Annotated in this window: 59 protein-coding genes and 1 pseudogene (1 of these 60 cut by a window edge); 27 read left to right on the top strand and 33 right to left on the bottom strand. The window is 62.6% G+C overall.

The window, feature by feature from the left end; translation table 11 throughout:
• The 7 genes in view from NKJ09_RS26800 to NKJ09_RS26770 are tightly spaced (at most 32 nt apart) and all read right to left on the bottom strand, a layout consistent with a single transcriptional unit that may run on beyond the window.
• Positions 1-496, bottom strand: partial view of an alpha/beta hydrolase gene (locus tag NKJ09_RS26800; RefSeq protein ID WP_084642439.1) — the 5' portion only. The gene continues 422 nt to the left of window position 1, outside the view; only the first 496 of its 918 coding nucleotides appear in the window; its start codon is at positions 494-496; its stop codon lies off the left edge, out of view.
• 32 nt (positions 497-528) lie between these two features.
• Positions 529-2,139, bottom strand: coding sequence for an NTP transferase domain-containing protein (locus tag NKJ09_RS26795; RefSeq protein ID WP_352495811.1), 1,611 nt, complete (start codon positions 2,137-2,139; stop codon positions 529-531).
• A complete protein-coding gene (locus NKJ09_RS26790) occupies positions 2,136-2,840 on the bottom strand; it encodes an XdhC family protein (protein WP_352481162.1) in 705 nt (234 codons plus the stop codon). Before NKJ09_RS26790 ends, NKJ09_RS26795 begins: the two co-directional genes overlap by 4 nt.
• Before the next feature lie 6 nt (positions 2,841-2,846).
• Positions 2,847-3,185 carry an XdhC family protein gene (locus NKJ09_RS26785; RefSeq protein WP_023717405.1) on the bottom strand — a complete coding sequence of 113 codons (339 nt, stop codon included), beginning with the start codon at positions 3,183-3,185 and terminating at the stop codon, positions 2,847-2,849.
• A 25-nt stretch (positions 3,186-3,210) separates the two neighbouring features.
• The gene (locus NKJ09_RS26780) at positions 3,211-4,455 is read right to left on the bottom strand and encodes a vWA domain-containing protein (protein ID WP_352495810.1); all 1,245 of its coding nucleotides are present in this window, start codon (positions 4,453-4,455) and stop codon (positions 3,211-3,213) included.
• A 4-nt stretch (positions 4,456-4,459) separates the two neighbouring features.
• The gene (locus NKJ09_RS26775; protein WP_352495809.1) at positions 4,460-5,389 is read right to left on the bottom strand and encodes an AAA family ATPase; all 930 of its coding nucleotides are present in this window, start codon (positions 5,387-5,389) and stop codon (positions 4,460-4,462) included.
• Positions 5,390-5,420: 31 nt separating this feature from the next.
• Positions 5,421-5,915: a flavin reductase gene (locus NKJ09_RS26770; protein WP_023717402.1), complete on the bottom strand. Its 495-nt coding sequence runs from the start codon at positions 5,913-5,915 to the stop codon at positions 5,421-5,423.
• A gap of 180 nt (positions 5,916-6,095) precedes the next feature.
• Between NKJ09_RS26770 and NKJ09_RS26765 the strand changes: the two genes are divergently transcribed.
• Together NKJ09_RS26765 and NKJ09_RS26760 are read left to right on the top strand one after the other, a co-directional pair.
• A complete protein-coding gene (locus NKJ09_RS26765; protein WP_352495808.1) occupies positions 6,096-7,169 on the top strand; it encodes a branched-chain amino acid ABC transporter substrate-binding protein in 1,074 nt (357 codons plus the stop codon).
• A complete protein-coding gene (locus tag NKJ09_RS26760) occupies positions 7,169-8,188 on the top strand; it encodes a P1 family peptidase (RefSeq protein ID WP_352481167.1) in 1,020 nt (339 codons plus the stop codon). Before NKJ09_RS26765 ends, NKJ09_RS26760 begins: the two co-directional genes overlap by 1 nt.
• Positions 8,189-8,217: 29 nt before the next feature.
• Here the strand turns inward: NKJ09_RS26760 and NKJ09_RS26755 are convergent, their stop codons facing one another.
• The gene (locus NKJ09_RS26755) at positions 8,218-8,472 is read right to left on the bottom strand and encodes a DUF2171 domain-containing protein (protein WP_254817658.1); all 255 of its coding nucleotides are present in this window, start codon (positions 8,470-8,472) and stop codon (positions 8,218-8,220) included.
• 248 nt (positions 8,473-8,720) lie between these two features.
• Between NKJ09_RS26755 and NKJ09_RS26750 the strand changes: the two genes are divergently transcribed.
• The 4 genes from NKJ09_RS26750 to NKJ09_RS26735 are packed head-to-tail and all read left to right on the top strand — an operon-like array spanning position 8,721 to position 11,897.
• The gene (locus NKJ09_RS26750; RefSeq protein ID WP_352495807.1) at positions 8,721-9,446 is read left to right on the top strand and encodes a DUF2259 domain-containing protein; all 726 of its coding nucleotides are present in this window, start codon (positions 8,721-8,723) and stop codon (positions 9,444-9,446) included.
• Positions 9,447-9,457: 11 nt separating this feature from the next.
• Positions 9,458-9,958, top strand: coding sequence for a hypothetical protein (locus NKJ09_RS26745; RefSeq protein ID WP_031193518.1), 501 nt, complete (start codon positions 9,458-9,460; stop codon positions 9,956-9,958).
• Positions 9,959-10,017: 59 nt separating this feature from the next.
• Complete coding sequence (gene purB / locus NKJ09_RS26740) at positions 10,018-11,325, top strand: adenylosuccinate lyase (RefSeq protein ID WP_352495806.1); 1,308 nt, start codon at positions 10,018-10,020, stop codon at positions 11,323-11,325.
• Positions 11,325-11,897, top strand: coding sequence for an RBBP9/YdeN family alpha/beta hydrolase (locus NKJ09_RS26735; protein ID WP_352495805.1), 573 nt, complete (start codon positions 11,325-11,327; stop codon positions 11,895-11,897). Before purB ends, NKJ09_RS26735 begins: the two co-directional genes overlap by 1 nt.
• 1 nt (position 11,898) lies before the next feature.
• On the opposite strand, the gene NKJ09_RS26730 is transcribed toward NKJ09_RS26735, so the two are convergent.
• Entirely contained in the window at positions 11,899-12,711 is an 813-nt protein-coding gene (locus NKJ09_RS26730; RefSeq protein WP_352495804.1) for a VOC family protein, read from the bottom strand.
• Positions 12,712-12,982: 271 nt separating this feature from the next.
• On the opposite strand from NKJ09_RS26730, the gene NKJ09_RS26725 reads away from it, so the two are divergent.
• Positions 12,983-13,531, top strand: coding sequence for an RBBP9/YdeN family alpha/beta hydrolase (locus NKJ09_RS26725; RefSeq protein WP_023717392.1), 549 nt, complete (start codon positions 12,983-12,985; stop codon positions 13,529-13,531).
• 98 nt (positions 13,532-13,629) lie between these two features.
• Here NKJ09_RS26725 and NKJ09_RS26720 read toward each other — a convergent pair whose 3' ends face one another.
• Positions 13,630-14,403: an HpcH/HpaI aldolase family protein gene (locus NKJ09_RS26720; protein WP_352495803.1), complete on the bottom strand. Its 774-nt coding sequence runs from the start codon at positions 14,401-14,403 to the stop codon at positions 13,630-13,632.
• Between the two features lie 120 nt (positions 14,404-14,523).
• Positions 14,524-14,844: a DUF1476 domain-containing protein gene (locus tag NKJ09_RS26715; RefSeq protein ID WP_023717390.1), complete on the bottom strand. Its 321-nt coding sequence runs from the start codon at positions 14,842-14,844 to the stop codon at positions 14,524-14,526.
• A 270-nt stretch (positions 14,845-15,114) separates the two neighbouring features.
• Between NKJ09_RS26715 and purC the strand changes: the two genes are divergently transcribed.
• Genes purC through NKJ09_RS26680 form a run of 7 tightly spaced genes read left to right on the top strand, consistent with a single transcriptional unit; the run spans position 15,115 to position 19,167 of the window.
• Entirely contained in the window at positions 15,115-15,909 is a 795-nt protein-coding gene (gene purC, locus NKJ09_RS26710; protein WP_023674725.1) for a phosphoribosylaminoimidazolesuccinocarboxamide synthase, read from the top strand.
• 40 nt (positions 15,910-15,949) lie between these two features.
• Positions 15,950-16,192, top strand: coding sequence for a phosphoribosylformylglycinamidine synthase subunit PurS (gene purS, locus NKJ09_RS26705; RefSeq protein WP_023717389.1), 243 nt, complete (start codon positions 15,950-15,952; stop codon positions 16,190-16,192).
• On the top strand, positions 16,189-16,746 hold the full coding sequence (locus NKJ09_RS26700; RefSeq protein ID WP_352481308.1) for an RNA 2'-phosphotransferase: 558 nt from the start codon (positions 16,189-16,191) through the stop codon (positions 16,744-16,746). The genes purS and NKJ09_RS26700 overlap by 4 nt, the downstream gene beginning before the upstream one ends.
• Positions 16,743-17,411: a phosphoribosylformylglycinamidine synthase subunit PurQ gene (gene purQ, locus NKJ09_RS26695; RefSeq protein WP_352495802.1), complete on the top strand. Its 669-nt coding sequence runs from the start codon at positions 16,743-16,745 to the stop codon at positions 17,409-17,411. The genes NKJ09_RS26700 and purQ overlap by 4 nt, the downstream gene beginning before the upstream one ends.
• 31 nt (positions 17,412-17,442) lie before the next feature.
• Complete coding sequence (locus NKJ09_RS26690; protein ID WP_023717386.1) at positions 17,443-18,108, top strand: glutathione S-transferase family protein; 666 nt, start codon at positions 17,443-17,445, stop codon at positions 18,106-18,108.
• A 2-nt stretch (positions 18,109-18,110) separates the two neighbouring features.
• A complete protein-coding gene (locus NKJ09_RS26685) occupies positions 18,111-18,521 on the top strand; it encodes a hypothetical protein (protein ID WP_023717385.1) in 411 nt (136 codons plus the stop codon).
• A 4-nt stretch (positions 18,522-18,525) separates the two neighbouring features.
• A complete protein-coding gene (locus NKJ09_RS26680) occupies positions 18,526-19,167 on the top strand; it encodes a Pr6Pr family membrane protein (RefSeq protein ID WP_023717384.1) in 642 nt (213 codons plus the stop codon).
• Positions 19,168-19,185: 18 nt separating this feature from the next.
• On the opposite strand, the gene NKJ09_RS26675 is transcribed toward NKJ09_RS26680, so the two are convergent.
• Positions 19,186-19,392, bottom strand: coding sequence for a DUF1127 domain-containing protein (locus tag NKJ09_RS26675; protein ID WP_353022699.1), 207 nt, complete (start codon positions 19,390-19,392; stop codon positions 19,186-19,188).
• 138 nt (positions 19,393-19,530) lie between these two features.
• Between NKJ09_RS26675 and NKJ09_RS26670 the strand changes: the two genes are divergently transcribed.
• The 3 genes from NKJ09_RS26670 to NKJ09_RS26660 all read left to right on the top strand — a co-directional run bounded on the left by NKJ09_RS26670 (position 19,531) and on the right by NKJ09_RS26660 (position 23,653).
• Positions 19,531-20,943, top strand: coding sequence for an aminotransferase-like domain-containing protein (locus NKJ09_RS26670; RefSeq protein WP_023717382.1), 1,413 nt, complete (start codon positions 19,531-19,533; stop codon positions 20,941-20,943).
• Between the two features lie 149 nt (positions 20,944-21,092).
• Entirely contained in the window at positions 21,093-23,333 is a 2,241-nt protein-coding gene (gene purL / locus NKJ09_RS26665; RefSeq protein WP_023717381.1) for a phosphoribosylformylglycinamidine synthase subunit PurL, read from the top strand.
• A gap of 86 nt (positions 23,334-23,419) precedes the next feature.
• Positions 23,420-23,653 carry a BolA/IbaG family iron-sulfur metabolism protein gene (locus NKJ09_RS26660; RefSeq protein WP_023674714.1) on the top strand — a complete coding sequence of 78 codons (234 nt, stop codon included), beginning with the start codon at positions 23,420-23,422 and terminating at the stop codon, positions 23,651-23,653.
• Between the two features lie 12 nt (positions 23,654-23,665).
• On the opposite strand, the gene NKJ09_RS26655 is transcribed toward NKJ09_RS26660, so the two are convergent.
• Positions 23,666-24,472, bottom strand: coding sequence for a phosphodiester glycosidase family protein (locus NKJ09_RS26655; RefSeq protein WP_352495801.1), 807 nt, complete (start codon positions 24,470-24,472; stop codon positions 23,666-23,668).
• A 162-nt stretch (positions 24,473-24,634) separates the two neighbouring features.
• Between NKJ09_RS26655 and grxD the strand changes: the two genes are divergently transcribed.
• Positions 24,635-24,970 carry a Grx4 family monothiol glutaredoxin gene (gene grxD, locus NKJ09_RS26650; RefSeq protein WP_023674712.1) on the top strand — a complete coding sequence of 112 codons (336 nt, stop codon included), beginning with the start codon at positions 24,635-24,637 and terminating at the stop codon, positions 24,968-24,970.
• A 206-nt stretch (positions 24,971-25,176) separates the two neighbouring features.
• A complete protein-coding gene (locus NKJ09_RS26645; protein ID WP_031193515.1) occupies positions 25,177-26,376 on the top strand; it encodes a multidrug effflux MFS transporter in 1,200 nt (399 codons plus the stop codon).
• 22 nt (positions 26,377-26,398) lie between these two features.
• Here NKJ09_RS26645 and NKJ09_RS26640 read toward each other — a convergent pair whose 3' ends face one another.
• From NKJ09_RS26640 to rpsD, 3 genes are all read right to left on the bottom strand, one after another.
• Entirely contained in the window at positions 26,399-27,226 is an 828-nt protein-coding gene (locus tag NKJ09_RS26640) for an inositol monophosphatase family protein (RefSeq protein ID WP_023717378.1), read from the bottom strand.
• Positions 27,216-28,109 carry a tRNA 2-thiocytidine(32) synthetase TtcA gene (gene ttcA, locus NKJ09_RS26635; RefSeq protein WP_352495800.1) on the bottom strand — a complete coding sequence of 298 codons (894 nt, stop codon included), beginning with the start codon at positions 28,107-28,109 and terminating at the stop codon, positions 27,216-27,218. The genes NKJ09_RS26640 and ttcA overlap by 11 nt, the downstream gene beginning before the upstream one ends.
• A 153-nt stretch (positions 28,110-28,262) precedes the next feature.
• Complete coding sequence (gene rpsD / locus NKJ09_RS26630; protein WP_023717376.1) at positions 28,263-28,880, bottom strand: 30S ribosomal protein S4; 618 nt, start codon at positions 28,878-28,880, stop codon at positions 28,263-28,265.
• Between the two features lie 380 nt (positions 28,881-29,260).
• Here rpsD and NKJ09_RS26625 point away from each other — a divergent pair, with 380 nt between their 5' ends.
• The gene (locus NKJ09_RS26625; RefSeq protein ID WP_023674706.1) at positions 29,261-29,473 is read left to right on the top strand and encodes a hypothetical protein; all 213 of its coding nucleotides are present in this window, start codon (positions 29,261-29,263) and stop codon (positions 29,471-29,473) included.
• Between the two features lie 90 nt (positions 29,474-29,563).
• On the opposite strand, the gene NKJ09_RS26620 is transcribed toward NKJ09_RS26625, so the two are convergent.
• The 4 genes from NKJ09_RS26620 to NKJ09_RS26605 form a co-directional block, all read right to left on the bottom strand.
• On the bottom strand, positions 29,564-29,752 hold the full coding sequence (locus NKJ09_RS26620; RefSeq protein WP_023717374.1) for a DUF3008 family protein: 189 nt from the start codon (positions 29,750-29,752) through the stop codon (positions 29,564-29,566).
• Positions 29,753-29,831: 79 nt separating this feature from the next.
• Positions 29,832-30,644: a glutamate racemase gene (gene murI, locus NKJ09_RS26615; protein ID WP_352495799.1), complete on the bottom strand. Its 813-nt coding sequence runs from the start codon at positions 30,642-30,644 to the stop codon at positions 29,832-29,834.
• Positions 30,645-30,784: 140 nt separating this feature from the next.
• Positions 30,785-31,429, bottom strand: a complete 645-nt coding sequence (locus NKJ09_RS26610) for a DUF805 domain-containing protein (protein WP_352495798.1) — start codon at positions 31,427-31,429, stop codon at positions 30,785-30,787.
• Between the two features lie 79 nt (positions 31,430-31,508).
• Positions 31,509-32,375, bottom strand: coding sequence for an RNA methyltransferase (locus NKJ09_RS26605; RefSeq protein ID WP_352495797.1), 867 nt, complete (start codon positions 32,373-32,375; stop codon positions 31,509-31,511).
• Positions 32,376-32,581: 206 nt separating this feature from the next.
• Here NKJ09_RS26605 and NKJ09_RS26600 point away from each other — a divergent pair, with 206 nt between their 5' ends.
• Both NKJ09_RS26600 and NKJ09_RS26595 read left to right on the top strand, forming a co-directional pair.
• A complete protein-coding gene (locus NKJ09_RS26600; RefSeq protein WP_023717370.1) occupies positions 32,582-33,793 on the top strand; it encodes an NADP-dependent isocitrate dehydrogenase in 1,212 nt (403 codons plus the stop codon).
• Between the two features lie 11 nt (positions 33,794-33,804).
• Positions 33,805-34,431: a glutathione S-transferase family protein gene (locus NKJ09_RS26595; RefSeq protein WP_023717369.1), complete on the top strand. Its 627-nt coding sequence runs from the start codon at positions 33,805-33,807 to the stop codon at positions 34,429-34,431.
• Positions 34,432-34,708: 277 nt separating this feature from the next.
• On the opposite strand, the pseudogene NKJ09_RS26590 reads toward NKJ09_RS26595, so the two are convergent.
• From NKJ09_RS26590 to recA, 3 genes and pseudogenes are all read right to left on the bottom strand, one after another.
• Positions 34,709-35,487, bottom strand: a pseudogene (locus NKJ09_RS26590) (PhzF family phenazine biosynthesis protein).
• 81 nt (positions 35,488-35,568) lie between these two features.
• Positions 35,569-38,235, bottom strand: coding sequence for an alanine--tRNA ligase (alaS, locus tag NKJ09_RS26585; RefSeq protein WP_352481310.1), 2,667 nt, complete (start codon positions 38,233-38,235; stop codon positions 35,569-35,571).
• A gap of 259 nt (positions 38,236-38,494) precedes the next feature.
• Positions 38,495-39,592: a recombinase RecA gene (gene recA, locus NKJ09_RS26580; protein ID WP_023717366.1), complete on the bottom strand. Its 1,098-nt coding sequence runs from the start codon at positions 39,590-39,592 to the stop codon at positions 38,495-38,497.
• A gap of 277 nt (positions 39,593-39,869) precedes the next feature.
• On the opposite strand from recA, the gene NKJ09_RS26575 reads away from it, so the two are divergent.
• Positions 39,870-40,829 (top strand): PfkB family carbohydrate kinase, encoded by a 960-nt coding sequence (locus tag NKJ09_RS26575; protein ID WP_352495795.1) that lies wholly within the window; start codon positions 39,870-39,872, stop codon positions 40,827-40,829.
• Positions 40,830-40,835: 6 nt separating this feature from the next.
• Here the strand turns inward: NKJ09_RS26575 and NKJ09_RS26570 are convergent, their stop codons facing one another.
• Positions 40,836-41,159, bottom strand: coding sequence for a TfoX/Sxy family protein (locus NKJ09_RS26570; protein WP_023717364.1), 324 nt, complete (start codon positions 41,157-41,159; stop codon positions 40,836-40,838).
• A gap of 90 nt (positions 41,160-41,249) precedes the next feature.
• On the opposite strand from NKJ09_RS26570, the gene NKJ09_RS26565 reads away from it, so the two are divergent.
• Positions 41,250-41,747, top strand: a complete 498-nt coding sequence (locus tag NKJ09_RS26565; RefSeq protein WP_352495794.1) for a GFA family protein — start codon at positions 41,250-41,252, stop codon at positions 41,745-41,747.
• A gap of 202 nt (positions 41,748-41,949) precedes the next feature.
• On the opposite strand, the gene sufA is transcribed toward NKJ09_RS26565, so the two are convergent.
• The 7 genes from sufA to NKJ09_RS26530 form a co-directional block, all read right to left on the bottom strand.
• Positions 41,950-42,330: a Fe-S cluster assembly scaffold SufA gene (sufA, locus tag NKJ09_RS26560; protein WP_006206001.1), complete on the bottom strand. Its 381-nt coding sequence runs from the start codon at positions 42,328-42,330 to the stop codon at positions 41,950-41,952.
• 110 nt (positions 42,331-42,440) lie between these two features.
• A complete protein-coding gene (locus NKJ09_RS26555; RefSeq protein WP_023717362.1) occupies positions 42,441-42,833 on the bottom strand; it encodes an SUF system Fe-S cluster assembly protein in 393 nt (130 codons plus the stop codon).
• Positions 42,834-42,838: 5 nt separating this feature from the next.
• Positions 42,839-44,080 carry a cysteine desulfurase gene (locus NKJ09_RS26550; RefSeq protein WP_352495793.1) on the bottom strand — a complete coding sequence of 414 codons (1,242 nt, stop codon included), beginning with the start codon at positions 44,078-44,080 and terminating at the stop codon, positions 42,839-42,841.
• A 53-nt stretch (positions 44,081-44,133) separates the two neighbouring features.
• Entirely contained in the window at positions 44,134-45,402 is a 1,269-nt protein-coding gene (sufD, locus tag NKJ09_RS26545) for a Fe-S cluster assembly protein SufD (RefSeq protein WP_352481178.1), read from the bottom strand.
• Between the two features lie 43 nt (positions 45,403-45,445).
• On the bottom strand, positions 45,446-46,201 hold the full coding sequence (gene sufC / locus NKJ09_RS26540; RefSeq protein ID WP_023717359.1) for a Fe-S cluster assembly ATPase SufC: 756 nt from the start codon (positions 46,199-46,201) through the stop codon (positions 45,446-45,448).
• Positions 46,202-46,231: 30 nt separating this feature from the next.
• On the bottom strand, positions 46,232-47,749 hold the full coding sequence (sufB, locus tag NKJ09_RS26535) for a Fe-S cluster assembly protein SufB (RefSeq protein WP_023717358.1): 1,518 nt from the start codon (positions 47,747-47,749) through the stop codon (positions 46,232-46,234).
• Positions 47,750-47,936: 187 nt separating this feature from the next.
• Positions 47,937-49,100 (bottom strand): cysteine desulfurase family protein, encoded by a 1,164-nt coding sequence (locus NKJ09_RS26530; protein ID WP_352495792.1) that lies wholly within the window; start codon positions 49,098-49,100, stop codon positions 47,937-47,939.
• Between the two features lie 238 nt (positions 49,101-49,338).
• On the opposite strand from NKJ09_RS26530, the gene NKJ09_RS26525 reads away from it, so the two are divergent.
• Both NKJ09_RS26525 and NKJ09_RS26520 read left to right on the top strand, forming a co-directional pair.
• Positions 49,339-50,013, top strand: a complete 675-nt coding sequence (locus NKJ09_RS26525) for an alpha/beta hydrolase (protein ID WP_023717356.1) — start codon at positions 49,339-49,341, stop codon at positions 50,011-50,013.
• 6 nt (positions 50,014-50,019) lie between these two features.
• Positions 50,020-50,670 (top strand): FMN-binding negative transcriptional regulator, encoded by a 651-nt coding sequence (locus NKJ09_RS26520; RefSeq protein ID WP_352495791.1) that lies wholly within the window; start codon positions 50,020-50,022, stop codon positions 50,668-50,670.
• 28 nt (positions 50,671-50,698) lie between these two features.
• On the opposite strand, the gene NKJ09_RS26515 is transcribed toward NKJ09_RS26520, so the two are convergent.
• Positions 50,699-51,031 carry a lipid-A-disaccharide synthase N-terminal domain-containing protein gene (locus tag NKJ09_RS26515; RefSeq protein ID WP_023674681.1) on the bottom strand — a complete coding sequence of 111 codons (333 nt, stop codon included), beginning with the start codon at positions 51,029-51,031 and terminating at the stop codon, positions 50,699-50,701.
• The gene (locus tag NKJ09_RS26510) at positions 51,024-51,752 is read right to left on the bottom strand and encodes a glycosyltransferase family 2 protein (RefSeq protein WP_352495790.1); all 729 of its coding nucleotides are present in this window, start codon (positions 51,750-51,752) and stop codon (positions 51,024-51,026) included. Before NKJ09_RS26510 ends, NKJ09_RS26515 begins: the two co-directional genes overlap by 8 nt.
• Before the next feature lie 458 nt (positions 51,753-52,210).
• Here NKJ09_RS26510 and tyrS point away from each other — a divergent pair, with 458 nt between their 5' ends.
• Positions 52,211-53,464, top strand: coding sequence for a tyrosine--tRNA ligase (gene tyrS / locus NKJ09_RS26505; protein ID WP_352495789.1), 1,254 nt, complete (start codon positions 52,211-52,213; stop codon positions 53,462-53,464).
• The last annotated feature ends 21 nt before the right edge of the window (positions 53,465-53,485 follow it).

Raw genomic sequence — 53,485 nt, 5'->3', positions numbered from 1 at the left:
CGGAAAAATCCGGCGACAGATAGAGGCCGCCATTGCCGGCCATCAGGTTCTTGATGCGGTTGAAATTGCCGCCAAAGGTGATGTCGTCGGTGCCCTGCTTACGGCTGCCGCCCTGCCCGTGCAGGTAAAGCACGATGATGCTGGCGCCCCCGACTTTGCCGACGGCAATGTGGCGGACATCTCCAGCGTCGGTCTTCAGCAACAGATCCTGCTGCACCTTGCGCACGCCGGTATCGGTGTATTGCGCGTGCACACGACGCTCAGGCACTTCGTCACGGGCGTTGATGTCGCGCAACTCACGATAGTCGATGACCGTATAGGCGCCGTTGTTTTCGGATGAGAGCGTCGCCGGATAGGCGAACAGATCATCCTTGAAGGGTTTGAGTTCGAGAGCGTTGGCGTAGGCGGCACAAGAGAGCGACAAAAAAATCGCGATCAGCAGGGCCGGGAGGCCAGAGGGGGGCAAGCGGAACCGGAAGCAAGAACGAAAGGCCATCCCGCAGCCATGCGTTTTTCGGCTTCGGTTTGTCAATCCTGCAGCACGCCGCCGGCGCTTTCCAGCGCCTCGCGCGTGTCGACATCGACGGCCGCCCCTTCGCCGATCTCGACATCGATGACGTCGAGCCCTTCGGCCTCGACCAGATGACGGGCACCGGTATCGCCTTCGAGGTGAGCGATGGCGGCGAACAGCGAGCGCGGCAGCAGCACCGGGTTGCCGCGCCGGCCATTATGAGAGGCGCGCACCACCGATCGCCCTTCGGACTTGCGGAACGCCTCGATCAGCCTGTCGAGGTCGGCCGAGGCGACGCCCGGCATATCGCCGAGGACGATCAGGGCGCCGGCGGCGTCGCCAGAAACCTTGGCGATGCCTGCCTTCAGCGACGAAGACAGACCCTCGGCGAAATCCGGATTGTCGGCGAAGGTCACATCCATGCCCGACAGTGCGCTGCGCACGCGCTCGCGCTCGTGGCCGGTGACGACGATGGTGGCCGCGGCTTTCGAACCGACCGCGCGTTCGGCGGTGCGGCGGACCAGGGGCTTGCCGTCGAACAGCGCCAAAAGCTTGTTCGGCCCGCTCATGCGGCTGGAGCGGCCGGCCGCCAGAAGCACCGTCTCGACCCTTGGTTCTGCTTTGGCCGGCAGCGGCTCGCGCGGCTGCGGCCGCGTCGGAATTTCCATCAGCAGCCCGCCAACGCCCATGCCGGCAATATCCCTGGCGGTCACGTCGAGACCAGCAATCAGCCGGTCGAGCACCCAGTCGAAGCCGTTCTCCTTGGGGCTACGGGCGCAACCGGGCGCACCGATGATGCGCTTGCCGCCTAGATTGCCGAGCACCAGCAGATTGCCAGGATCGACCGGCATGCCGGCGCGAATGACGGTGCCGCTTGCCCTTTCGATGGCGGCGGGCACGACGTCGCCGAAATCGGCCATCGCCGAGGCGCCGAAGATCACCACCATATCGTTGTCGCGGATCAGCGAGGCGGCAGCCTCGGCGACGGGGCTGACCTCATGCGGGGTTCGACGCTCCGTCGTCAGCCGGCTGCCCGAACGCGCCAGGCGCGCTTCGGTGACGCGCAGCGTCTTGTCGAGCACGCTCGGCTTGATGCCGGGCAGCACCGTCTGGATGAGGCCGACGCGCACCGGCTGATAGGCGTTGACCGCAAAAATCTCGCCCTCGGCGCAGATCCTTGCCACCGCATCGACCAAAGCGAAGGCGACCGCAAACGGAATGATTTTCACCGTCGCAACCATCTGACCTTTTTCGACCGGCGCATGCTGCGCCAGCGTGGCGATGGTAATCGTCGGATCGACGGCATTGATGGCGTCGATCATCGCCGCGTCGACGGTGAATATGCCGGCAGCCTGCGCGTGGAGGTTGACCCTGCCGGTCGCAGCGCGCTTCGCCTCGATGTTGCGATGGATCATATATGCGGCGAGCTTTTCGGCCGCGGCATCCTCGCTGAGATCATCGGGCGCCAACACCGCCGCGACGACCTCGGAAATCCCGGAGGCCTTCAACAGGGACACATCCTCGGCGCTTAGCCTGTGCGCCTTGCGGAAGCGGCGCTCTCCGGCTGTGGTGGCGTGCGCCAGCACTGCCCCTTCGGCCGCATCGATCGGAACGGGACCAAATTTCACGCGACCGCGCCTTTGGATTCGAGGCCGCGAGAGCGAAAGGCGTGGATCGCTTGCGCCAACACCGCGACGGCGATCTCGGCCGGGCTGGCAGCCCCAATGTCGAGGCCGATCGGTGCATGAATGCGGGCGATCTGGTCGGCGGTCGCGCCCAAGGCCAGCAAGCGTTCGACGCGTTTCGCATGGGTCTTGCGACTGCCAAGCGCCCCGACATAGAAGCAGTTGGCGTCGAGCGCCGCCTTCAGCGCGAAATCGTCGATCTTCGGATCATGAGTGAGGGCAGCCAGCGCGGTATAGCCGTCGAGCGGCTGACGCTTCAGGACATCCTCCGGCCATTCGGCATGCAGCGCGATGTCGGGAAAGCGGTCGGACGTGGCAAACGCCGTGCGGGGATCGATGATCTCGACGGGATAGCCGGCGATCCTGGCCATCGGTGCAAGCGCCTGGCTGATGTGGACGGCGCCGATCACCACCAGGCGTGGCTGCGGCAGATGTGCGTTGAGGAAGAAGGCCCGTCCCTCAGCTTCGACCGACCCGGAATTGCCGGTGCGGAATGCCTTGGCGATGGCTGCCCCGAGTTCGCCGGCAACCTGGTCGCCCTCGCGCACGATACGGTCCCGGCCGTCACCAAGATCGGTTACCAAAATCGCCGCGCGGCGGGCACGACGTTCGGCGTTGAGTGTCTTCAGCGCGTAAGGATCCATCGACAATCAGCCCAATCTTTCGACATAGACCTTGATGCGGCCGCCACAGGACAGGCCGACCTGCCACGCAGTCTCATCGGCGACCCCGAACTCCAGCATCTTCGCCTTGCCGCTATCGATGACGTCGATTGCTTCGGTCACCACTGCGCCTTCGACGCAGCCGCCCGAAACGGAGCCATGGAAATTGCCTTCGGTGTCGATGACCAGATGGCTACCGACCGGCCGCGGTGCCGAACCCCAGGTTTCGACCACGGTGGCAATGGCGACGTCCTTGCCGTCCTTCATCCAGCCCTCCGCGATGATCAGCGGGTCGCGGGCTTCATCGAGATAGACACTGTGTTCCATGATTTTCTCCCTGGGAGACATGTGGTTATGCGACGCGCTTCGCGCCAGCCTGGATCCACCGGCGCGGGTCGACCGAACGCACCGAATTCTTGTCCAGCGACGCACAGAGATCGGCGAGCGCGTCGAGATTGTGCACCGAACGGAATTCGTCGACATGCGGCAGCATCGCCCTGACGCCGCGGGCGCGCGCCTCGAAGCCGTCGAAGCGCAGCAGCGGGTTCAGCCAGATCAGCCGCCGGCAGGATTTATGCAGCCGTTCCATTTCCTCCGACAGGCCGGCGACCTCGTCGCGCTCCAGCCCATCGGTGATCAGCAGTACCACCGCGCCTTGCCCCAGCACGCGGCGCGACCAAAAACGGTTGAATTCTGCCAGCGTATCGCCGATGCGCGTGCCGCCCGACCAGTCCTTTACCGCGGCAGAACAGTCGGCGAGTGCGGCATCGGGATCGCGATGCCGCATCTGACGGGTCAGATTGGTAAGCCTGGTGCCGAAGACGAAGGCGTGCACGCGCCGGCGCTTTTCCGTCAGCGCATGCAGGAAATGCAGGAAGATCCGCGTGTACTGGCTCATAGAACCGGAAATGTCGGCAAGCACCACCAGCGGCGGATGGACTTCGCGGGGCGAGCGGAATTTAGGCAGGATCAACTCGCCGCCGGTGCGCGCAGCCGAGCGCATCATGGCGCGCGGATCGATACGGCGGCCATGCGCATCGGCTTTGAAACGCCGCGTCTGAACCATGTCGAAGGGCAGCCGCAACTGGGCGATCGCTATCTTGGCGTCGGCCATCTCGGCGGCGTTCATCTGGGCAAAATCCTTGCCTCTCAGCACCTCGTTGCCGGAGAAGGTGAAGCGCGCGTCGACCTCGATCTCGGGAACTTCCTGCGCCGGCTGGTTCTTCTGGTGACCCTCGAACATCGCCTGGCTGACGCGGTTCTCGGCCGCGCGGGGTTTTTGCTTCCCTTTGTTGTCGGGAGCGATCGGCGAAAAGATCGCCAGCATCTTTTCGATCAGCTCGTGCGACTTCCAGAACAGCCGGAAGGTCTCGTCGAAGGTGGCGTGATCTTCGTGCCTCGAGACCAGCACGGCGTGCAGCGTCCAGTAGAAATCGTCACGCGAGCCGATGCCGGCAGCGAGCACTGCCTCGATGGCGTCTTTGACCGAGGCCGGTCCGACACGCATACCGGCCTTGCGCAAGGTGCGGGAGAAATAGACGACGTTGTCGGCGATCCGCCCGTCCGCCGTTGCCTCTTTGGGTTCCGCACGCGGCATCGCCCTACTCCGCCGCCGACAGCTCGGCCTTGACCTCGTTGAGGATGCGCCGGCCTTCGCCCTCACCGATGCGGGCAATATCGTCCTGGTATTTCAGCAGCACGCCAATCGTGTCGGAAACCGTCTCAGGGTCCAACGCCACCTTGTCGAGTTCGGTCAGCGCGCCGGCCCAGTCGATGGTCTCGGCGACGCCGGGCACCTTGAACAGCTCGATCTGACGCAGCTTCTGGATGAATGAAACGACCTCGGCCGAAAGCCGGCTGTTGGCCTGCGGCACCTTTCGGCGGACGATCTCAAGCTCGCGCTCGGCATTGGGATAATCGACCCAGTGATAAAGGCAGCGCCGCTTCAGCGCGTCGTGGATTTCGCGCGTGCGGTTGGTGGTGATGATGACGATCGGCGGCTCCTCCGCCTTGATGGTGCCGAGTTCGGGCACCGTCACCTGGAAATCGGAAAGGATTTCGAGCAGGAATGCCTCGAAGGCCTCGTCGGTGCGGTCGAGTTCGTCGATCAGGAACACCGGTGCGGCGCCCGCCTTGCCAGTCAGCGCATCGAGCACCGGGCGGCGGATCAGATACTTTTCGGAAAAGACGTTGCGTTCCATGTCGGAGCGGTCGACCTTGCCGGCCGCCTCCTCCATGCGGATTTCGATCATCTGCGCGGCGTAGTTCCACTCGTAGACGGCAGACGAGACATCGAGCCCTTCATAGCATTGCAGGCGGATCAGCCTACGGCCAAGGGCCTCGGCCAGCACCTTGGCGATCTCGGTCTTGCCGACGCCGGCCTCACCCTCAAGGAACAGCGGACGCTTCATGCGCAGCGACAAAAACAGCACAGTCGCCAGCGACCGGTCCGCCACATAATCCGCACCGGTCAACAGATCGAGCGTCTCGTCGATGGTCCGCGGCACGGGGCGCGATTTCAGCTCGGTCATTTGATCTCCATGGACGCGGCCATCAAAGCCTCTACAGAGCGTGGTAGCTGCGGTCGTGATAGATCAGCGGCCGCAAATTATCGCCGGTGCGCAGGCCTGTCACCTTGCCAAAAAGCACACGATGAGTGGCCAAATCCTTGGTGTCGATCAGCTCGCAGTCGAAGACGGCAAGCGCGCCCTTCAACGTCGGCGCACCGGTCGAGATGACGTCCCATTCGGCCAATGCGAAACGCTCCTCGACCGGCAGGCCGGTGATGCCGGAAAAGCCGATCGACAGCGGCTCCTGATCCGAAGCCAGCGTGTTCAGGGCAAATTTGCCGTTTTTCACAAACGGCTCGTTCTTGGGATTTTCACGATTGAGGCAGACCAGGATGGTCGGCGGCGTGTCCGACACCGAGCAGGCCGCGATCACCGTCGCGCCACGCTTGCCCGCCGGGCCATCAGTGGTGACCACATGCACATGGCCGGCAAAATGGGCCATAGCGTCGCGGTAGGCCTGCGGCCCGATTTCATTCTTCTTCAGCACCGATGATTTTCCGTTAGTCAGAACCAGCCGTTATATATGACCGCATATTGCATGCCACAAGCGAAGTGCTTGAGCTATATCCCGAATTCGCGTGTTGCGCCAAAGCTGGCCAGCCTTTAGGTCTTGACGGCATTGGCGCCGGCAAAACACGCGACCGGCGCGGAGGAATTCTTCGCTCGCATGCGACCTTGGACAACCACGATAGCGGTGCTGGCCTGGCTCTCGCTCGCCGGTAGTGCGAGTGCCGAGACGCTGCTGATCGGTGTCGCGGCGCCTTTGTCGGGGCCGTCGGCGATCCTCGGCAAGCAGATCGAGGCAGGCGCGACAATGGCGGCTGAAGCGAGTGATACCGAGATCAGGACGATCGATGACGCCTGCACGGCCGCTGGCGGCGTTGCCGCCGCGCGGGAATTCGCCGCGGCCAAGGTCAAGGTCGTCATCGGTTTTCTGTGCACCGACGCAATCGAGGCGGCTCTGCCGATCCTCAAGGATGCCGACATCCCGGTGATCACCGTCGGCGTGCGCACGGAAAGCCTGACCGACCGGCGCGCCAAGACGGGATGGCCGATCTATCGTCTCGGGCCGCGCGGCGACGACGAGCGCAATGCCGTCGCCGCCACCCTCACCCGCCTATGGCAGAACGAGCTGTTCGCTATCGTCGACGATGGCACGATCTATGGCCGCGAAATGGCCGAGACGTTTCGGTCTGCCGCCGAGCAGGCGGCATTGAAGCCAGTGTTCGTCGACACGTTCCGGCCGCAGCTCGACAACCAGATCGGCCTGATCGGCCGACTGAAGAAAGCCGGCGCATCGCATGTCTTTGCCGGTGGTGACGGCGATGATGTCGCCATTATGGGCCGCGACGCCGGCCAGCTCGATACCGGCATGGTGTTTGCCGGCGGTGAAGCGCTGCGCGCGCCGCTCGGCGACGTGCCTTACGCCGTCGGCACGCTAATGATCGCGCCGCCCGAATGGGTTGACGTCGCCGACCCCAAGGTGCTGCAAAGCTTTGTCGCACAAAACATCGTGCCGGATGGTTATACGCTTCCCGCCTATGCCGCGGTCGAGATCGCCCGCGAGGCCTTTGCGGCTTCCGAAACCTCCGGCAAAAGCCTGGCTGACCTGCTTACTGGACATGACTTCACTACGGCGATCGGGCCGATCCGCTTTGACGAGAAAGGCGACCTGACGCAAAATCCTTATCGCGCCTACCGTTTCGACGGCGGCCGTTTCGTGCGGGCGGAGAGCCAATAATGTTCCATACCGGTCCGCGCAATCTCATCACCGACGTTGCCGGCTTGCGGGTTGGCAATGCGGCGAATGCCAAGCTGAAATCCGGTGTGACCACCGTCATCTGCGACGAACCGGCCGTGGCCGGCGTGCAAATCCTGGGCGGTGCGCCGGGCACCCGCGAAACCGACCTGCTCGAGCCGCACAATTCAATCCATGCCATCCACGCCGTGGTGCTTTCGGGCGGTTCGGCCTTTGGCCTCGACGCCGCGTCGGGGGTACAGGCGGCATTGCGCGAAAGAGGCATCGGCGTCGAGGTCGGCGGCTTTCGCGTGCCGATCGTGCCGGCGGCGATCCTGTTCGACCTGCGCAATGGCGGCGACAAGGATTGGGGCCGGTATCCGCCTTACCGCGACCTCGGCTACGAAGCCGCGCAAGCCGCCGCGATAGACTTTGCGCTCGGCACCGCCGGCGCGGGTGCCGGCGCGCTGAGCTCCGGTCTGAAGGGCGGGCTCGGCTCGGCCTCGACAATGCTGGACAGCGGCGTCACCATCGGCGCGCTCGCCGCCGTCAACCCGACCGGCTCGGTGACGGTCGCCGGGACCCGCCATTTCTGGGCGGCACCGTTCGAGATCGGCGACGAGTTCGGCGGCTTAGGCTATCCCCACCCGATGCCTGACGGTGCCAGAAAGATCCTGCTGAAGTTCCGTGACAAGCATGCCGCAGAGCAGGCGGAAACCGGCGCCAACACGACCATCGCCGTGATCGCCACTGATGCGGTCCTCACCAAGGCCGCCGCCAAACGCCTGGCGATATCAGCGCATGACGGCTTTGTCCGTGCCATTTGGCCGACGCACACGCCCGCCGACGGCGATCTGGTCTTCGCGCTGGCAACGGGCAAGAGCGGCATCGAGCTCGGGCCCAACGATGCAATCGATCTCTACGCAGCTGCCGGCGCGACGATGGCGCGCGCCATCAGCCGCGGCGTCTTTGCCGCGACGCCGGCCGAGGGCGATCTCTTCCCGGTCTGGTCGTCGCGCTGAACGCGCCAACGCTGTGGTCGGGCGACCGATCAGGTGGGGTCGGATTTTTCTTCCTCGAACGTGACCGCAACATCCGAGTTTGCCGACAGGCGCACCTTCTGGCCCTCGACCTCGGCGACGAGGCTGAGAGGAATGAAGTGGTGATGGCCCCTGTGAGCGCCCTCGCCGCTGTCGCGCTTGGTCAGCTTGATGCGATCCCCGTCGACCTTGTCGACGGTGCCGACATGGACGCCGTCGGCGCCGATCACTTCCATACGTTCGCGGATCTTGGCTGCATCGGTCATGGGGGTCTCCCTTAGGGCGCCGCGCGTCCTTTGGACGCGCAAAGGATGCTCTAAACATTTTGAATCAATGCATCGTGCCCTTCCGAAAATCGATTCTGATTTTCGGAAGGCACGATGCGATGAAGCTGCCGACAATAACAAACGACAGCCGGATTGGATGCATCGACTTCGTGTTTCAGTTAGCACGATCTTTTGACAGCATCGTGATAGGGAATTTAACGACGTCGACTGCCTGAACGGAAAGCCCCATGCGAAATCTTGCCCTGTTTGCCGTCTGCCTGTTCGCCCAGCTTGCAACTTTGGTCGCCGCCTACGCAGGCGATGTCGCCGAGCTTGAGATCCTCGGCTTCAGCAGTGACGGCGGCATCTTCGCCTTCGAAGAATATGGCGTCCAGGACGGATCGGGATTCCCGTATGCCAACCGCTATTACATCAACACGGCCGACGACAATTTTCTCAAGGGCTCGCCGATCCGTATCCGGCTCGACCACGAGAATGCCACCGTGGACGCAGCGCGGCTGCAGGCCCGGCAAAAGGGCGAAGCGATCGTCAGTCAGGCGGAACTCACGGCAAATCGCGGCATCACCGCCGGCTTCAACCCGGTGACCGAGCTTTCTGCCGACCCCTTCCGCATGGTGGTCAATCCGCGCCCGATCTTTTCGCCGGTCGACGAACCGCTCGAGTTCCGGCTCGACCAGATCGGCATGAACGACACCGAACGCTGCCAGAGCCAGGGCGAGATCAAGGGCTTTCGCCTGCTGCGCATCGAAGCGAGAGACGGCAGCCTGACGAGGATTATTCACGAGGACAAATCGATCCCGCAAAGCAGAGGCTGTCCGAATGGGTACCAGATCGGCGCGGTCCAGACATTTTCGCTGGATAGCCTCAGCGCCTATGCCGTGCTGATCGCGGTGCGCCAATACGGCTTCGAAGGGCCGGACTATCGCTGGATCGCGGTAACCGGTCGCCTGTGACGTTCCCCGCCATGCGCTATCGCGCTCTGCGCCGTCTCCGCCGCTCCTTGCCGCCGCTGCGCACCGCTTTTGTCGGTGCCTTGTTGTGGGCCATGGCGATGGGCGCCAGCGCGCTGCTCAATCTGCAGCTGTACGATTGGGAGACCCCGGCGAAGGTCCGCTTCGTCTCGCTGCTTTATGCTGCCGGCGGCGCGCTGGCCTTCCCGGTTGGGCTGTTTCTGGCGCGACTCGTCTCCCTCGGACGCAACTGGGAGATCGCCCTCGCTGCCGCCTTCGTCTGCCTTCTCACCGTGACTATCGCCTTCACCGGCGGCCTCTTTGGGCTGCAATACCGCTCCTACTATGTCCAATGGCATGCGCCCGCGCTCACCATCACCTGGGTTTTCCAGTTCGTGTTCACGATGTTGACGGCGCTCTACCAGTTCGTCGTCCTCGGCATCCGGCTGTATTTTCCGCTCGGTTTCATTGCGCTGGCTGTCGCCAGTGTCTGGTTTGCGCGCCAGCAACGTTGAGCATTTTGCTTGCCTCTGTTAGGACGCGGGCAAATGCTCTTGCAAGTCAGGACCGACTGATGATCCCTCGCTACTCCCGGCCGGAAATGGTGGCCATCTGGTCGCCCGAAACCCGGTTCCGCATCTGGTTCGAGATCGAGGCCTACGCCTGCGACGCATTGGCCGAGCTCGGCGTCATCCCGAAGGAGGCCGCCAAGACCATTTGGGAGAAAGGCGGGGCGGCGAAATTCGATGTCGAAGCCATCGACGAGATCGAACGCGTCACCAAGCACGACGTCATCGCCTTTCTCACCCATCTTGCCGAATTCGTCGGGCCGGATGCCCGCTTCATCCATCAGGGCATGACATCCTCCGACGTTCTCGACACCTGTTTTGCCGTGCAGCTCACCCGGGCCAGCGACATCCTCCTGGCCGACATTGACGGGCTGCTTGCGGCGCTCAAGCGCCGCGCCTTCGAGCACAAGGATACGATTACCATCGGCCGCAGCCACGGCATCCATGCCGAGCCGACCACTTTCGGCGTCAAGCTGGCGCAGGCCTATGCCGAATTCTCGCGCTGCCGCGAGAGGCTGGTGCACGCACGCGAGGACATCGCCACCTGCGCCATCTCGGGTGCGGTCGGCACCTTCGCCAATATCGACCCCTATGTCGAAGAGTACGTGGCCAAGAAACTTGGGCTGAAGCCCGAGCCGGTGTCGACGCAGGTGATCCCGCGCGACCGCCATGCGATGTTCTTCGCCACGCTCGGCGTCATCGCCTCGTCGATCGAGCGGCTGGCGATCGAGATGCGCCATCTGCAGCGCACCGAAGTACTTGAAGCAGAAGAGTACTTTTCACCCGGACAGAAGGGCTCGTCGGCGATGCCGCACAAGCGCAACCCGGTGCTGACCGAGAACCTCACCGGCCTTGCCCGCATGGTGCGCTCCTTCGCATTGCCGGCAATGGAGAATGTGGCGCTCTGGCACGAGCGCGACATCTCGCATTCCTCGGTCGAGCGCATGATCGGGCCCGACGCGACGGTGACGCTCGATTTCGCGCTCTCGCGACTAACCAGCGTTGTCGACAAACTGCTCGTCTACCCCGACAACATGCTGAAGAACATGAACAAATTCCGTGGCCTTGTGCATTCGCAGCGCGTGCTGCTGGCGCTGACGCAAGCCGGTGTTTCGCGCGAGGACGCCTACCGGCTGGTGCAGCGCAACGCCATGAAGGTGTGGGAGCAAGGCGCTGATTTTCTTGAGGAACTTCTGGCCGACAAGGACGTTGTCGCTGCCCTGCCCGAGGCCGAGATCCGCGAGAAATTCGATTTGGGCTATCATACCAAGCACGTCGATACGATCTTCAGCAGAGTGTTTGGAGAGGTCTGATGATTTCGTCGGCCGGAGATTTCGATTTTCTCGCCCTGCCCGGGCGCGGCAACTCCGGGCCGGATCATTGGATGTCGCATTGGTGCCGGGTGTTCCCCAATTCGAGCCGCGTGCTGCAGGCCGAGTGGGACCGGCCTAAGCCTGAAGACTGGATCGGCCAGTTGGATGCCGCGGTGGCCGCCGCACCGCGCCACGTCGTGCTGCTTGCGCATTCGCTGGCGGTAGCGACGGCGGTGAAGTGGGCTGCCGGCGCCAGTCAAAGCCAGCTCGACAAGGTCGCGGCGGCATTCCTGGTTGCCGCGACCAATGTCGAGGATACCGATCCTTCATTCGACGCGGTGCGCCCGTTCGCGCCGATGCCGCTGAAGCGCCTGCCCTTCCCGACATTGGTGGTGGCGAGCCGCAGCGACCCACGCGTCACTTTCGACAAGGCGACCGCCTTTGCCGGAGCCTGGGGTGCGGACATCGCCGATGCCGGCGATCTTGGCCATATGGGAAACGAGGCCCGCCTCGGCTTATGGCCAGCGGGCCTGCTGATGCTTGGACGCCTGCTTGAGAAGGCGAACCTCTAGCCTACGCCTTACCGGGAACCGTCGTTATCGCCGTGCCCCACGGATCCTCGCGGGTGGTCTCGCTTGCGGCATTGTCCGAACGCATCTCGACCCAGGCCAAGCCGGAGCGGGCGGGATCGCGGCGACCGGCGCCCGCGCTCTGCCACGCATTTGCGCCAATGTGGTGATGATAGCCGCCGGACGACAGGAACACCGCCGCGCCACCGTACTTTGCCACTGTGTCGAAACCGAACTCCTGATGCCACCATGCTTCGGCTTCTTCCGGCCTGCCGACCCGCAAATGGACGTGGCCGATAATGCTGTTTTCCGGCGCGCCCTGCCAGCCGGCGTCACCGGCCGGCACTTCGGCAATGACCGACGGAATGTTCAGCCGCTCCGTCGCCATCGCGATCTTGTCGCCATTCCATTTCCAATCCTGGGGGCGGCGGTCGGCATAGATCTCGATGCCGTTGCCTTCCGGATCAGTCAGATAAAGAGCCTCGCTGACCAGATGGTCGGATGCGCCCTCGATGCCGATCTTGCCGGCGATGGCGTGATTGATCCAGCGGCCGAGATCGGCCCGGCTGGGTAGCAGGAAGGCGGTGTGGAAAAGACCGGCGCTGAGCGGGTCATCGGGTTTCGCAGCCGGATCCGCTTCGATGTCGAGCAAAGGGCGATTGACTGCGCCGAGCGTAATTGTGCCGCCGGAGCGGCTCAGTTCCTGCAAACCGACGACTTTGCGATAGTAGGCAGCGAGATTTTCTGCATCGCGCGCCCGCAAGCCGACACGGGCAACGCTGACCGGGGTCGTCGCGGCAAAAGGCAGTTCGCTCATCAAAGTGCTCCGTTCAGCCGGCGCTCGACAAGCTTCCAACGGAGGAACCCGGCGCCATCAATCATTCTAAGCCGTGTCCGTGCCAAAATCTCGGAACAGCCATTCTTTCCTGGCGACAGATCGTCCATCGCGGTCGTTCACACAAGAGCGCAAGAAGCGAACATGGTGTTCACAATAGCGAGCAGAACCCGGCTCGTGAGAGGCCGTTTGCGTGTGGCTGTTGAGTTCATACCTGGTTGCACCCGACAGCGCCTCTCGCTACATGCGCGCCATGAAAGTCAGGGAAGCAGATATTCTCATCGTGCCGGGCTACACCAATTCCGGCCCCGATCATTGGCAGAGCCGCTGGCAGTCGAAACTATCGACGGCGCGCCGCGTCGAACAGGCGGAATGGTCGAAGCCGGTGCGCGAGGATTGGACGGCGGGTGTCGCCAAGGCGGTTAACGAGGCCGAGCGGCCGGTCGTCATCGTCGCCCATTCGCTTGGCGTCGCCGCGGTCATCCAGGCCTTGTCCCGGTTCGAGCGGCCGGTCGCCGGCGCTTTTTTCGTGGCGCCGCCCGATGTCGCCAATCCAAAGATAAAGCCGAGGCACCTGATGACCTTCGGTCCCTATCCGCGTGACCCGCTGCCGTTTCCGTCGGTGGTGATCGCCAGCCGCAACGACCCGTTCTGCGCCTTCGGCGTCGCCGAGGACATTGCCGCGGCTTGGGGCTCGCTGTTCATCGACGCCGGCGATGCCGGCCATCTCAACGCGGATTCCGGCTTTGGCCCCTGGCCCGAAGGGTCGATGACGTTCGCGAAATTCCTGACGGATCTCTAGAGCGGTTCATCGTTTCACGGAAACGGCGAACCGCTCTATCTCTTTGTTTTGACGCAATTCCGGACGGAAAACCGTTTCACACTTTTCCTGGAATTGCTCTAGGAAGCGATCGAATCCCTGACGCTGCTCAGCAGGGTCTTTGCCCCAAGCGAAATCAGCGAATGCTCGGAACCCAACGCCAGCAGCCGGTAGCCCATCGACACCACGCGACCGGCGATGGCCGGTTCCATCACATAGATCGCCGCATGCTTGCCGGCTTTGCGGGTGCGCTCGGCGATCGAGGCGACGGTCTCCATCATGCTCTCCAGCGTCGAACTGACGGTGGTGCCCTTCGACCAGGCGATCGAGAAATCCGACGGGCCAAGGAATATACCGTCGATGCCCGGCGTGTCGAGGATGCCGTCGAGTGCATCAAGCGCGGCCCGCGTTTCGACCATGGCGAACGCCATGGTGCGCTGGTTGCTGTCGCGCAGCCAGTCGGCATAGTCGCCCTTGCCATGGCGCGGAAAAGCATAGGTCGGGCCCCAGGAGCGCTCGCCGAGTGGCGGGTATTTCATGGCGGCGGCAAACAGCTTTGCGTCCGCCACCGAATTCACCATCGGGGCGATCACAGCCTCGGCGCCGAAGTCGAGCGCGCGGCTGGCCATGTCGAAGCGGCCGACCGGGATGCGCACCAAAGCCGGCTTGTTGACGGCCAGCACCGGCACAAGCCCGCGCAGCACGCTGTCCTCGTGATGGCCACCATGCTGCATGTCGAGCGTAACCGCGTCGAACCCTTGTCTGGCCAGTATCTCGACCGTCAAGGCATCCGGCACGCCGGACCATGCAGTGAACAGCGTCTCGTCGGCCGCAAGGCGTGACTTCAGGGACATTGGTGATTTCCTCTTTGGCTGCAGCAATTCAGCCGGAAATGACCGTAAAGGCAAAGAAAAACCGCCCGGTTAGGCCGGGCGGTCGATTGGTCCAGCATTCGATCGATACCGGCGGAAGGATCAGGTGTTCTTGATCTGCTCGATCGCCTGCGCCATCAATTCATCCATGGTGCGGCGGATCTGATGGTCCGACTGGTCGATGCCGGCTGCATCGAAATCCTTGCGTATCTTGCGGAAAACGTCGTGATCGCCGGCTTCCTCGATGTCGCTGACGACCACTTCCCTGGCATAGGCGTCGGCCTCGGCGCCTGACTTGCCGAGCTTTTCGGCAGCCCACAGGCCGAGCGCTCTGTTGCGGCGTGCCGCAGCCTTGAATCGAAGTTCCTCGTCGAATGCGAATTTGCGCTCAAAGCCCTCTTCGCGGTCTTTCATGCTGCTCATGGCATCCCTCCGTGAAATCCGATTCGTTGTGCCAATATGTGTTGCCGGAGCACAAACCAAAAGGGCGCCGGCCGGTCAATATGCTACATTGCCTGCTGCGCTGCGGCATTTCGGTCCCCGAAAGCGGTTGATTGAAAGGATTTGCCGATTGAGCAAACAGTGCGATTGGGATAGACACCGGCATTGAACCCCACCGTCGCCATCTTATTTTAGGCAGACGGACAGGAACTGGTCGCTTGCCGCCTGCCCGCAAATCCAGAGAAAAATCAGATGAAAAATCGCCGCCGCATTTATGAAGGCAAGGCCAAGATCCTTTATGAGGGACCGGAGCCTGGCACGCTGATCCAGTTCTTCAAGGACGACGCCACCGCTTTCAACAAGAAGAAGCATGAAATCGTCGATGGCAAAGGCGTGCTCAACAACCGCATTTCCGAGCACATCTTCAATCATCTCAACCGGATGGGCATTCCGACCCACTTCATCCGCCGGCTCAACATGCGCGAGCAGCTGATCAAGGAAGTCGAGATCATCCCGCTCGAAGTGGTGGTGCGCAACGTCGCCGCCGGCTCGCTGGCCAAGCGCTTGGGCATCGAGGAAGGCACCGTGCTGCCGCGCTCGATCATCGAATTCTATTACAAGGCCGATGCGCTCGACGATCCGATGGTATCGGAAGAGCACATCACCGCCTTCGGCTGGGCGAGCCCGCAGGAGATCGACGACGTCATGGCGCTGGCCATTCGCGTCAACGACTTCCTTTCCGGCCTGTTCATGGGCGTCGGGATCCAGCTCGTCGATTTCAAAATCGAATGCGGCCGCCTGTTCGAAGGCGATATGATGCGCATCGTCGTCGCCGACGAGATCTCGCCGGATTCCTGCCGGCTGTGGGACGTGGCGACCCAGGACAAGCTCGACAAGGACCGCTTCCGCCGCGACATGGGCGGGCTCGTCGAAGCCTATCAGGAAGTTGCCCGCCGCCTCGGCATCATGAACGAGAACGAACCGCCGCGCCCTGCCGGACCGGTGCTCGTCGCATCGACCGACGGTGTCAAAGGCAAGCCGCACTGACGGCTTGCCCGCTCAACAGGTGAACAGGAGCATGTCCAGCGTGATCAAGGCCCGCATTACCGTAACCCTCAAGAACGGCGTGCTCGACCCACAAGGCAAGGCAATCGAGCATGCGCTTTCCGGAATGGGTTTCGGCGGCGTCGGCCAGGTGCGGCAAGGCAAGGTTTTCGATATCGAGCTTGCCGAGGGCGACAAGGCCAAGGCCGAGGCCGATCTGAAAGCTATGTGCGACAAGCTTCTGGCGAATACGGTGATTGAGAATTACGCGGTGGAGATCGGCTGAGCTTGTCGAAAGACATCCAGATATCGAAGTTCATGAGTCTTGTTTTACGCCATGCTCCCCATGAAGCGGGGCTGACTTTGGATGAGAACGGTTGGACTGATTTCAACAAACTTTGCGCGGCGATTCAGGCGAAGTTCGGCACATCCGCCGCCGAGGTTGTTCGGATCATCGACGAGAACCCGAAAAAGCGCTTTGCAATCGACGGTGATCGTGTCCGTGCGGTTCAAGGCCACAGTGTCGAGATTGATCTCGGCCTGTCGCCATCAATTCCTCCAACAGTCTTATATCACGGCACCAAGGAAGAGTTTCTCCCCAGCATCTTACGAGAAGGCTTGATCAGCCAGTCTCGGCAGCACGTTCATTTGTCAAAAGACATTGAAACAGCTGTGATCGTCGCACAGCGCCGCAAGGGGAGAAGTGTTATCCTGCGGATCGACTCGGAAAACATGGCCAAAAACGGCGCCTTATTTTTTCTTTCCGAAAATGGCGTCTGGCTGACCAGCCATGTTTTGCCGCGATATCTGTTCCAACTCAACGAGCATGAATTCTCATGAAATCAGCCGTCGTCCTGCTCCCCGGCCTTAATCGCGACCGTGACATGATCGCGGCGCTGACCAAGATTTCCGGCACGCCGCCGGTCACCGTCTGGCAGACCGACACTGAAATTCCCGATGTCGACCTGATCGCCATTCCCGGCGGCTTTTCCTTTGGCGATTATCTGCGCTGCGGCGCTATTGCCGCGCGCATGCCGGTGATGCGGGCTGTGGCCGAAAAGGCGGCCAAGGGCGTCACGGTCATCGGCGTCTGCAACGGCTTCCAGATCCTGGTCGAGGCCGGCCTGTTGCCGGGTGCATTGATGCGCAACACCTCGCTGAAATTCGTCTGCCGGCAAGTCAAGCTGCAGATCGTCAATGCCAACACGATGTTCACCCGCCGCTATCAGCCGGGCCAGGTCATCCGCGCGCCGGTGGCGCATCATGACGGCAATTATTTTGCTGATGCCGAAACGCTGGCCCGCCTCGAAGGCGAAGGCCAGGTGGTGTTCCGATATGCCGAAGGCACCAATCCCAACGGCTCGATCAACGACATTGCCGGCATTGTCAACGGCCGTGGCAATGTGCTCGGCCTGATGCCGCATCCCGAGAACCTGATTGAAGCGGCGCATGGCGGCAGCGACGGCCGGGCGCTGTTCGAAAGCGCGCTGGGCATCGCCGCTTGATGCATTCAATCTTCCTCCTGGAGCGACGGTCATGAAACTCTATTCGCGACCGCTGTCGCCCTATTCGTCGATCGTGCGGGCGCTGGCCTACATCAAGAACGTGCCGCTCAAGGTCATTGCACCGCCGCCTGGGTTTCCCATTCCCGAGGCATTCCGTGCCATCTCCCCGCTCAATCGGATTCCAGTGCTGATCACCGGCTCGGGCGAAACGATCGTCGAATCCGTGGTCATTGCCGAATATCTGGAGGAGCGCTTTCCCGAGCCAGCGCTGCTGCCCAAGGATTCGAAAGACCGGGCGTTGGTGCGCATGTTCGCCCGCATCACCGACCTTGACGTGCTCGCCCCAACGATGAAGCTGTTCGAGCTCTATTTCGTGCCGCAGCGCAACGAGGCGGACATCAAGGCACAGTTCGCCCGATTGCATCACGGGCTTGCGGCAATCGAGGCCCGCATGGCGCATGGCCCGTTCGCGCTCGGCGACGACATCTCCTTCGCCGATGCGTGGCTGACGCCGACCCGCTTCGTCTTCAACAATTTCAGGGCGACGATCGGCCGCCCCGACCTGCTTGACGCCTATCCGAAATTCGATGCCTATGAGCAAATCGCCTTGCAGCATCCGGCGCTGTCGCGCGTCTGGGGTGAGATGACAGACGGTCTGAAGATCTTTCTGTCCGAACTCGAGATGGGCGCCGCTTGACCATGCGATTGACACTCGCCCGCCTCGCCGTCGCTACTGCCGCCGGGCTTGTACTCGCCTCATGCCAGTCAAGCCCGAAGAGCACGCCGGCGCCGGCGGGCAAGAGCGCGTCACTGCTTGCCATGGAGCAGGTGGCAATAGCTGCCCACAAATGCTGGATCGCCAGCAAGGACCCTGCCTTCAAATCCTATCAGATGGCCAACGAGCTGAATTCGTTCAGCGGCACGCCGCGCTTCCTGCTGGTGCCGGCCAAACATTATGGCGGAAAGCCGTTGCTGGTCGTGCAGGCGCAAGGCAATTCGAGCCGCGTCGACGTGTTCGGCCCATTGATGGCGGAACCGCTCGGCGGCCGCATCGGCTCGGACATTGCCCGCTGGCAGGCCGGCAATCCGGCCTGTGGCGCTGCTGCCTAGCCCAATGGGTCGCTTGCTGCAGATCACCGGTCTGGTCGTCGGCCTGGCCGGGCTCGTCCTGCAGCTCTGCATCACCGTCCCGGCATCAATGGAAGCCGGCCGCGGCTTTGTCGGCTCGCTGGTCTTCTATTTCAGCTTCTTCACCATCCTGACCAACATCGGCGCGGTGCTCGTCCATGCCTCGTTGCTGTCGTCGACGGGTTATGCCTGGTTTCCGGCCTTTGCCGGGCCACGGATAGGGGCGGGCGTAGCCGTCGCCATAAGCCTGGTCCTCATTATCTACGCCACGGTCCTGGCGCAGCTTTGGCAGCCGCAAGGGCTGTTCCTGCTCTGCGACGTGCTCCTGCACTATGTGACGCCGGTGGTGTTCGTGCTGTGGTGGCTTGTGGCGGGCGCCGACGGCTCGACGCGATGGCGTGACATCTCGTGGTGGATGATCTATCCGATCGCCTATCTGGCCTACGCGCTGCTGCGGGCGCCGATCGTCGGCGAAGTACCCTATCCATTCCTCGACGTCTCCAAACACGGGGCGGCCAGCGTCGCCGTCTCGGCTCTGGCCATCACCGGGCTTTTTCTGGTTCTGTGTATCGTGGCCGTGCTTGTGGACCACGGCGTATCGAGGCTCAGGGCGGCGGGCGTCCGCTAAAGTGCGGTGCCTCAACCCTCAGTCCCAGAACGGCCTGAGGCCCTCACGATGGGCATCACAACGCGTAATGCCTATGTCCTTGAGCTGGTCGTCGGTCATCTCGAGCAGGACCAGCCGGCTGCGCCGACGATCCATTAGCCTGCCAATCCATCTCGCGAAGGATCCGAGCGTACGCACCAGCCGACTAACATAGGTTGGCCGGCCTAACGGAGGCGCCACCTGCATCTGCAATTCAGCCCTAACGGGGCGGATTGTCTCTATTGTAGCCATTTTCTTTCTGCCAAAACTTCGGATTGTACCCTTCTCGCCGCCGATCTGATATGTATTGACTCACATCCTGGTGCAATGTAAAAAATTGTCACCATGACAACTTGGCTTCCAGATCTTACCGCGGGTACCGGCCCGCTCTATCAGCGGCTTGCCGATTCCATCGAGACGGACATCGACCGCGGCCTGATCGGTGCAGGGGCAAAGCTGCCGCCGCAGCGCGATCTGGCATACGACATCGGCACGACCGTCGGCACCGTCGGCAGGGCCTATCAATTGCTGCGCGAGCGGGGATTGGTCAGCGGCGAGGTGGGCCGCGGAACCTATGTTCTCGCTCAGCAGTCGGAAAGCGCAAAGCCGGATTTCCTGGAGCCGGTCGAACAAGGCACGCGCTATATGGATGCGCCCGGCGACAAGATGCGCTTCGATAGCACCGCCGCACCGGATGTCGGCCAGGGTGCCATCGTCGCCGATGTGTTGACACGCACGGCGCAAGACCATCCGCATGAGATTTCAAGCTACACGCGTGATTTCCCGGACCGCTGGTTCGAGGCCGGCAGGCGCTGGCTGTCGCGCAATTCCTATCGCCCGGCGGCGGATGCCATTGTCCCCACGCTCGGCACCCACGCCGCGGTGATGGCAACAATTGCGGGGCTCACCGCCCCCGGCGACTATGTCGTCTTCGAGCACCTCACCTATTCGCAGATCTCCCGCAGCGCCGGCCTGATCGGTCGCCGGACCGCACTGGTGGCGGCTGACGACGAGGGCATCGATCCCCAGGATTTCGAGCGCGTCTGCGCACAAAAGCACCCGAAGATGATGTTTTTGATGCCGACGGCCAAGAACCCGACGCTGACAACGCTGTCGGCATCGCGCCGCGAGGCAATCGCGCATGTCGCCCGTCAATATAACGTCGTCTTGATCGAGGACGATCTCTATGGCGGACTGACCGACGACCCGACGCCTTTACTGGCCGAATATGCTCCCGAACGGACCATCGTTGCCGGCGGCCTGTCGAAATCGGTCGCGGCGGGTGTTCGCGGGGGTTGGCTCGCTTGCCCGCCGGCCTATCGTCACCGCATCCGGGTTGCCCATAAGATGATGACGGGCGGCCTGCCCTTTCTGCTGGCGGAGGTGGGCAGCCGGCTGGTGTTGTCCGGTCAGGCCGCCGAGATGCGCAAGCGCAGCATTGCCGAGATCGGTGCGCGCATCGCGATCGTGCGCGAGACACTCGACGGCTTCGACTTCAAGGCGCTGGATAATGTGCCGTTCGTCTGGCTCACTTTGCCGGACCCATGGCTTTCCGGCACTTTCAAACAGGCTTGCCTCGAACATGGCGTGCTCATCGACGACGAGGACGAGTTCAAGGCGGGGCGTTCCGAACAGGCCTTTCACGGCGTGCGGTTTGGCATCTCGCAGCCGCGACAGCGGGACGATATTGCGCACGGCGTCGCTGTGATCCGGCGGCTTCTGGACGAAGGCCGCGCCGGCTACGACAGCTTTTCCTGAACCGGCTTGAAACCGGCGGGTCGAGTGGCGATCTTCCGCTACTTGCGGCAAGCTGTTGCTTTCCGTCGTTTTAGTCATCCGACGGGGTGTATCGGCTGCAAAGCTTGCGATAAGACGGGACTCGATCCCAAGGACACAAATTGCCGATCATGACCATTTCCAATTCCGTGCCGATCACTCCGGAACTCATTGCCGCGCACGGGCTGAAGCCCGACGAGTACCAACGCATCCTCGACCTGGTCGGGCGCGAGCCGAGCTTTACCGAACTCGGTATTTTTTCCGCGATGTGGAACGAGCATTGTTCCTACAAATCCTCGAAAAAATGGCTGCGTACGCTGCCGACCACCGGGCCGCAAGTCATCCAGGGCCCGGGCGAGAATGCCGGCGTGGTCGACATCGGCGACGGCGACTGCGTCGTCTTCAAGATGGAGAGCCATAACCATCCCTCATATATCGAGCCTTATCAGGGAGCGGCGACCGGCGTCGGCGGCATCCTGCGCGATGTCTTCACCATGGGCGCGCGGCCGATCGCGGCGATGAACGCGCTGCGCTTCGGTGCGCCGGATCATCCCAAAACCAGGCACCTCGTTGCCGGCGTCGTTTCCGGCGTCGGTGGCTATGGCAATTCCTTCGGCGTGCCGACGGTCGGCGGCGAGGTCAATTTCGACGCCCGCTACAATGGCAATATCCTGGTCAATGCGTTTGCCGCGGGCCTCGCGAAGACGGACGCAATCTTTTTGTCCGAGGCCAAGGGCGTCGGCCTGCCGGTCGTCTATCTCGGCGCCAAGACCGGTCGCGACGGCGTCGGCGGCGCCACCATGGCCTCGGCCGAATTCGACGACAAGATCGACGAGAAGCGGCCCACGGTCCAGGTTGGCGATCCCTTCACCGAAAAATGCCTGCTCGAAGCCTGCCTCGAACTGATGGCGTCCGGCGCCGTTATTGCCATCCAGGACATGGGTGCCGCTGGTCTCACCTGCTCGGCGGTCGAAATGGGCGCCAAGGGCGACCTCGGCATTGAGCTCGATCTCGACAAGGTGCCGGTGCGTGAAGAGCGCATGAGCGCTTATGAGATGATGCTTTCGGAGAGCCAGGAGCGCATGCTGATGGTGCTGCGCCCCGAAAAGGAAAAACAGGCCGAGGCGATCTTCCACAAATGGGGCCTCGACTTTGCCATCGTCGGCAAGACCACCGACGATCTGCGCTTCCGCGTGCTGCACCAGGGCGACGAGGTCGCCAACCTGCCGATCAAGGATCTCGGCGACCAGGCGCCGGAATATGACCGTCCCTGGGTCGAGCCGAAGAAGCCGGCGCCATTGGGCGCCGGCGATGCACCGCAAACCGATGTGGCCGAGGCTTTGCTGAAGCTGCTTGGCGGGCCGGACCTGTCCTCGCGCCGCTGGGTGTGGGAGCAGTACGACACGCTGATCCAAGGCAATTCGTTGCAGCTTCCCGGCGGCGATGCCGGCGTCGTGCGGATCGACGGTCATCCGACCAAGGCGCTCGCCTTCTCCTCCGACGTGACGCCGCGCTATTGCGAGGCCGACCCCTACGAGGGAGGCAAGCAGGCGGTGGCCGAATGCTGGCGCAATCTTACCGCCACCGGTGCCTTGCCGCTCGCGGCCACCGACAACCTTAATTTCGGCAATCCGGAACGGCCGGAGATCATGGGTCAGTTGGTCGGCGCGGTGAAAGGTATTGGCGATGCCTGCAGGGCGCTGGGCTTCCCGATCGTCTCCGGCAACGTCTCGCTCTACAATGAGACCAACGGCCAAGGCATACTGCCGACACCAACCATCGGCGGCGTCGGGCTGATTGCCGATTGGTCGAAAATGGTGCGGATCGGCTTTGCCGCCGAAGGCCAGATGATCGTGCTGGTCGGCGCACCGACCATGTGGGGCACGCATCTTGGCCAATCGGTCTATATGCGCGACATCCATGGCCGTGCCGACGGCCCGCCGCCGCCCGTCGATCTCGATCACGAAAAGCGCGTCGGTGACCATGTGCGGGCGCTGATTGCGTCGGGCGTCGTTACCGCGGCGCATGACGTTTCCGATGGCGGCATCGCGGTGGCGTTGGCCGAGATGGCGATGGCCTCCGGCATCGGCGCGACCATCCCCGGCCTGATCGGCACCGATCCGATCCCGGTCTGGTTCGGCGAGGATCAGGGCCGCTATCTGCTGACGCTGTCGATCGACCCGCAGAGCGAGGCGTGGGATGCCATTCGCGAACAGCAAAGCAAGCTCGGCATTTTTGCACCGTGGATCGGCTCGACCGGCGGCAGCGAACTGAAGCTGGGCGAGGCACGTGCGATACCGGTCAGTGAATTGACCGCTGCCCACGAATCCTGGTTCCCTCGCTTCATGGCAAATGAGGTCGTGGACCCGTGATGTGATCGAGTGGAGCCGTTTCACTGTGGTTCATCCGCCGTTTCGACCATATCTATGAGTTCACGACCTGAACAAGGAATCCTCGCATGGCAATGGACGCCCACGACATCGAACGGCTGATCAAGGAAGGCATTCCGGACGCCAAGGTGACGATTCGCGACCTGGCCGGCGATGGCGACCATTATGCGGCGGAGGTGGTGGCCGAAAGCTTTCGCGGCAAAAGCCGCGTCCAGCAGCACCAGATGGTCTATGACGCGCTGAAGGGCAACATGGGCGGCGTGCTGCACGCGCTTGCCCTGCAGACCAGCGTGCCGGACTAAACTCCCGTCCAGTTACCGGCTCGCAAGCGCCTTGCCGGTCACGGCAATGATCGGCCCGGCCGGATAGTTTCCACCAACAATCATCCGCTCGCCATTCGACAGCGCCGACACGACCCCGTCGAAGAAAAGCGCATTGGGGCAATTGAGCGCATCTCGAAACAGCCGTGCGAAGCTGCCGAGGCTGACTTGAGAGCGCGAGATCGCCAGCACGACGGTGTTTTCGTCAAGCACGCCGACGCCGTTGCGGATATAGCGCGATGTGCCGTCCTGCTCGAAACGGGGATGAAGCCGGCCGTCGATCACCAGCATCGGGCCGGATTGCGTGGCGACCATCACGTCCGGCCCGGCCGCGGCATAGGCACTTGTCTCCATGACCGCCGCCTTGCCGTCCTTGCGGACCACGAATACGCCATTCGGTTTCAGGAAGAAATTGCCTTCGCTGTCGGCGACGTTGAGCGGCGCCTTCTCCCGGCCGTCTTCGACGAGAAGGCCGACTGGGGTCAGATCTTGGTGATACATGCCGGCGTTCATGGCGAGCAGCACCGGCCGGCCCTGATCCGCCATCGCCTTGTCGAATTTGTCCAGGGAACCGAAGGCCTTGCCGTCGAGGCCTACGTGGAACACACCGATGTCATAGCGGCGCAGATCGATTTCGCAGACGACGTAGGCGGCCGCCTCGAAGCTCGCGTCGCGGCACGGCGCCGGCAATTCACCGCCGACGACGAGGGGTGGCTGTCTCGGCGACCTGGCCCACCAAATCAAGGCCAGTGCGGCGAGCAGAACGGCGAGGAGGAACCCGGCGAGATATCGTCTTTTCATCGCGCCTCGGGAAAGATGGTGGCCAACGGCTTGGCACAAGATCAGACGTTCCTTTGCGCCATTTGCATGGCAAGGCGGCAAACATCTTGTTTCGCGCAACCCATGGGTTTATTTGAAGGGTAATGTTCGAGCCTGACTCCCACAGGCATGAAAGGGTATTCCATGAGCGGCATCAACGACTACATCGATAATGAAGTGAAGGGCAACGACGTTGTTCTCTTCATGAAAGGCACGCCCGGCTTCCCGCAATGCGGATTTTCCGGTCAGGTCGTGCAGATCCTCGACTATATCGGCGCCGACTATAAGGGTGTCGACGTGCTGACATCGGCCGAGCTACGGCAAGGCATCAAGGACTATTCCAACTGGCCGACCATCCCGCAGCTCTACGTCAAGGGCGAATTCGTCGGCGGCTGCGACATCATCCGCGAGATGTTCCAGGCGGGCGAATTGCAGACCTTCCTCGTCGAAAAGGGCGTCAGCGTCAAAGGCGCCGCCTGACTTCTGTTTTGCGTATGGCTCTCCGAAGATCGACTGCGATTGTCGGGGTCATGCGCTTAGCGCCGGGGCACCTTGGCAAAAAGTTGTGCCCGCTATCGGGGCAATGAACGAATGGATGCGTCGGCACGCCGGCGCATTTTCGTTTGAAGATCGGACCGGCCGTGGATCAGCAAGCACAAGCGCAGCAAAAGGCAAGCACCTTGCCTATTCCGCGCTGGGAATTCATCGCGCTATGCGCGGCGCTGATGGCGCTCAATTCGCTGGCCATCGACATCATGTTGCCGGCGCTGCAGCAGATCGGCGCCTCGCTCGGCGTCGAAAATGAAAACCACCGGCAATATGTGATCACCGCCTACATACTGGGCTTCGGCGGTGGGCAACTGTTCTTCGGGCCCGTCTCGGACCGCTTCGGGCGCCGCGCTCCGCTGGTTGCCGGGCTGGTGATCTATGTTGCGGCGGCGGGCGCTGCTGCAGTCGCCCCGTCATTCGCCACGCTTCTGCTATGCCGGGCCGTGCAAGGCATCGGCGCGGCGGCGACGCGCGTCATTGCCGTCTCGATCGTGCGCGATACGTTCGACGGAAGGCGCATGGCCGAAGTCATGTCCTTGATCTTCATGGTGTTCATGGCAATTCCGGTGGTGGCACCCGGTATCGGCCAATTCATCATGCTGTTTGCGACCTGGCACGTGATCTTCGTCACCATGGCGGCCGGCGCGCTGATCGTGTCCGCCTGGTCGCTGTTGCGCCTGCCCGAGACACTACATCCAGAATATCGCCGGCCGCTGACGCTGTCCTCCATCATCGGCGGCTTCCGCATCGTTCTCACCAACCGCATCGCGCTCTGCTACGCCTTCGCCAGCACCTTCATCTTCGGCGCCATGTTCGGCTTCATCGCCTCGGCCCAGCAGATCTATGTCAGCGTGTTCGATGTCGGCGAGATGTTCCCGGTCATCTTCGCGGGGGTTGCCGGCGTGCTTGCTTTTTCGAACTACCTCAACTCGCGCCTCGTCGGCCGCATCGGCATGCGCCGTCTGTCGCAAAGCGCGCTGCTGCTGTTTCTGGCCATCAGCCTTGCCTGGCTGGTCGTTTCCATCGAAATGAAGATGCCGCTCTGGCTCTTCATTACTTTCTTTGCCTGCGCCATGGTACCGTTCGGCGCGCTCGGCGCGAACTTCAACGCGCTCGCCATGGAGCCGCTCGGTCACCTGGCCGGCACCGCCTCGTCGATTCTCGGGTTCATGCAGACATTTCTTGGCGGCATCCTCGGCACGCTGATCGGCCAGGCCTTCAACGGTACGGTAACGCCGCTGGCCGCCGGGTTCTGCAGCGTGTCGGTGGCGGCGCTGCTGATGATTCTCATCGCCGAGCGCGGCAGGCTGTTCCAGCCGCAAAACCCGCCGGTCTAGTTTTACGCGCTGGCGGATAAAACTATTCCGCCCAAAGCTCGCGGCGCAGCTCCCGCCAGCTTTCCCTGTCCGGCGCGACCAGCAGGCCACCTCCGACATGTGACGGCAGATAGGCGCTGCCGTCGAAGCGCGCGGCATAACCGCCGGCCTCGGCATGGATCAGTACGCCGGCCAGATGGTCCCACGGCATCAGCTTGTTATAGACGACGAAATGGCCGTGGCCGCTGGCCAGCAGGCGGTATTCGTGGGCTGCGCAGCGATAGTTGAACTGCGACAGCGACTTGGTCTGATTGCGCGCCAGGCGTGAGCGGTCCGGCTCGGGTAGATAGTGCCACGAGACCGCTCCAGTCATTTCCGATATCGGCGCCGGTTTGGCGACATGGACTTTTTCGAAATTGCCATGCGCGTGCCGAATATGACTGCCGGCGCCGCTGACGCCGACCAGCCAGTCCTTGCCGACGGGATCGTGGATGATGCCGGCGACCGTCTCGCCCTTGACCACGACGCCAAGCATGACGCCGAACAGCGGCACGCCGGAGGCGAAGTTGAAGGTGCCGTCGACCGGGTCGACGACGAAGGCGAGTTCGGCATCGCCGAGACCGTCGAGCAGCGTCGGGTCGTCGGAGCAGGCCTCCTCGCCGACGATCATCGCCTTGGGATAACGCTGAAGCAGCCTGGCGGTGATGAGCCGCTCGGCATTCACGTCGGCCTCGGTCACAAGATCGGCGGCCGAGGTCTTGCGACGCACGTCGCCCTCACTCAACCGGCGAAAGCGCGGCATGATCTCGGCGACGGCAGCGTCCGACAGAAGGTCGGCAAGCCAGTCGATCGCGCTGTCGTCAAATGTCATGGGGACCGTCTTGCTTTGCGTTAAGAGCATCGTTGAGGGCGGCGAAATCGAACAGCGTCCTGTCGAGCAGATGCGAGCGCCGCACATTGGCCATGGCACGGATCATGGTGTCCTTGCGGCCGGGCATGCGCTTCTCGATGTCGTCGAGCATCGCTTTCATGGCGTTGCGCTGCAGGCCTTCCTGGCTACCGCACAGATCGCACGGAATTATCGGGAATTTCATGGCGCCGGCGAATTTCTCGAGATCGGCTTCCGCACAATAGGCGAGCGGCCGCAGCACCATGACGTCGCGTTCGTCGTTGAGCAGCTTCGGCGGCATGGCGGCGAGGCGTCCGCCATGGAACAGGTTCATGAAGAAGGTTTCCAGAATGTCTTCGCGGTGATGGCCGAGCACCAGCGCCGAGCAGCCCTCCTCGCGGGCAATGCGATAGAGATGGCCGCGCCGCAGCCGCGAACACAGCGAGCAATAGGTGCTGCCCTCGGCCAGCTTGTCGATGACCACAGAATAGGTGTCCTGATATTCGATGCGATGCGGAATGGCATGGCTGTCGAGATAGTCGGGCAATATGTGCTTGGGAAAGTTCGGCTGGCCCTGGTCGAGATTGCAGGCCAACAGCTCGATCGGCAGCAGCCCGCGCCATTTGAGATCGAGCAGCACGGCAAGCAGGCCGTAGGAATCCTTGCCGCCCGACAGAGCGACCAGCCAGCGGTCGCCGGGCCTCACCATTGAGAAATCGTCGATCGCCTGGCGGGCAAGCCGCAGCAGCCGCTTGCGCAGCTTGTTGAACTCGACGGAGGACGGCACATCGGCAAACAGCGGATGAAAGCCGCCTTCGGCGTCGGCGACCGGTTCGAGCGTTTCGGCGTCTGGCTGCATGTTCACGGCGCGTCGGCCCTAAAGTCCTGTTGCCGCCCGCAGTAGCGCATCGAACCGAAAATCGAAATCGATTTCGGAATCACGCCGCGAAAAAGGAACGAAAAAGTAAGGCCGCCCCGATAGGGCGGCCTTCGCTTGTATCGCGTACGAACGCGCCGATCAGCGCGAATAGAATTCGACGACCAGATTCGGTTCCATCTGCACGGCAAACGGAACGTCGGCCAGGCCGGGGATGCGCGTGAAGGCGGCGGTCATCTTGTTGTGGTCGGCCTCGATGTAATCGGGCACGTCGCGCTCGGCCAGGCCCACCGATTCCAGCACGATGACCAGCTGCTTCGACTTCTCGCGCACTTCGATGACGTCGCCCGGCTTGCAGCGGTACGAGCCGATGTTGACGCGCTTGCCGTTGACGTTGACGTGGCCGTGATTGACGAACTGGCGCGCCGCAAAGATGGTCGGTACGAACTTGGCGCGGTAGACGACTGCGTCGAGGCGCGATTCGAGCAGGCCGATCAGGTTCTCCGAGGTGTCGCCCTTGCGGCGGTCCGCCTCTTCATAGACCTTGCGGAACTGCTTTTCCGAAACGTCGCCATAGTGGCCCTTCAGCTTCTGCTTGGCGCGCAGCTGCAGGCCGAAATCGGAAAGCTTGCCCTTGCGGCGCTGGCCATGCTGGCCGGGGCCGTATTCACGCTTGTTGACCGGGGACTTCGGGCGGCCCCAGATGTTTTCGCCAAGACGGCGGTCTATCTTGTACTTCGCGGATTCGCGCTTGCTCATCGCATTCCCTTTCAAAACAACGCACCCGGAACCTCATGGTCCGGGTGAAGGAAACGCGCCCTCCTCTGGCCTCCGTTTTCGAGACCTGACAGGGTTTTCCACGCAACGCGACGGAAAACCCACGGGACACGTCATTTCAAACAAGACATAAGGAAAGTAAAATCGGCTTCCCAAACGTCTTGCACACATAAAGAAAACCACCGGGCATTGCGGCCCGGTGTTGGTGGGCTGGTTAAACGGAGATTTAACCGCTGTCAAGCTTCCGGCTGGCGCGAATCGCCGAACCGGATAGTGTTGCGGTTGTAGAACGTGCCGGATGTGGCGGGAGGTTGCGCCAGCGGCATCAGGAAGGGACTGAAGTCAGAGGAGCTGGAATTCGCATGAAGAAGTTCTTCCTTACGTTGGTAGGAGCCGCGGTGATGGCCGGCACGATGGCGGTCGCGCCCGAGCCGGCGCAGGCCCGGCATTGGCATGGCCACAGGCATCACCAGGTCTGCCGCATCGTGGTCAAGAAGAAGGTGGTGTGGCGGCACGGTCATCGCAAGGTCATCCGCTACAAAGTGCGGCGCTGCGGGTGGGGCTGGAACTGGTAATTTTCGCCCTTGCCCGTTGAGACTTCAGTGCCCGCGGCTCAGCCGCGGGCTTTTTATCGACCGGCATCCGCCGCCAGAATGGTCAGTCGATCAGTGTTTCGATTTCTTTTCCGGCAGGCCCTTGCGCTTGGTCTCGGCGAATTCCTCGAGCTGTTTTTCGCTCATGGATTTATACATTCCCTTCGACGCGCCTTTGAGCTCGCTCTTCTTGGTCTCGCCGCGCTTGGCGGACAGTGCAGCACCGGCGGCTTTCTGCTGGGCTTTCGAGGTGGCTGGCATGATCGCTTCTCCTGTTCCTCAATGAGAAAAGAACGCATCGCCCTGGGCTGATGTTCCCGGAGCACCAAAGTGCCTGGGGTCAGGATACCGCCAGGCCAAATCCCTGCATCAGCCGGCGCGTCGGAAAATCGGCCTCGTTCGAGGTGAAGACGGCAAAATCGGCGCCTTCCGGCAGTACCTCTCTGCGATAACGGGCCTCGGTATCGGCGAGCAGCGACAGCGCGCGGCGTGCGATCGCCTCGGCCGGGTCGAGCCAGTCGACCGGCCAAGGTGCTGTCTTGCGCATGCGGTTGGCCAAAAAAGGATAATGGGTGCAGGCAAGCACGACGATGTCGGTGCGCAGCCCGTCATGCTCGACGAAGCACGGCGCGATCTCGGCGCGCACGGCGTCCTCGTCGACAAAACCGTCGCGCATATAGGCTTCGGCCAATCCAGCCAGCCTGTCGCTGCCGACCAGGCGGACATGGCATTTCTGCGCCCATTTGCTGATCAGGTCACGCGTGTACTGGCGCTTGACGGTGCCGGGCGTCGCCAGCACCGAAACCAGGCCTGAGCGCGTGCGTTCCGCCGCCGGCTTGATGGCCGGCACGGTGCCGACGAAAGGGTGGCCGGGAAACCTCTCGCGCAACGCATCGATGACCAGCGTCGAGGCGGTATTGCAGGCGATGACCGAAATGGCCGGCGAAAACCGTTCGAGCAGCCTGGCGAACAACTCCAGGATGTGTGTTCTCAGCGCCGGTTCCTCCCAGGCGCCGAAGGGGAACGCCGCGTCGTCGGCGACATAGATGAAGCGGCGGTCAGGCATCAGGACGCGCGCCTCACGCAGCACAGTGAGGCCGCCAATGCCGGAATCGAACATCAGGATCGGACGGGCGCTCGATGGACTGGTCATTATCATTGAGTCACTAAGGGCTGGGAATCACAAACGAGATCACGAGAGAAGGTTCGGCCCATGCTTTTTGCTTCGGCCAATGATGCTTTATCCCGGCCGCTTCTATCTGGAACCATCATGGCCTTGATGCGGCGAGACGGTCACACAAGGCCCCGCTTGCCGAAGCCGCCGGCCCGCGGCCGGCCGTTCGCCGGAGATGCAGGTTGAGATGCAAGGTGGTTCGACGGCACCGGTGCGGCCCGCATGGCATAGGCCGGAGCCAGGGCCGTCACGCCGGCGGCCGACTCTGAATGGGGCGCCGCGGCGCCGCGCAGCGGCCCGGGCGGGTCGAAATCGTCGAAACTCAGGGATGACGCCATATCCGAAGAGCTACCGCCCGCCGGCTTGGCCGCCAAGATGACCGCCCACAGCCCGACGAGAGCTAATCCCAGCAGGTTAAGGCCGGAATGCGACTCGTCGCCGTCGAACTTTACGACAAGAACAGTGCCGGCCTGCAGAATCGCAAACAGGGTCGAGAACACGATATACGACCAAAGGATCCAACCGGACCCTTGTGCATCGCGGCTTCGACGCCAGGCGAAATTCGCGCGGAACAGAACAATCACCAGCGAGGCGACGAGAACGGCCGCGGCCAGCCCTTCCCTGGAAGGTCCGGGCTTCGAATTGGCCAAACCCTCGATGCCGATGGTCAGCACGACGCACAGCACAAAGGTCACGATTTCCGCAACCAGCAAGGCCGCCGAATAGAAGAAAAAGCGAGGACGACCGATATCCGAGCTAAACATCCGAGGATCCATCGTTTTCCAGACAATGGATCACATCAAATAACATTCGGTTACTGGTGAGATATGGGCAACTCGAAGGCTAGTCTTTGTCCTTCGCCTTGCCGGCGCGTGCCGCGGCCGCCGGGAGCCGCCTTGGATCGTCGCCGGGCGATCCGTCGCCGCGCGGCATGGCCGGCGAGAACCTGTCCAGCGATGATATAATACCGCGTAGCACCTTGAGCTCCGGCTCGGCAAAACCGGGGCGGGTCAGCACTGCGCGCAAATTGTCGACCATCTTCGGCTTCTTCGGTGCCGGGCGGAAATAGCCGCGCGCCTCCAGTGCACCTTCCAGATACGCAAACAGGGCGTGCAATTCTTCCTTGGCAGCTGGCGGCATTTCGGGACCGGAGAAGTTGGTCCTGGTCTCGTCTTCCAGGCCGGACTTCATCCATTCATAGGACATCAGCAGGGCCGCCTGGGCGATGTTGAGCGAGGAGAAGGCTGGATCGACGGGGAAGGTGATGATCTCGTCGGCAAGGCCGACCTCGTCATTATAGAGGCCGAAGCGCTCGCGCCCCAACAGGATGCCGGTGCGCTGGCCGGCCCGCTGCCGCGCGCGCAGCGCCCTGCCCGCCTCGACCGGGCCGCGCACCGGTTTGAAATTGTCGCGCGCGCGCGCCGTGGTGGCGAAGACGAAGTTCAAGTCGGCGACTGCCGAGCCCAGGTCGTCGAACACCTCGACGGCATCGATGACATGGTCGGCGCGGCTTGCCGCGGCACGCGCCTTCTCGCTCGGCCAGCCGTCACGCGGATTGACGAGGCGCAGTTCGGCAAGGCCGAAATTGGCCATGGCGCGTGCAACCATGCCGATGTTCTCGCCGAGCTGTGGCTCGACCAGGATGATCGCCGGTCCGGACGCAGGCGTTCCGGAGGCAAGAGGGTTGTCGGGATCCTGGGTGGCGGTCATGGTTGTCAATGAACTGCTGTTTGCGGCATTTCGCAGTCCCCTGCCACATTTGGCGGCGAAAATGAAGCTTTCGCAAAGAATGCCGGCACTACGGCGCGGTTCGCCGTTTGCGCGGCCAAAAAGCCTTTGATATACGGGCCGCATCCCAGGGCCGGCAGCCGTGCGGGCAAGGCCGTTCCGTTCCCCAAAAGCGAGGCATTCTTTCCATGGCGAAGATCAAGGTGGCGAACCCGGTCGTCGAACTCGACGGCGACGAGATGACCCGCATCATCTGGCAGTTCATCAAGGACAAGCTGATCCACCCTTATCTCGACCTCAAGCTCGAATATTACGATCTCGGTATCGAGCACCGCGACGCCACCAACGACCAGGTGACCATCGATTCGGCCAATGCCATCAAGAAATACGGCGTCGGCGTGAAATGCGCGACGATCACGCCCGACGAGCAGCGCGTCGAGGAATTCAAGCTGAAGAAGATGTGGAAGTCGCCGAACGGCACCATCCGCAACATCCTCGGCGGCACCATCTTTCGCGAGCCGATCATTATGAAGAACGTGCCGCGGCTAGTGCCCGGCTGGACCAAGCCGATCATCGTCGGCCGCCACGCCTTCGGCGACCAGTACCGCGCCACCGACTTCCGCTTTCCCGGTAAGGGCAAGCTGACGATCAAGTTCGTCGGCGAGGACGGCCAGGTGATCGAGCACGACGTCTTCGACGCACCCGGCGCCGGTGTCGCCATGGCCATGTACAATCTCGACGAGTCGATCCGCGAATTCGCCCGCGCCTCGCTGAATTACGGCCTGCTGCGCAATTACCCCGTCTACCTGTCGACCAAGAACACCATCCTCAAGGCCTATGACGGCCGCTTCAAGGATATCTTCCAGGAGGTCTACGAGGCGGAGTTCGAAGCCGAGTTCAAGGCCAAGAAACTCTGGTACGAGCACCGGCTGATCGACGACATGGTGGCCTCCAGCCTGAAATGGTCGGGCGGCTATGTCTGGGCTTGCAAGAATTATGATGGCGACGTGCAGTCGGACACGGTGGCGCAAGGCTTCGGCTCGCTCGGCCTGATGACCTCGGTGCTGATGACGCCGGACGGCAAGACCGTCGAGGCGGAGGCCGCACACGGCACCGTCACCCGCCACTATCGCCAGCACCAGAAGGGCGAGGAGACCTCGACCAATTCGATCGCCTCGATCTTTGCCTGGACGCGCGGCCTCGCCCACCGCGCCAAGCTCGACGACAATGCCGAACTGAAGCGTTTTGCCGAGACGCTGGAACGGGTCTGCATCCAGACGGTCGAGTCCGGCTTCATGACCAAGGACCTGTCGCTGCTGATCGGTCCCGACCAGCCATGGCTTTCGACCACCGGCTTCCTCGACAAGATCGACGAGAATTTGCAGAAGGCGATGGCCTGAGCTCCTCCGACATGGACAAGCCCGTCGTCTACGGCGCGGACTACAGCGTCTATGTGCGCATCGTGCGGCTGGTGCTCGAGGAAAAGGGCGTCGGCTACGAGCTGGTGCCCGTCGACATCTTTGCGGCGGACGGCATTCCCGGCTGGTACTTCGAGCACCAGCCGTTCGGCCGCATCCCAGCCTTCGAGCATGACGGCTTTCGCCTTTACGAGACCGGCGCGATTGCCCGTTATGTCGACGAAGCCTTTGACGGCCCGGCGCTGCAACCGGTCGAAGCCCGGCCTCGATCACGCATGAACCAGATCACCGGCCTGCTCGACGCCTACGCCTACAGGGCCATGGTCTGGGATGTCGCCGTCGAGCGGCTGGAAAAAACGCCGCCCGACGAAGCCGTGATCGCCAACGGGTTGAGGCAGGCGAGAACGGCATTGCAGGCGCTGTCTTCGCTGAAAGCCGAAGGGCCTTGGCTGTTGGGGACGGAATTGACGCTGGCCGACCTGCACGCCGCACCGATCATCGGCTATTTCGTCAAGGTCGCCGAGGGGCGAAAACTGCTGGCGGAGTTTGCCGATATCCAGGATTGGTATGTGCGCATCGCGGCGCGTGCGGGTTTTGCGAAGACCGAAAAGGCAGAGTGAGGAGACAAGCATTCGGCAATAGGCCTTCTGGTGATTAGCGAAAGCCGAAGTGACATCCAATCTCCCCCTTGCGGGGGAGATGTCCGGCAGGACAGAGGGGGGTGTGAAGGATCGCTAACCTTCGACTGATCCTTTCCAATTGGGAACGGCCTGAGAACGTGGCTCCGATTGGGCTGACAGTCGGAGGGACAGCACCCCCCTCTGCCCTGCCGGGCATCTCCCCCGCAAAGGGGGAGGTCGGCAGCTTCGCCGAAGGCGACCCACTGCGAAATACCGCTCAATCGGGAAGGTAGATCTCCGCCTTCATAAAGGTCTTCGCACGGCCTGTGATCAGCACGCGATCTCCGGCCAGCTCGCATAGCAAGTGCCCGCCGCGTTGCGAGTATTGGAATGCCGACAGATGCGTCTTGCCGAGTTTTTCAGCCCAGTAAGGCACCAGCGTCGCATGAATGGAGCCGGTTACCGGATCCTCGGGAATGCCTGCTCCGGGCACGAAATAACGCGAGACGAAATCATGGGCCTGCCCAGGCGCGGTAATGACCAAGCCGAGAGGATGAAAACGTCCGATCCTGAGCAGATCGGGAACGAAAGATCGCACGCTTGTCTCGTCGGCAAGCTCGACAAACAGGTTCTCGAAATTGCGGAAGCCCGCAACCGTCCGCTGAGACAATATCGCTTGCAGCGCCGACTTCAGCTCTTCCTCGACGGGCTGCGGCGGAAAACACGGCAGATCGAGCTGATAGGCCCCTTCCCGCTGGGAAACCCGCAACTCGCCCACCCGGGTGGCGAAGGCCATTTCGCCCTGACCACTGTATTCCGTGGTCAGCACATGGGCGGCCGCAAGAGTGGCATGGCCGCAGAAGTCGACTTCATGGACCGGCGTGAACCAGCGCAAATCCCAACCTTTGCCATTCGCCCGCACAAACGCCGTTTCGGCAAGATTGTTTTCGTTGGCGATGCCTGCATTACCTGCTCCGGCAGCCACTCCTCCAAAAGGAGAACGGCGGCAGGGTTGCCCTGGAAGGCCTGTTCGGCAAAGGCGTCGACCTGATACATCGTCAGCGTCGGCATATCAGGCCCTCAAGGATGTCCGCTGGGCGGCGCGCCATTTCGGCCGTGCCCGCCCCCGGTGCAGGTTCACGCCGCCTCGAGAGCCGCTTTCACCGCAGCGATCGCGTCTTCGGCCTTCGAGCCGTCCGGGCCGCCGGCCTGGGCCATATCGGGTCGACCGCCGCCGCCCTGCCCGCCCAATGCCGCGGACGCGACGCGCACCAGATCGATTGCGCTGAAGCGGCCGGTCAGATCATCGGTGACCGCGACGACGACGCTCGCCTTGTTGTCCTCGCCGGCGCCGACAAAGACGACGACGCCGGAGCCGAGCGACTTCTTGCCGGCATCGGCCAGCGGCTTCAAATCCTTTGGCGAGACGCCCGATACCGCCTTGCCGAGAAAACCGACACCGGCAATCGTTTCGTTTTCCGCAGGCACACCGGCTGGCGAGCGATCGCCGAGCGCCAGTTTCTTGCGCGCCTCGGTCAGCTCCTTTTCGAGCTTCTTGCGCTCGTCGAGCAGTGCCTCGACGCGGGCCGGCACATCGGCCGGCGAAATCTTCAGCGCGGCGGCGGCCGCCTTCAGCCGCTTGTCCTGCTCGTCGAGATGCTTTCTGGCCGCCTCGCCGGTCAACGCCTCGATGCGGCGCACGCCGGCAGCGACCGCGCTGTCGGACACGATGCGCACCAGGCCGATATCGCCGGTCGCCCTAACATGGGTGCCGCCGCATAGCTCGACCGAATAGGGCCGGTTGGCCTTGGCGCCATGCAGGCCTGTGCCCATCGAAACGACGCGCACCTCATCGCCATATTTCTCGCCAAACAGCGCCATGGCGCCTTCGGCAATGGCGTCGTCGACCGACATCAGGCGCGTGGTTACAGGGCTATTCTGAACGACGATTTCGTTTGCCATGCGCTCGACCTCTTCGAGCTCGTCCGGCGAGATCGGCTTGTTGTGGGAGATGTCGAAGCGCAGACGCTCTGGCGCGACCAGTGAGCCCTTCTGCGCCACATGGGTACCCAGCACCTCGCGCAGCGCCTCATGGATCAGATGCGTGGCGGAATGGTTCGCGCGCAGCCTGGAGCGGCGCGCGTGGTCCACCCTCAGCTCGACGGTCGCGCCCGTCTTGACCGTGCCGTTGGCCACCTTGCCGACATGGACGAAAAGCCCATCGGCCTTCTTCTGCGTATCGGATATCTCGATCGAGAACCCGTCGCCTGAAATGACGCCGGTATCGCCCATCTGGCCACCGGACTCGCCATAGAACGGCGTCTGGTTGACAACCACGGCAACGGCGTCGCCTTTGCCGGCACTGTCGACGGTCTTGCCGTCCCTGACCAGCGCCTGGACGAGGCCTTCCGCCTGCTCGGTCTCATAGCCCAGGAATTCGGTGGCGCCGTTCTCCTCACGCACCGCGAACCATACCGTTTCGGTTGCGGCCTCACCGGAACCAGCCCAGCTTTTGCGCGCCTCCGCCTTCTGCCGCTCCATCGCCTCGGTGAAGCCGGCAAGGTTGACCGAGATGTTGCGCTGGCGCAGCGCGTCCTGCGTCAGATCGAGCGGAAAGCCATAGGTGTCGTAGAGCTTGAACGCTGTCTCGCCATCCAGCATGTCGCCGGAGACCAACTTTTCCGTCGCCTCCGAAAGCAAGCCCAAGCCTCGCACCAGCGTCTTGCGGAAACGAGTTTCCTCAAGCTTCAGCGTCTCGGTGATCATCTGCTCGCCGCGCACCAGTTCCGGGTAGGCTTGGCTCATCTCGCGGACCAGCGCCGGCACCAGCTTCCACATCAGCGGCTCATTCGAGCCGAGCAACTGCGCGTGGCGCATGGCGCGGCGCATGATGCGACGAAGCACGTAGCCCCGCCCTTCGTTGGACGGCAGCACGCCGTCGGCGACCAGGAAGCAGGACGAACGCAAGTGGTCGGCGATGACGCGGAACGATGCGACGGTGTCCGCATCCGGACCGCGGCCAAGCGCCGACGACGCAGCGTCGATCAGGTGGCGGAACAGGTCGGTTTCGAAGACGCTATCAACTCCTTGCAGGATGGAGGCCATGCGCTCGAGGCCCATGCCCGTGTCGATCGACGGACGCGGCAGGTCGACGCGCTCGTCCTTCGTCACCTGTTCATACTGCATGAACACCAGGTTCCAGAATTCGAGGAAACGGTCGCCATCCTCCTCGGGGCTGCCGGGAGGGCCACCCCAGATGTGCTCGCCACGGTCGATGAATATCTCCGAACACGGCCCGCACGGTCCGGTGTCGCCCATTGCCCAGAAATTGTCCGAGGTCGCGATGCGGATGATGCGATCGTCGGAAAGACCGGCGATCTTCTTCCAGTAGGAGGCGGCCTCGTCGTCGGTGTGGTAGACGGTGACCAGCAGCTTGTCCTTCTTCAGCCCGAACTCCCTGGTGATCAGGTTCCAGGCAAGCTCTATGGCGCGCTCCTTGAAATAATCGCCGAAGGAGAAATTGCCGAGCATCTCGAAGAAGGTCAGGTGTCGCGCGGTGTAGCCGACATTGTCGAGGTCGTTGTGCTTGCCGCCGGCACGAACACTCTTCTGGGCAGTCGTCGCACGCGAATAGGGCCGCTTCTCCAGACCGGTGAAAACGTTCTTGAACTGCACCATGCCGGCATTGGTGAACATCAGCGTCGGGTCGTTGCGCGGCACCAGCGGGCTCGACGCGACGACCTCGTGACCTTCCTTGCGAAAATAGTCGAGAAATGCCGACCGGATCTCGTTGACGCCACTCATGAATACTGCCTTTTCGAGAGAACCGCCGGCTGCCGGCGGAAAATAGACATGGCCTTTTAGCGGTCGCACCGCAGCCTGTCCAGAAACACCAAATGGGCTCAAATCCCGGCTTTCACCGGCGCTTTGAAATGCGTCTGACTCGCCGTCAAACGCCAACCGCCGGCACGGGGCCGGCGGTTCAAAATGTACCGATTACGCAAACTCAAAATCAAAACATCAAATCCAAACCTGGCTGACGCTCCGGGAGGCGTCGCTTTTCCTACATCGCCCCGGCGTCGTCCTCGAAACCGTCGTCGCTGCTTTCGGAGCCGCCGTTCTCAAGGAATTTCTCGGCGATCAATCCGGCATTCTGCCTCAGCGCCAATTCGATCTCGCGCGCCGTGTCGGGATTGTCGCGCAGGAACAGTTTTGCGTTTTCGCGGCCCTGGCCGAGACGCTGCGAATTATAGGAGAACCAGGCGCCCGACTTTTCGACCACGCCAGCCTTGACGCCGAGATCGACCAGCTCGCCGGTTTTGGAGACGCCCTCGCCATACATGATGTCGAACTCGACCACCTTGAAGGGCGGCGCCAGCTTGTTCTTGACGACCTTGACGCGGGTCTGGTTGCCGACGACCTCGTCGCGATCCTTGACCGAGCCGATGCGGCGGATGTCGAGGCGGACCGAGGCATAGAATTTCAGCGCGTTGCCGCCGGTCGTCGTCTCGGGCGAACCAAACATGACGCCGATCTTCATGCGGATCTGGTTGATGAAGATGACCATGGTGTTGGAGCGCGAGATCGAGGCGGTGAGCTTGCGCAGTGCCTGGCTCATCAGGCGGGCCTGCAGGCCGGGCAGCGAATCGCCCATCTCGCCTTCGATTTCGGCCCGCGGCGTCAGCGCCGCCACCGAATCGACCACCAGCACGTCGATGGCGCCGGAGCGCACCAGCGTGTCGCAGATCTCCAGCGCCTGTTCGCCGGTATCGGGCTGCGAGATCAGCAGGTTTTCGAGATCGACGCCGAGCTTGCGGGCATAGACCGGATCGAGCGCATGCTCGGCATCGACAAAGGCGCAGATGCCGCCCTTCTTCTGGGCTTCGGCCACCGTGTGCAGCGCCAGCGTCGTCTTGCCCGAGCTTTCCGGTCCGTAGATCTCGACGATGCGGCCGCGCGGCAGGCCGCCGACGCCAAGCGCGATGTCCAACCCAAGCGAGCCGGTCGGCACCGTTTCGATCTCGACGACCTGCTCGTTCGCGCCGAGCCGCATGATCGAACCCTTGCCGAAGGCACGCTCGATTTGCGACAGCGCCGCATCCAGAGCCTTTGATTTGTCCACCGCTTTGTCCTCTACAAGCCGCAAAGAATTCTGAGCCATGATACATCACCCCGTGGTCGTCAATGGAGGCCGGACAATCCCGCAATCCTTAAAAGAATGTACCTCGTTTGTTCTCATTTGTCAATGAGCCCCAAGGGTTTGAAAAATAACTGATATCCATATTTGTTCTATTTTTGTTTCGCAATTTTGCTTCCGGACGTATCCCGCCTCGCATGCGGCGCCGTTGCCGTCACCATCCGAATCGCACCCGCGATTGCAGGGTTCCGCCCGGCGACCTAGTCTCCTCCCGGGCAACAGCAAAGGGCATTTTGCCGGCATGATGAAATCCCCGACGATCCTGGCCGTGGGTGGCGCCTATATCGAGCGGCGCGGCCGGGTTGCCGGCGCCTTCGTGCCGGCCGCTTCCAACCCCGGCACGATGCGCGAGCATGTCGGCGGCGCCGCCTTCAACGCCTTGCGCTGTGCGGTGCGGCGCGGCGTCTCGGCCTCGCTGCTTTCGGTGCGCGGCGGCGATGCCCTGGGCGACACGGTTTTACGCGCCGTCACCGACGCCGGCATTGCCGATTTGTCGGCGGTGTTCCTCGACCGCGCGACGCCAAGCCATACGATGCTGGTCGATAGCGACGGCGGGCTGATCGCCGGCCTTGCCGACATGGTGCTCTACGAGCTGGCGCTTCCCAAGCAGATCCGCCGCGCCAAGGTGCGAGACGCGATCGGTTCGGCCGACGCGGTGCTGTGCGACGCCAACCTGCCGTCTTCCGCAGTGGCGCGGCTGGCGGCACTCGCCGCCGGCAAGCCGGTGTTTGCGCTTGCCGTCTCGCCCAGCAAAGCGGCGCGGCTGACGCCGGTGCTTGATCTTCTGGCACTCGCCTTCATGAACCGGCACGAGGCTGGCGTGCTCGCCGGCGTCGACATCGATGCTGACGACCAAGGCATCGTCGACGGCCTGAGACGCGCGGGCCTGAAAAGCGGCGTGATCACCGCTGGCGACGGACCGGTGCTCGGTTTCGACAAATTGGGCGCGTTCTCGATCCTGCCACCGCCGCTCCAAAAGCGGACCGATGCTGCCGGCGCCGGCGACGCATTGGCCGGCGCGACGATCGCCGCCCTGCTGCGCGGCCTGACGCTGCGCGCGGCACTGTGCGAAGGCGTTGCCGCAGCTATGCTCACCGTCGAGAGCGCCGCCTTCACCAGCGCCGGCTTTGCCGAGGCGCTGGCGCTCGTGCCCAGGCGCGGGACCTGGCGTGAAATGCGGCCCAGAATTGCCGAAGCATGACGCAGCCTATTTGCCGGCGCGCCGTCCTGCCTCGTAGGCGCGGCGCGCCCAGATCGCCATCTCGTCGGGGTCGTCGAAAGCGCTGTCGGGAACGCTCCAATAGGGCATCGACACCAGCTTTCCGTGGCGCGAGCCGGTATAGGTCCATTGCCGGCAGCCGGCCGCTTCGAAATCCGGGGCGCTTTCGGCGTCGGCCTTCAGCATCAATTCGCCACGGATGACAATGGCGACGATGACGCCATCGAAATAGATGCCCTTGCCGCCGAACAGCTTGCGGATGCTGACCGGGCCGAGGCCTTCGAAAAGCTCTTCTATGCGCTCGTTGTCCATGGCGCGATCATGTCACCGGGATTTCCCCTTGTCATCGCCGCTACCGGCACCATCCTGACAAGTTCAGAATCAGTTTCATCGGAGTTTTTCATGCCGCTTCTGCTCAAAGGGTCCTGCCGGTGCAATGCCGTGCGTTTCGAGGTGGAAAGCCACACGCCGGTGCCGTTCATGCTGTGCTACTGCTCGATCTGCCGCAAGCAGCAGGGCGGCGGCGGTTTCGCCATCAATCTCGGCGCCGATTACGAGACGCTGAAAATCGAGGGCAAGCGCCATCTCGGCGTCTACCGGGCCGAGATCGAGGACGACGAGCACCCGCAACGCGAGATCTCGACGGGCGAACGGAGCTTCTGCACGAAATGCGGGACGGCACTCTGGCTCTACGATCCAACCTGGCCGGAGCTGGTGCATCCGTTTGCCTCGGCAATCGACACAAACCTGCCGAAGCCGCCGGAGAAGGTGCATCTGATGCTGAAATACAAGGCGAACTGGGTCGAGCCCGATATCGGCAAGGGCGACAAGGTCTTCGATGTCTACCCGGAAGAGTCGATCGCCGACTGGCACAAACGAACCGGGATGTGGGTGGATTAGCGTTTCTTCTCCCCGTTCGCTATCGCGTATGGGCAAGCGCCCCCTCACCCGGATTGCCAACCGAATTGCGAAGGGCAATCCGGGGCAATCCGACCTCTCCCCGAGGGGAGAGGAAGTCGCCCAGCGCTGGCGCCAGCCTCTTCTCCCCATCGGGGAGAAGGTGGCCCGAAGGGCCGGATGAGGGGGCGGCGAAGGAAAAGCCTTAGGCCGAAGCGCGCGCCTCGGCCAGTGCCTTCAGATCGGCAGGCTTCAATTCGACCGATTCGCCGCAGCCGCAGGCCGAGCTCTGGTTCGGGTTGCGGAAGGTGAAGCCGGTGCGCAGCGTCGTCTGCTCGAAATCCATCTCGGTGCCGAACAGGAAAAGCGCTGCCTCAGGCGCGACATAGACGTGGGCGCCGTCGCGCTCGATATGATCGTCCTTAGTGTTGGGCTCGGTCACCAGGTCGACCGTATATTCCATGCCGGCGCAGCCGCCCTTCTTGATGCCGAGGCGAATGCCATGCGCATTCTCACGGGTCGCGACGATCTCGCGCACCCGGTCGGCAGCCTTTTCGGTCATCGTGATGACGGCAAAGCGTCCCATTCTTTCCTTCTCCATTGCGCGCAGGTTCAAGGTCTGCCGAATGATTCCTCACCTAAAATGGTGAAGTTTTGTACCCGGCGCAAGTGCGCCAGCCTTTGGCTGGTCGGATGCTAGTACCACCCCACCGCTACCTGTGCCTCTTCCGACATGCGGTCGGGCGACCAAGGCGGGTCGAAGGTCATGTTGACCTCGACGCCGGAAACGCCTTCGACGGCGCCGACGGCGTTTTCGACCCAGCCCGGCATTTCACCGGCCACCGGGCAGCCCGGCGCGGTCAGCGTCATGTCGATCTTGACCGAGCGGTCGTCCTCGATGTCGATCTTGTAGACGAGGCCGAGCTCGTAGATGTCGGCCGGGATTTCGGGGTCATAGACCGTCTTCAGCGCCGAGACGATGTCGTCTGTCAGCCGCGCCAATTCGTCGGCGGGGATTGTCGATCCGGAAACCGCCGCATTGGTCGTCGTTTCCGAATTGGTCTCGGCGGTGTGGCTGGCATCATCCATGGTCGTCACCCGAAGAACTTTCGCGCCTTTTCCAGCGCATCGGCCAAAGCATCGACTTCGGCCCTGGTATTGTACATGCCGAACGACGCCCTGCATGTGGATGTTACGCCGAAGCGTTTCAACAGCGGCTGGGCACAATGCGTGCCGGCGCGCACCGCCACGCCCTGCCGGTCGATGACCATCGACACATCATGCGCGTGGATGCCCTGCAGCTCGAACGAGATGATGGCGCCCTTGCCAGGCGCATCGCCGAAGATGCGCAGCGAGTTGATGGCGCGCAGTTTTTCATGCGCATAGTCCTTCAGATCGGCCTCATGGGCGGCGATGCGCTCGCGTCCGATCTTTTCCATGTATTCCAGCGCCGCACCCAGCCCGATCGCCTGGACGATCGGCGGCGTGCCGGCCTCGAAACGGTGCGGCGGGTCGTTGTAGGTGACGATGTCTTGCGTCACCTCCTCGATCATTTCGCCGCCGCCCATGAACGGGCGCATCCGCTCCAGAATATCCTTCTTGCCGTAGAGCACGCCGATGCCCGACGGGCCATAGACCTTGTGGCCGGTGAAGACGAAGAAATCGCAGTCGAGATCCTGCACGTCGATCGGCATATGCACGGCGCTCTGGCTGCCGTCGACCAGCACCGGAATGCCGCGGGCGTGCGCAATGCGCACGATCTCCTTGATCGGCGTGACCGTGCCCAGCGCATTTGACATATGGGTAATGGCAACCAGCTTGGTGCGGTCGGTCAGCCGTTTTTCGAATTCCTCGATGTGGAAGACGCCGAGATCGTCGACCGGCACCCAAACCAGTTTTGCGCCCTGCCGCTCGCGGATGAAATGCCACGGCACGATGTTGGAGTGGTGCTCCATGATCGACAGCACGATCTCGTCGCCTTCGCCGATATTGGGCATGCCGAAGCCATAGGCGACGGTGTTGATCGCCGCCGTGGTGTTCGAGGTGAAGACGATGTTGTCGGTGCTCGGCGCGTTGAGAAATCTCTGTACTATCTTGCGCGCGTTCTCATAGGCGTCGGTCGCGGCGTTCGACAGGAAATGCAGGCCGCGATGGACGTTGGCGTATTCCTGGGAATAGGCGTGCTGGATGGCGTCGAGCACAGCCTGCGGCTTCTGCGCCGAGGCGCCATTGTCGAGATAGACTAGCGGTTTGCCGTAGACTTGCCGCGACAGGATCGGGAAGTCGCGGCGGATCGCCTCGACGTCGTAGGGAATGTTTTCGACTTTCTGGTCCATCACAAGCTCTCTCGAGGCATCGCCTCATTCCGTCCAGCACCCCTCGGCCAATTCTACCCGTGCGTCAAAAACCAATCGTCGAGCCGTCGTTCCAGCGCCTCGACGATGGCCTCGTCGTCCAGTTCCTCGATCACTTCGGCGACGAAGGCCTTGACCAGCAGGCCGCGCGCGGTCTTCTCGTCGATGCCGCGCGCCATCAGGTAGAACAGATGGCTGTGGTCGATCTCGGTGACGGTCGCGCCATGGCCGCAAACGACGTCGTCGGCGAAGATTTCAAGCTCCGGCTTGGTCGAAAACTCACCGTCGTCCGACAACAGCAGCGTGTTGCAGGCCATCTTGGCGTTGGTCTTCTGCGCATATTGGTGGACGTTGATACGACCCTGGAAGACGCCGCGCGCCTTGCCGGTCACCACGTTGCGGATGACTTCGGTCGAGGCGGTGTGCGGCACGGCATGGTCGAGCACCATGGTGACGTCGGTATGGGTGTCGCCGGCCAAAAGATTGATGCCGCGCAGCGTGAAGTCGGCGCCCTCGCCGGTCGTCCTCACGACGACCTCCTGGCGCACCAGCTTGCCGCCGGCATTCATGACGAACAGCGTCAGTTTCGAATTCTTGCCGAGATGCGCCTTGAACTGGGCGAGATGTGTTGCCGTATCCGGCTGCTCCTGCACGATGAGCCATGTCACTTCGGCGCCCTCGCCAAGCACAAGCTGGCTGACCGAGCTGACCAGCGCCGCCCCCTCGCCCGCCTGGCGCTCGACGATGACAGCCTTGGCGCCGGCACCGACGCGGACGGCCAGGCGTACATGCGTCTGTCCACCGGCCTGCAAATTCTGCAGCTCAAGCGGCTTTTCCAGTTCGGCACCGTCGGCGATGTCGACGAAATAGCCGTCGGCGACAAAGGCGGTGTTCAGCGCGCCGATCGCGTCATCGGTGCCATAGGGATCCAACCCCGGCGCGATGCTGCCGTCGGTCAGCTTCTCCGACAGGCGCTGTACGGCGACGCCTTCGATATCGGGCAGTTTCGCGCTCGAAACCCCGTTCAGGACCGGCAAAACCGAGGAGTCTTCGACGATCGGCGCAATGGCTTTCGCGACCGCTGCCGGATCGAAGTCCGGCACCGAGGTCAGCAGCCGGCGCAGGTCCGTATAATGCCAGGATTCGATGCGCCGCGTCGGCAGGCCGCCCTTGATCGCCTCGATGGCGTCGTCGCGCTTCAGCATCACCGCGCCGTCGCCGGGCAGCAGCGACAGCCGCTCGCCAAAGGCGTCGATCAGCGCCGTTTCGGCCAATGTTCGCTGGGGTGTCGTGTGCATGTTCATCAGTATCGCCTTGTTTGGCTTGCCTTCCGGGCCTGCTGGCATCTCACGCGGCTTGCCCGATCACGCCGGCATAGCCATTGGCCTCGAGGTCGAGCGCCAGCGACTTGTCGCCCGACTTGATCACCTGGCCTCTGTAGAGCACGTGCACCGTATCCGGCACGATGTATTGGAGCAGGCGCTGGTAGTGGGTGATGACAACGATGGCCCGGTCCGGCGAGCGCAGCGTGTTGACGCCGTCCGCGACGATCTTCAGCGCATCGATGTCGAGGCCGGAATCGGTCTCGTCGAGGACGCACAGTTTCGGCTCGAGCAGCTTCATCTGCAGGATCTCGGCGCGCTTCTTCTCGCCGCCGGAAAAACCGACATTGAGCGGCCGCTTCAGCATCGCCATATCCATGTTGAGCGAGGCGGCCGCTTCCTTCACGCGCTTGAGGAATTCCGGGATCTTCAGCGGTTCCTCGCCGCGCGCCTTGCGCTGCTCGTTCATCGCCACTTTCAAAAATTCCATCGTCGCCACGCCCGGTATCTCCATCGGATACTGGAAGGCGAGGAAGATGCCGGCGGTTGCGCGCTCGGCCGGATCCATTTCGAGGATCGACTGGCCGTCATAGAGGATATCGCCCTCGGTGACCTCATAGTCCTCGCGGCCGGCGAGGATATAGGACAGCGTTGACTTTCCCGAGCCGTTGGGACCCATGATAGCGGCAACCTCGCCGGCCCTGACCGTCAGGTTCAGGCCGCGGATGATCTCGGTGCCGTCATCGACGATGCGGGCGTGCAGGTTTTTTATCTCAAGCATTTTTTCTTTTTCCTGAAAATTCTTATCCGGTCAGCCGACCGAGCCCTCGAGGCTGATGCCGATCAGCTTCTGCGCCTCGACCGCGAATTCCATCGGCAGCTGCTGGATGACGTCCTTGACGAAGCCGTTGACGATCAGCGCGATCGCCTCTTCTTCCGGGATGCCGCGCTGCATGACGTAGAACTTCTGGTCGTCGGAAATCTTCGAGGTGGTCGCCTCATGCTCGAACTGCGCCGTCGAATTCTTGGCTTCCATGTAGGGCACGGTGTGCGCGCCGCACTGGTCGCCGATCAGCAGTGAATCGCAGTTGGTGAAGTTGCGGGCGTTGGTCGCCTTGCGGTGGGCCGAGACCTGGCCGCGATAGGTGTTCTGCGAAAAGCCGGCGGCAATGCCCTTGGAGATGATGCGGCTGGACGTGTTCTTGCCGAGATGGATCATCTTGGTGCCGCTGTCGACCTGCTGATAGCCGTTGGAGACCGCGATCGAATAGAACTCGCCGCTGGAATCGTCGCCGCGCAGGATGCAGCTCGGATATTTCCAGGTGATGGCGGAGCCGGTCTCGACCTGCGTCCACGAAATCTTCGAGCGATGGCCGCGGCAGTCGCCGCGCTTGGTGACGAAATTGTAGATGCCGCCCTTGCCCTCGGCGTCGCCGGGATACCAGTTCTGCACCGTCGAATATTTGATCTCGGCATCGTCGAGCGCGATCAGCTCGACCACAGCGGCGTGAAGCTGGTTTTCGTCGCGCTGCGGCGCTGTGCAGCCTTCGAGATAGGAGACGTAAGCCCCCTCCTCGGCGATGATCAGCGTGCGCTCGAACTGGCCGGTGTTCTTCTCGTTCATGCGGAAATAGGTCGACAGTTCCATCGGGCAGCGCACGCCCTTGGGGACGAAGACGAAGGAGCCGTCGGTGAACACCGCCGAATTCAACGTTGCGTAGAAATTGTCGGAGGTCGGCACGACCGAGCCGAGATATTTCTTCACCAGCTCCGGATGCTCGCGGATCGCTTCCGAGATCGAGCAGAAGATGACGCCGGCCTGCGCCAGCTCCTTCTTGAAGGTGGTGACGACGGAGACCGAATCGAACACCGCGTCGACAGCGACACGGCCCGACTTGTAGACATTGTCGCTGGCTTCTTCGAGCTCCGAGGCATCGGTCTTCTGCACGCCGGCGAGGATCTCCTGTTCCCTGAGCGGAATGCCGAGCTTCTCGTAGACCTTCAGCAGTTCGGGATCGACGTCGCTGAGCGAGGTCGGTCCGGGCGTGCTCTTGGGCGCCGCGTAATAGTAGAGGTCCTGAAAATCGATCTTGGGATAGTGGACGCGCGCCCATTTCGGCTCGTCCAGCGTCAGCCAGCGGCGATAGGCTTCCAGGCGCCATTCCAGCATCCAGGACGGCTCGTCCTTCTTCGCCGAAATGAAGCGGATAATGTCTTCACTCAGGCCCTTGGGGGCCTTGTCCATCGCGATTTCGGTCTGGAATCCGTATTTATACTGGTCGACATCGATCTTTCGAACTCGATCGATCGTCTCCTGCACAGCAGGCATCAGCGTTCTCCATCCACGCCGGGGTCAAGGCCCGGCAGTTTTCAAACTATGGCACCGCAAGCGAGCACCCCTGGGCACCCGAAGTGGCGTAAGTTTCATATAGTGCGTTCATGCCGGAAATTCACCCGGCCAAATGCGAACGCACGGCTCTACCAGGCCGTAAGGCCCAAATGTCACGTTGCCGCGCTCAGGCGGCCTTTTCCCTGTTTGCCCGCCGCGCGACGATCGTCGCCAGCGCCGAACGGAACAGCTCGATGTCTTCAGCGCCGGTCGCGTGACCGATCGACACGCGCAACGCGCCAAGGCTGTCGCCATAACCCATGGCCTTCAGCACGTGACTAGGCCCGACCTTGCCCGATGAACAGGCCGATCCGGCCGACAGCGCCACACCGGCCAGGTCGAAGGCGATCTGCGCCGTCTCGGCCTTGATGCCGGCAATAGCGAAGAATGTGGTGTTGGCAAGCCTTGGCGCGCCGGTCCCGAAGAATTCGGCATCCGGAACCAGCGTTTTCACGATCGCCTCGATTTCGTCGCGACGTTGCCGCACCGCATCGATCGTTTGCAAGCCGGCAAGCGCCTCACGCGCCGCCGCGCCAAACCCGGCAATCGCCGCCAGGTTTTCGGTGCCGCCGCGATGGCCCTTTTCCTGGCCGCCGCCGCTGACCAGCGGCTTCGGCATCATCAAGTCCGACGCCGCGACAATGGCGCCGACGCCCTTGGGGCCGCCGATCTTGTGCGAGGAGAGAATCAGATAATCGGCGTAACCCGTTGACATATCGAGCGGAATGCGGCCGGCCGCCTGCACGGCATCGACCACCAGGATGCCACCCGCCGCCTTGACGATTTCAGCAATGCGGCCAACTGGCTGGATCACGCCGGTCTCGTTGTTGGCGGCGTGGATGGCTACCAGCGGCAAGCCGTCGGCCTTGTCATGCGCACCGAGCGCTGCCGCCAAGGCGTCGAACCTGACGATGCCATCGGCGTCGACGCCGATCCGCGTCAGCTGCGCGGCCGGGAAGCGCCCGCCATTCAGCAGGCAAGGATGATCGGCCTCGGACACGTAAAGCCGGCTCATGCGGATGGCGCCGCGCCCCATCTGCCAGTCCGGCGTCAGCAGCGTCGAGGCCGCTTCCGTAGCGCCGGAGGTGAACACGACATGCTCTGTTTTGGCGCTGACCAGTCGTGCCAGGTCGCGCCTAGCATCCTCGATCAGCCGCCGTGCAGCGCGGCCCTCGGCATGGACCGAGGACGGGTTGGCGGCGACGTCGAGCGCAGCGACCACGGCCGCGCGCGCCGAGGCAAGCAGCGGCGCGCTGGCGTTGTAGTCGAGATATGCGCGTGCTCCGGCCATTTCCGTCCAACTGGTCCCTTCAAAAGCCGTTTCGCGAAGATAGCGCGTTATTTCCTTGAAATTGCAAGGCAAGACGTCCTATTTACGCGGCTTGCGGCGCGGGTGGCCGAGCCACAGTTTTTGGCCGCCCAGTTTTGAACAATTCTAAACTAGCTTCTAGAAAGACGCTCGCCCTGCGTCAAGGCCAGAGGAAAAGTTGTTCCGGGCGCCGCGCAATTTATGCCAAGTGGAGTATTTCATGCCTGAGGTCATTTTCACCGGTCCGGCCGGCCGCCTGGAGGGTCGTTATCAGCCCTCGAAGGAAAAGAGCGCGCCGATTGCCATCGTCCTGCACCCGCACCCCCAGTTCGGCGGCACGATGAACAACAAGATCGTCTACGACCTCTTCTACATGTTCCAGAAGCGCAATTTCACCACGCTGCGCTTCAATTTTCGCGGTATCGGCCGCAGTCAGGGCGAATTCGACCACGGCACCGGCGAGTTGTCTGACGCCGCCGCGGCGCTCGACTGGGTGCAGTCGCTGCATCCAGATTCCAAGAGCTGCTGGGTCGCCGGCTATTCGTTCGGCTCGTGGATCGGCATGCAGCTCTTGATGCGCCGGCCCGAGATCGAAGGCTTCATCTCGATCGCGCCGCAGCCCAATACCTATGATTTCTCGTTCCTGGCGCCATGCCCGTCGTCCGGCCTGATCATCCATGGCGACGCCGACAAGGTCGCGCCGCCAAAGGACGTGCAGGGCCTGGTCGACAAACTGCACACGCAAAAGGGCATCACCATCACCCAGAAGACCTTGCCCGGCGCCAACCATTTCTTTGCCAACCATGCGGAGCTTTTGATCGAGGAATGCGCGGACTATCTCGATCGCCGGCTGGCCGGGGAGCTGTCCGACCCACGGCCGAAGCGGCTGAGATAGTCGGCGATGTACCAACCGCCTCACTTCCAGGAAACACGGCCGGACGTCCTGCACGGGCTGATCCGGGCGCATCCGCTTGGCCTGCTGGTGTCGAACGGCACCGAGGGGCCGGTCGCCAACGCAATTCCCTTTCTTCTAGACGCCGATGTGCCGCCGAACGGCAGGCTGCGCGCCCATTTGGCCAAGGCCAATCCGCAATGGCGGCTTTTGGCCGACAATCCCCTGGCGCCGGTGCTGGTCGTCTTCCAGGGCGCCGATGCCTATGTGACGCCGTCCTGGTATGAGACCAAGCGTGAAACCGGCAAGGTGGTACCGACCTGGAACTACGCCATCGTCCAGGTGCGCGGCATCGTCAAGGTGATCGAAGACCAGGATTGGTTGGCCGAGCAGATTTCCGATCTGACGATGTCGCAGGAGGGCAATCGCGCGGCGCCGTGGGCGGTGACCGATGCGCCGGCCCCCTTCATCCAGTCCCAGATCAAGGGCATTGTCGGCCTGGAGATCGCGATCACCGAAATCAGCGGCAAATGGAAAGTCAGCCAGAACCGGCCGGCCGCCGACCGCGTCGGCGTCGCCGAGGGGCTCGAGAGCGAGACCGTCAACTCGGCCGATATGATCGAACTGGTAAGGTCCTACGGCGGGCTGGACGGCAAGTAATCTCGATCGGCTTAGGCCGGTTGCGGGCTCAATCGACCTTGGTCATCGCCGCCTTGCGCTCGTTGGCGATCAGCCAGAGATTGCGGATATAGATCAACAGGCCCATGGCCTGGCCGGCGATGAACACCGGATCCTGACGCTGGATGGCGTAGATCAGCAGCAGGCCGCCGCCGAACAGCGAAAAAAACCAGAAGGCGATCGGCACGACACTGCGCTTGGCCTTTTCCGACGCCACCCACTGCACCAGAAAGCGCATGGTGAAGAAGAACTGGGCGACGAAGCCGAGCAGGACCCAGGCATCGAATTGCTTGACGAAAACATCGTGAAGCCAGGTCGCCAATTCCTGAAGCACGTTACCCATGCCTGATTTCCTCTACTTTGGGCATTCTGCGGCGCCTGCGGCGCAGCCACCAGACGCCGGCAAGATCGAGCACGCCCTGCAGGCCGCGATCGAAGATGCCGTAATTCGATTTGCCGTGGCGGCGGGAGCGGTCGACGACGTCGCAATGGACGACGCGGTAGCCCTCCTGGATGACCAGCGCCGGAACAAAGCGGTGGGTGCCGTCGAAGAACGGCAATTTCCTCAAAATATCGGTATGGATCGCCTTGAGGCCGCAGCCGGTATCCCGCGTCTCGTCATGCAAGATGGCCTTTCTCAGCCCGTTGGCGAAACGCGACGCCAGCTGCTTGATCTTGCTGTCGCGGCGCTTCAGACGCTGTCCCTGCGCAGCCCCGACGTCGGGACCAGCCTGCCGGAGCGCGTCGATCAACACTGGGATATAGCCGGGATCGTTCTGGCCGTCGCCGTCGATGGTGGCGATGATATCGCCGCGCGCTGCCCAGGCGCCCGAGCGTACCGAGAGCGACTGGCCGGCGGATTTCGCATGCCTGAGGTGGCGCAGCGGAAACGCGCGAAGCGCCGCCTGAGCGGCAAGGACCGAAGGCGTGTCGTCGGTCGAGCCATCGTCGACGACGATGACCTCGAAGTCGCGCCCAGCCATGGCAGCGCCGATCTCGTCGAGCAGAAGCGGCAGGTTCGCCGCCTCGTTCCGGCAAGGAATGACGATGGATATCTCCGGCATCTCGACTCTGTCACAGGATATGGCATTCGATCGATGCCGCGCGGTCCAGCGGATGAGGCCCGCTGGTGCGGCGCCTCATTACGCCAGCCGAAACGAGGACGCAAGCAGGCGCGCCGGAAGTGAAGGATGATCGCTTCAGGTTTGGATGGCCTCTCACGTTACCCGTTCCGGGGAGAGCCGCTTGTCTCGCGACGCGCGGCTCTCCCTTCTCCCTTGTGGGAGAAGGTGTCGCCGAAGGCGACGGATGAGGGGTGCTCCAGCTTGGCACCAACCGCGCTCTGTCCAGCACCCCTCAACCGTCTTGGCGCTGCGCGCCAGTCCACCTTCTCCCACAGGGGAGAAGGGAAGAGGGCGCGCTAAAACCGGATTCCACTTTTGCTGATCGCGCTTGAGTGCTAAACGCCCGCCTTCATGCATAGCCGAGCCACGTTCGGCCGGAAGCCTTTCAGGAAAGAAAAATGTCCGCCTTCAAATCCGATTTCCTGCGCACGATGAGCGAGCGCGGTTTCATCCACCAGACCTCGGACGATGCCGCCCTCGACCAGCTTTTCGCCACGGAAACGGTGAGCGCCTATATCGGCTTCGACGCGACCGCCAGGAGCCTGCATGCCGGGTCGCTGATCCAGATCATGATGCTTTACTGGTTGCAGCAGACCGGCCACCGGCCGATCGCGCTGATGGGCGGCGGCACCTCGATGATCGGCGATCCGTCGTTCAAGGACGAGGCGCGCAAGCTTTTGACGCCGCAGGACATCGAGAACAATCTGGCCGGCATCCGCCGCAACTTCATTCCCTACCTCAAATTCGGCAGCGGCCCCAACGACGCCGTCATGATCAACAATGCCGACTGGCTGATGGATATCAACTACGTCAATTTCCTGCGCGATGTCGGCAGGCATTTTTCGGTCAACCGCATGCTGGCCTTCGATTCGGTCAAGCTCCGGCTGGACCGCGAGCAGTCGCTGTCGTTCCTCGAATTCAACTACATGATCTTGCAGGCCTACGACTTCGTGGAGCTCTACAAGCGCCTCGGCTGCCGGCTGCAGATGGGCGGCTCCGACCAGTGGGGCAACATCGTCAACGGCATCGATCTCGGCCACCGCATGGAAGGCGCGCAGCTTTATGCGCTGACGACGCCGCTGCTCACCACTTCGTCCGGCGCCAAGATGGGCAAGTCGGCCTCGGGCGCGGTCTGGCTCGATGCGGAGATGTTGAGCCCGTACGAGTTCTGGCAATATTGGCGCAATACCGAGGATGCCGATGTCGGCCGTTTCCTGAAGCTCTACACGACCTTGCCGCTCGCCGAGGTCGCGCGCCTCGAACGGCTCGGCGGCTCGGAGATCAACGAGGCCAAGAAGATCCTCGCCACCGAAATCACCGCCATGCTGCATGGCCGCGAGGCGGCGGAGGAGGCCAGCGAAACGGCGCGCAAGACATTTGAGGAAGGCGCGCTCGCCGAAACACTGCCGACCGTCGAGGTGGGCAGGGCCGAGCTCGAAGCCGGCGTCGGAATATTGTCGCTGTTCGTCACCGCCGGGCTGGCTGGGTCAAACGGCGAGGCGCGGCGGCATATCCAGGGCGGCGCCGTGCGCCTCAACGACCAGCTCGTTGCCGACGATCGCAGGATGGTGACGCTGCAGGATATGGGCCTGGAAAATGTCGCAAAGCTGTCGCTCGGCAAGAAGAAGCACGTTCTGGTGCGGCCGGTTTGACGCGCAACCGTTGGTGCCGGC

Source organism: Mesorhizobium sp. M0189 (assembly GCF_040322135.1).
Taxonomy (GTDB): domain Bacteria; phylum Pseudomonadota; class Alphaproteobacteria; order Rhizobiales; family Rhizobiaceae; genus Mesorhizobium.
Note: the sequence above shows the minus strand (reverse complement) of the source record. Positions and strands in the feature narration are given on the sequence as shown.

What these genes read in the sequence shown, in the direction of transcription:
- NKJ09_RS26750 (WP_352495807.1), top strand. Translation starts at nt 8,721, where the DNA reads ATGCGAAATCTTGCCCTGTTTGCCGTCTGCCTGTTCGCCCAGCTTGCA.
- sufB (WP_023717358.1), bottom strand. Translation starts at nt 47,749, where the DNA reads ATGCCTGCTGTGCAGGAGACGATCGATCGAGTTCGAAAGATCGATGTC.
- NKJ09_RS26775 (WP_352495809.1), bottom strand. Translation starts at nt 5,389, where the DNA reads ATGACCGAGCTGAAATCGCGCCCCGTGCCGCGGACCATCGACGAGACG.
- NKJ09_RS26760 (WP_352481167.1), top strand. Translation starts at nt 7,169, where the DNA reads ATGTTCCATACCGGTCCGCGCAATCTCATCACCGACGTTGCCGGCTTG.
- NKJ09_RS26570 (WP_023717364.1), bottom strand. Translation starts at nt 41,159, where the DNA reads ATGGACAACGAGCGCATAGAAGAGCTTTTCGAAGGCCTCGGCCCGGTC.
- NKJ09_RS26715 (WP_023717390.1), bottom strand. Translation starts at nt 14,844, where the DNA reads ATGAGCAGCATGAAAGACCGCGAAGAGGGCTTTGAGCGCAAATTCGCA.
- NKJ09_RS26780 (WP_352495810.1), bottom strand. Translation starts at nt 4,455, where the DNA reads ATGCCGCGTGCGGAACCCAAAGAGGCAACGGCGGACGGGCGGATCGCC.
- NKJ09_RS26555 (WP_023717362.1), bottom strand. Translation starts at nt 42,833, where the DNA reads ATGGATGATGCCAGCCACACCGCCGAGACCAATTCGGAAACGACGACC.
- NKJ09_RS26725 (WP_023717392.1), top strand. Translation starts at nt 12,983, where the DNA reads ATGAAAGTCAGGGAAGCAGATATTCTCATCGTGCCGGGCTACACCAAT.
- purL (WP_023717381.1), top strand. Translation starts at nt 21,093, where the DNA reads ATGACCATTTCCAATTCCGTGCCGATCACTCCGGAACTCATTGCCGCG.
- NKJ09_RS26685 (WP_023717385.1), top strand. Translation starts at nt 18,111, where the DNA reads ATGCGATTGACACTCGCCCGCCTCGCCGTCGCTACTGCCGCCGGGCTT.
- grxD (WP_023674712.1), top strand. Translation starts at nt 24,635, where the DNA reads ATGAGCGGCATCAACGACTACATCGATAATGAAGTGAAGGGCAACGAC.
- NKJ09_RS26765 (WP_352495808.1), top strand. Translation starts at nt 6,096, where the DNA reads ATGCGACCTTGGACAACCACGATAGCGGTGCTGGCCTGGCTCTCGCTC.
- NKJ09_RS26675 (WP_353022699.1), bottom strand. Translation starts at nt 19,392, where the DNA reads ATGCAGGTGGCGCCTCCGTTAGGCCGGCCAACCTATGTTAGTCGGCTG.
- alaS (WP_352481310.1), bottom strand. Translation starts at nt 38,235, where the DNA reads ATGAGTGGCGTCAACGAGATCCGGTCGGCATTTCTCGACTATTTTCGC.
- NKJ09_RS26575 (WP_352495795.1), top strand. Translation starts at nt 39,870, where the DNA reads ATGATGAAATCCCCGACGATCCTGGCCGTGGGTGGCGCCTATATCGAG.
- NKJ09_RS26550 (WP_352495793.1), bottom strand. Translation starts at nt 44,080, where the DNA reads ATGGACCAGAAAGTCGAAAACATTCCCTACGACGTCGAGGCGATCCGC.
- NKJ09_RS26735 (WP_352495805.1), top strand. Translation starts at nt 11,325, where the DNA reads ATGATTTCGTCGGCCGGAGATTTCGATTTTCTCGCCCTGCCCGGGCGC.
- NKJ09_RS26790 (WP_352481162.1), bottom strand. Translation starts at nt 2,840, where the DNA reads ATGGATCCTTACGCGCTGAAGACACTCAACGCCGAACGTCGTGCCCGC.
- sufA (WP_006206001.1), bottom strand. Translation starts at nt 42,330, where the DNA reads ATGGGACGCTTTGCCGTCATCACGATGACCGAAAAGGCTGCCGACCGG.
- NKJ09_RS26730 (WP_352495804.1), bottom strand. Translation starts at nt 12,711, where the DNA reads ATGAGCGAACTGCCTTTTGCCGCGACGACCCCGGTCAGCGTTGCCCGT.
- NKJ09_RS26785 (WP_023717405.1), bottom strand. Translation starts at nt 3,185, where the DNA reads ATGGAACACAGTGTCTATCTCGATGAAGCCCGCGACCCGCTGATCATC.
- NKJ09_RS26520 (WP_352495791.1), top strand. Translation starts at nt 50,020, where the DNA reads ATGTACCAACCGCCTCACTTCCAGGAAACACGGCCGGACGTCCTGCAC.
- NKJ09_RS26660 (WP_023674714.1), top strand. Translation starts at nt 23,420, where the DNA reads ATGGCAATGGACGCCCACGACATCGAACGGCTGATCAAGGAAGGCATT.
- NKJ09_RS26525 (WP_023717356.1), top strand. Translation starts at nt 49,339, where the DNA reads ATGCCTGAGGTCATTTTCACCGGTCCGGCCGGCCGCCTGGAGGGTCGT.
- NKJ09_RS26670 (WP_023717382.1), top strand. Translation starts at nt 19,531, where the DNA reads ATGACAACTTGGCTTCCAGATCTTACCGCGGGTACCGGCCCGCTCTAT.
- rpsD (WP_023717376.1), bottom strand. Translation starts at nt 28,880, where the DNA reads ATGAGCAAGCGCGAATCCGCGAAGTACAAGATAGACCGCCGTCTTGGC.
- NKJ09_RS26595 (WP_023717369.1), top strand. Translation starts at nt 33,805, where the DNA reads ATGGACAAGCCCGTCGTCTACGGCGCGGACTACAGCGTCTATGTGCGC.
- sufD (WP_352481178.1), bottom strand. Translation starts at nt 45,402, where the DNA reads ATGAACATGCACACGACACCCCAGCGAACATTGGCCGAAACGGCGCTG.
- NKJ09_RS26610 (WP_352495798.1), bottom strand. Translation starts at nt 31,429, where the DNA reads ATGTTTAGCTCGGATATCGGTCGTCCTCGCTTTTTCTTCTATTCGGCG.
- NKJ09_RS26605 (WP_352495797.1), bottom strand. Translation starts at nt 32,375, where the DNA reads ATGACCGCCACCCAGGATCCCGACAACCCTCTTGCCTCCGGAACGCCT.
- NKJ09_RS26680 (WP_023717384.1), top strand. Translation starts at nt 18,526, where the DNA reads ATGGGTCGCTTGCTGCAGATCACCGGTCTGGTCGTCGGCCTGGCCGGG.
- recA (WP_023717366.1), bottom strand. Translation starts at nt 39,592, where the DNA reads ATGGCTCAGAATTCTTTGCGGCTTGTAGAGGACAAAGCGGTGGACAAA.
- NKJ09_RS26640 (WP_023717378.1), bottom strand. Translation starts at nt 27,226, where the DNA reads ATGACATTTGACGACAGCGCGATCGACTGGCTTGCCGACCTTCTGTCG.
- NKJ09_RS26690 (WP_023717386.1), top strand. Translation starts at nt 17,443, where the DNA reads ATGAAACTCTATTCGCGACCGCTGTCGCCCTATTCGTCGATCGTGCGG.
- purQ (WP_352495802.1), top strand. Translation starts at nt 16,743, where the DNA reads ATGAAATCAGCCGTCGTCCTGCTCCCCGGCCTTAATCGCGACCGTGAC.
- purB (WP_352495806.1), top strand. Translation starts at nt 10,018, where the DNA reads ATGATCCCTCGCTACTCCCGGCCGGAAATGGTGGCCATCTGGTCGCCC.
- NKJ09_RS26565 (WP_352495794.1), top strand. Translation starts at nt 41,250, where the DNA reads ATGCCGCTTCTGCTCAAAGGGTCCTGCCGGTGCAATGCCGTGCGTTTC.
- sufC (WP_023717359.1), bottom strand. Translation starts at nt 46,201, where the DNA reads ATGCTTGAGATAAAAAACCTGCACGCCCGCATCGTCGATGACGGCACC.
- murI (WP_352495799.1), bottom strand. Translation starts at nt 30,644, where the DNA reads ATGACCAGTCCATCGAGCGCCCGTCCGATCCTGATGTTCGATTCCGGC.
- NKJ09_RS26745 (WP_031193518.1), top strand. Translation starts at nt 9,458, where the DNA reads ATGCGCTATCGCGCTCTGCGCCGTCTCCGCCGCTCCTTGCCGCCGCTG.
- NKJ09_RS26720 (WP_352495803.1), bottom strand. Translation starts at nt 14,403, where the DNA reads ATGTCCCTGAAGTCACGCCTTGCGGCCGACGAGACGCTGTTCACTGCA.
- NKJ09_RS26620 (WP_023717374.1), bottom strand. Translation starts at nt 29,752, where the DNA reads ATGCCAGCCACCTCGAAAGCCCAGCAGAAAGCCGCCGGTGCTGCACTG.
- NKJ09_RS26515 (WP_023674681.1), bottom strand. Translation starts at nt 51,031, where the DNA reads ATGGGTAACGTGCTTCAGGAATTGGCGACCTGGCTTCACGATGTTTTC.
- NKJ09_RS26625 (WP_023674706.1), top strand. Translation starts at nt 29,261, where the DNA reads ATGAAGAAGTTCTTCCTTACGTTGGTAGGAGCCGCGGTGATGGCCGGC.
- NKJ09_RS26510 (WP_352495790.1), bottom strand. Translation starts at nt 51,752, where the DNA reads ATGCCGGAGATATCCATCGTCATTCCTTGCCGGAACGAGGCGGCGAAC.
- NKJ09_RS26655 (WP_352495801.1), bottom strand. Translation starts at nt 24,472, where the DNA reads ATGAAAAGACGATATCTCGCCGGGTTCCTCCTCGCCGTTCTGCTCGCC.
- tyrS (WP_352495789.1), top strand. Translation starts at nt 52,211, where the DNA reads ATGTCCGCCTTCAAATCCGATTTCCTGCGCACGATGAGCGAGCGCGGT.
- NKJ09_RS26530 (WP_352495792.1), bottom strand. Translation starts at nt 49,100, where the DNA reads ATGGCCGGAGCACGCGCATATCTCGACTACAACGCCAGCGCGCCGCTG.
- purC (WP_023674725.1), top strand. Translation starts at nt 15,115, where the DNA reads ATGAAAAATCGCCGCCGCATTTATGAAGGCAAGGCCAAGATCCTTTAT.
- NKJ09_RS26755 (WP_254817658.1), bottom strand. Translation starts at nt 8,472, where the DNA reads ATGACCGATGCAGCCAAGATCCGCGAACGTATGGAAGTGATCGGCGCC.
- NKJ09_RS26600 (WP_023717370.1), top strand. Translation starts at nt 32,582, where the DNA reads ATGGCGAAGATCAAGGTGGCGAACCCGGTCGTCGAACTCGACGGCGAC.